Below are 40,611 nucleotides of genomic sequence, written 5' to 3'. Positions count from 1 at the left end.
AAAGTTTAGTTTGCGAGTTGCAAAAGCTAGTTTATGAGTCGCAAAAGTTTAGTTTATGAGTCGCAAAAGTTTAGTTTGCGAGTTGCAAAAGCTAGTTTATGAGTCGCAAAAGTTTAGTTTGCGAGTTGCAAAATAGTCCGCCTCAGAATTAATTCTGAGGCTAATAGCTTAACTCAGCTAAAGCTGACTATGTTCTAAGTTCCAAATATTAGAGAATATAACAATTAATCAAAACCTCTTAGTCGGCTAAAGCTGACTAAGAGGTTTTGAACTTTGGACTATCATCTTCATGAGTATGATTTTCCAAAGATGAAATTGTGGTTCCGTTCAGGTGATGAGCTTTCTGATTTTTCACGTAAGCAACAGCTTGCTCAAGTTGTTTTCCTCCTAGCGAGAAAACGCCATATCCACGTTGCCAAATAAACACATCTTTGGAAGAGGATAGATGATTGAGATGATGAGCGCTGCTACCTTTGATATTTTGGACAAAATTAGAAATGGAAATTCTGGGCGGAATTGAAGCTACTAAATGAATGTGGTTTTCTACGCCGTCAATTGCATGGATGATGCTACCTAATTGATCGGCTTTGCCAATAATGTAACTATAAAGTTCGGTTTCTATATTGGTGGTGATTAATGGCTGGCATTTTTTTGTAGCCCAAACAAGATGATAGTAAAGTCGCCACAAAGACATAAAAGTTGTATTTGATATGTTCTGCACTTAGTATTCCCGCGATCGCCACAAGCATTAAACTGAGTTTGGTATTTTCCTAGTTAGCCTGGAAATTTATTCCCAGGGGGATATTGCTTTTAGCCTGGAAATTTATTCCCAGGGGGATATTGCTTTTAGTCCGCCTCAGAATTAATTCTGAGGCTAATAGCTCAACTCAGCTAAAGCTGACTATGTTCTAAGTTCCAAATATTAGAGAATATAACAATTAATCAAAACCTCTTAGTTGGCTTTAGCCGAGTTTTGCTTTTAGCCTGGGAATTTATTCCCAGATGGGATATTGCTTGTCTTAATCAAATCAAACTGGGAAATTATGGCGCGTCTTGCACTGTTGAGTGTATCAAATAAAACTGGATTAATTGAACTTGCTCGTAGCTTAGTAGAAGAATTTGATTTTGAGTTGATTAGCAGTGGTGGTACTGCTCAAGCTCTCAAAAATGCGGGATTACCAGTTAAAAAAGTCGCAGATTACACAGGCTCTCCAGAAATATTAGGTGGTCGTGTTAAAACTCTACATCCGCGCATTCACGGAGGAATTCTCGCGCGTCGCGATATTCCGCAAGATATGATGGATTTGACAGATAACCAAATTCGCCCAATAGATTTAGTGGTGGTAAATCTCTATCCTTTTGAGGAAACCATCGCTAAACCTGATGTCACATTAGCAGAAGCAATTGAGCAAATTGATATTGGTGGCCCTACTCTGCTGAGAGCAGCATCAAAAAACTTTGCCCATTTGACCGTATTGTGCGATCCCTGTCAATATGACGAGTATTTACAGGAATTACGCCAACACACAGAACCATCGTTGGAATTTCGCCAAAAATGTGCTTTGAAAGGATTTTTGCATACTTCTAGTTATGATCAAGCGATCGCATCTTATCTGCTCAAAACACAACAAATAGAGATACCAGAAACATTCACTATTTCTGGAAAACAACTACAATCTTTGCGCTATGGCGAAAACCCCCATCAAAGTGCAGCTTGGTATCAAAGCGGTGCAAACTCCACAGGTTGGGCTGCTGCTACTAAACTGCAAGGCAAAGAACTCAGTTACAATAACTTAGTTGATTTAGAAGCAGCACGCCGCATCATCGCTGAATTCACAGATAGTCCTGCTGCTACGGTGATTAAACATACTAATCCCTGTGGTACAGCTCAAGGAGATACAATTGCCGCAGCTTACCAAAAAGCATTCAATGCTGATCCTGTGTCTGCTTTTGGTGGTATTGTTGCCCTCAACCGTCCAATTGATGCTGCAACAGCAACTGAGTTAACGAAAACATTTTTAGAATGTGTAGTCGCACCAGGATGTGAAGAGGACGCCAAAGCAATTCTGGCTGCGAAGTCAAAAGTACGGGTTTTGATTTTACCAGATTTAAGTAGTGGTTCCAAAGAAACAGTCAAAGCGATCGCAGGTGGTTTCCTAGTCCAAGCTTCAGATGATATTGTCGCCAATACCAGTCAATGGCAAATCGTCACCGAACGCCAACCCACACCCACAGAATTAGCAGAATTACTGTTTGCATGGAAAGTTTGTAAACACGTCAAATCGAATGCCATTGTTGTAAGTAGCGATCGCACAACTTTAGGTGTTGGTGCAGGACAAATGAACCGCGTTGGTTCAGTGAAAATAGCCCTTGAACAAGCTGGTGAGAAAGCTAAAGGTGCAGTCCTTGCTAGTGATGGATTTTTCCCCTTTGATGATTCTGTGAAAACTGCGGCGATGGCTGGAATTATGGCGATCGTGCAACCAGGTGGAAGTTTACGAGATCAAGATTCGATTCAAGCTGCAAATGAACTTGGTTTAGTCATGGTTTTCACAGGCATACGTCACTTTTTACATTAATCTATCTTAAGTAGGATGTTACACTTGCCAAAGTGTCTATATTATGCTTATAGATAGATAAACACAATGTTAATATCTAATTGTGTGTGAGGAGTAAGTTTGAAGTAAAAAGCGCTGGGAGTGGCAACATGGTAACACTTCAAGCGCTTTTTTAATGGCAAATTATTGAACAGAAAATTTTTTATCTTAAGTACTTGTCATCATCTAAAAGTAGTGATATCTTTTAATTGTGTGTGAGGAGCAAGTGTAAAACGAAAAGCGCCTGGGGTGGAAACACGGTAACACTCCCAAGCGCTTTTTGTTTTTTAAAGTTTTAATACTGCAAAGATTTTTCGCTTCGATTTTGGGAACGTAGAGACGCGAAATTACCCTGCGGAATATTGCTACGCGTCTGGTACAAAGGATTGTGGGCTTAACACCAAGCATATTGGATTTTAGGTTGGTCGCTTTTCTTAACCGAGTAGTATAGACCTCTTGCAAAAATATTTTTACCCCACCCTAACCCTAAGCGTTTACGGGGAGGGAACTAAATCTTCCCCCCGTGAACGGGGGGATTGAGGGGGGTTCATTCGACTTTTGCAAGAGGTCTTATTAAGTCCCAACCAACAACCAAATAATGCAAAACAGCAGCCCAATATTGATAATTTCTAGGCTGCTGTTTGAGAATCAATTTTAACAAATCCAAGATTTTTGAATCCTAACTAAAAAATTCCTAGTAGAAATATGACAGTTAGCCCACATAAGGCAAGCAGAGAGATGATCATGATGTTGCCTACACTATGATCTTGTGTTGCTTGGTGTGTTTGTTCACTCATAATGCAATCCACCCAAATTTCAATTCCCATGCTGCAATTATAAATAAGTGAACTGGGTAAATCTGTCGTATCATAAAAAACTTGATTTATGTTTACTGATGTTCAAATTGAGAGTAATTTCAATATCAAATAATTGAACTTTTATTGCAATAAAGATTCATAGATAAATAATCAATGGTCAAGAGTCAAGGGTCGTTAGTAAAAAACATTTGACAACGGACTACCTTGTTAACTCTCGCCAGGTGTTTTGACCAACTATTCCATCTGAAACTAAATTTCGGCGATTTTGAAAAGCTTTGACAGCAGATTCTGTTAAAGCACCAAAAATTCCATCCACTTGCACAGTATAACCGTTAAATCGTAACACCCGTTGCAACACTCTGACCGCATCACCCCTATTACCAAAACCGAGAATTGGTAAAGTCGGACTAGCTTGGGCAAATTTAGTTACTCGTGTGTTGTTTGTTGGCTGTTTATTTCTGATACGAGGTGATTGTCTAAGTCCTCCTGCAATATATTGAGGCTGAGGCTGATGGTGAACAGGGTTTGGTGAAACGGCAGTATATTTATTTATATCTTGAGCTTGAGTTGTGGAAGTAAAAGTATGTGAAAAATTATCGTCAGTTGTTGTCCCTTCAGAAATGGAAGTAAACTCTGGCTGTACATTTGAGCCATCAACACTGTCTTTAACAGTATCTTCTGTTACAACTGGGGAATTCCTGGATTCATCAAAGTCTTGCAACTTTTGTTTGATAGTTTGAACTTGATGATTGTCATCAAGAACATCTGGTGCGATCGCTGACGATATCACCAAAACCTGTTCATCCTCCGCAATGAATTCAGGTGGTGTGATTTGATTTGTAGGAACAACCTCAGATAACTGATTTTCTTCTGACTTATTTATGTCATTGTCTAGCTGAATCGGTGAATTCACCTGGGTATTAGGCAAAGAAGGTTGTCCTGTTGTTAACACGCCTGTTATCAGTAGACCCATATCACTCATGGTATTTCATTTTACTAACGCCCACATTTTCTTTCACACACCAAACAGTTAATCCTCCGGAATGGTGCGTATTTATAACTAAAAAATTTAGTTATTTTCTTCAAAAAATCGGTGCGATATTCAGAGTAGCCTCCTTTGATAGATGGCAAATTAAAATCTGAGTAAAATTTCAGATAGAGTGAATATATGTGTAATATCAAGCCATTTCAAACAAAAAAAACAAAAAGACGTAAACCATAGTATAGTTTATTATTCCTACACTTAAATTTTAAATTTAACACTATTAAGGTAGCGTTCAAGTTTGTGCAATTGTAATTTCCTACTAAGTAGCTCAATCTCCTTGTTGAGCCAAGTAATGAGGGGGTTGGGGGGTGTCACCCTTCATTTGTTTACTTACACTATTTTGGTAATTAGTGATAGATGATTCACATTTTTATTACTGATCACCGATTACTCACGATTCTCTTATAATTTATGCAAAACTATACACAGTAGGGGCAATTGATCAATTGCCCCTACTGTAAAAATCATAGTTTCGGTTATTACCAAACTTAGTCCTGTCTCTAACTCATAGCATCAACTACTGGGTAGAAGTAAAAAGCAAATCCTAAAAGTATGTAAGCCGCTAAAAGTAACGTACCTTCTAACCAATTTGATTTACCATCAGAACTAATGGAATTTGCAATTAAGACTGATACAGTCACGGCCACCAATTCAAAGGGGCTAAAATCTAGATCCATAGGTTGACCGAAAACCTTCCCAACAATCACTAACACCGGAGCAACAAACAGAGCAATCTGCATACTTGATCCCACTGCTACGGAAAGAGAAAGATCCATTTTGTCTTTCATTGCCACACTGACAGCTGTAGCATGTTCAGCAGCATTGCCAATAATAGGAACAAGGATCACGCCTGTAAATAACGCTGTTAAGCCTAACTGTGATGTAGCTGCTTCTAGAGAATCCACTAGTAGTTCTGATTCTATTGCTACTAAAAGGGTACATACGAGCAACACCCCACTCCACAACCAAATATTAGGCTTGTGATCCTCCACTTCCAAAGCTTCTGTTTCTGCTACACCGACATCGTAAAGATAGGAGTGAGTTTTCATCGAAAATAACAGTGTCAAAGCATAAACCAGAATTAAGACAACAGCTACTGCTAAAGAAAGATTTTGCAGGGTTTTTTCACCAATTGCTGGTGAGGAAAAATTCATTGCTGTGGGTAATAAAATAGCAATCACCGCTAAATTCATCGCAGATGAGTTCATCCGCGCTACTATCGGTTGAAATGTCTGTTCTTTATGACGCAATCCGCCTAATAACATAGCCAAACCCATCACCAATAGCAAATTGCCAATAATTGAGCCAGTGATACTGGCCTTGACTACATCTACTAATCCTGCTTTGAGGGCAATGATCGCAATAATTAATTCTGTGGCATTGCCAAAGGTAGCATTTAATAATCCTCCTAAGCTAGGGCCTACCACCACAGCAATTTCTTCTGTGGCTGTTCCCATCCAAGCAGCTAGAGGTAAAATAGCTAATCCAGCAGCAATGAAAACGATTAAATCTCCCCACTCTAAAAAGTGAGCCGCCACAGAAACTGGAATAAACAGCAATAGAACTAAAAAGAGAATGTTTTTACCTGACATTTGTTAATAGTTAATGGTCAATTGTCAATGGTCAATGGTCAATGGTTAATCGTCAAGGGTCAATCGTCAAACAATTTTGGATTTTAGATTTTGGATTTTAGAAAACGAATTGATTCCACGGATAAATCCGGGGTTATCGGTCAATAATTAAGGTTCAATCGTCAAGCGTTAGTAGTTTGTTTTCTGCTTTCTCCCTTCTGCTCCCTTGTTTCCCTTGTCTTTTTCTCTACTTTTAAATTGTTCAGAAATTGTGCTATTTACACACAGATAGCAAAATTTGTAAAATAACTTGGAGTTTTACGGAGTATTAATAACTTTTCTTTGCAAAAGTTTTTATTAAACAGTAAATTCTACACCAGAAATCATGTTTAATATATTAAAAGACAATTAATTTTTTGGTACTGCTAATGGGAAAACCTATCAAAAGGCTTTTTCAATTAGCTGTTTTATTCCTGAATTTCGGGAAACGACTGCTTGATGATGCAGATTGCCCGTAATTTTATGAGCTATACTCTGAAGTGCATTCATCTGGTCGTTGTTGTCTACATGAGCTAATATTTACCAGAAATGCCGCTATACAAGGTAAACGCATATATTTGTCGGCACAATTGCAAGTATTTTTGATTTTGGATACACTACATGACTTCTGCTGCTGAAATGCCAGGTCAAACTGGCATAGATTTGACATCACAAGAAAATTCTCCAAACACCAAATCGCCTAATCCCTTGACGACGGCGACGGGTGTTTACGTGAGTGTACACGGTCATTTTTACCAACCACCACGGGAAAATCCATATTTGGATGCGATCGAACGCCAACCAAGTGCAGCACCATTTCATGATTGGAATGAACGCATTCATCATGAATGTTATCGCCCGAATGCCTTTGCTAGAGTGCTAAATGATCGGGGCGAACTAGTGGGGATCGTTAATAATTACGAGTATTTGAGCTTTAATATTGGGCCAACGCTGATGTCCTGGCTAGAACGCCACGACGTAGAAGTTTATCAGCGAATTTTAGAAGGCGATCGCAAATCTTGTGAACGTTTGCATGGACATGGCAACGCGATCGCGCAAGTATACAACCATATCATCATGCCCCTGGCCAATGATCGCGACAAATATACGCAGATTCGTTGGGGGAAAGCAGATTTCCGATCCCGCTTTAAACGTGATCCCGAAGGTATGTGGTTGGCAGAAACTGCTGTAGACTACGCCACCCTCGAAGCCTTGATTAAAGAAGGAATTCGCTTTATTGTCTTAGCACCCTCGCAAGCACAGCGTTGTCGTCCTCTAGCAACCAAAGACAATCCCCATCCTGAATGGCACGAAGTCGGCGGTAGTCAGATTGATCCCACCCGTCCCTATCGTTGCTATCTCAAACCCACACTCAGCACAGCTTCTTCTCCCTTGAGTACGGTTGGGGGATTGGGGATTCTCCAGAGGAGACGCTACGCGAACGGGGATCAGGAATCGGAGATCGGGGATCAGGAATTGGGAAATGGAGATTATTCTATTTCCCAATCACCGATCCCTAATCACCAGTCCCTTCCTTACATCGATATCTTTTTCTACGATGGCCCGATTTCGCGGGATATGGGCTTTAGTGATGTTCTCTACAACTCCGGACATTTAGCAGGGCGCATTGGTTCGGCGGTACGCGGGGATCATCGTCCTGCACAATTAATTTCTGTCGCGACAGATGGGGAAACTTTTGGACATCACAAGGGAGGAACAGAGAAAACTCTCGCATACGCCTTTACTAAAGAATTTTCTCACCGGGGTTGGACTGTCACCAACTTTGCCCATTATCTGAGTTTGAATCCTCCTTGTTGGGAGGTAGAGTTAAAACCTGTTACCGCTTGGAGTTGCGCCCATGGTGTTGATAGATGGCAAGATAACTGCGGTTGTGGTGGCGGTGAATGGCATCAACAATGGCGTCGCCCATTACGAAATGCCCTAAATTGGTTACGCGATCGCCTGACGCAAGTGTATGAAGAACACGGTAGACAGTTTTTCATTGATCCCTGGCAAGCAAGAGATGAATATATCAAAGTAATTCTGGATCGTTCACCAAACAATATTCACCGTTTCCTCGCCCGTCATCAAAAAAGCAAACTCAAGGATACAGAACAAATAGACGCTTTACGCTTGCTGGAAATGCAGCGTCATGCTTTGTTGATGTTTACTAGTTGTGGTTGGTTTTTTGAGGAAATATCTCGTCCGGAAGGAACACAGATTTTGCGCTACGCCGCCCGTGCTTTAGAATTGGCAGCAGATGTGGCAGGTGTGCAACTAGAAAAAGAATTCCTCAAACGCCTTGCCATTGCTCCCAGTAATGTTGATATTTTCGGACATGGTGGGGAAGTTTATCGCCAATTGGTGGTGACTTCACAAATCACCTTTAAGCAAGTTGCAGCCCATCACGCGATCGCTTCTTTGTTTAACAATCACAAAGGTGAAACCCGCAATGGCAATGGCAATGGTACTTCACCCAACAACTGTACTATCAAACATTCTCATCCTTACCAAAAACGAGTTTATTGCTATAACGTTCATGAGTTAGATTACCATTTGCAACGTCTGGGAAGCTTAACACTTGCAGTCGGACAGTTAAAGTTAATATCAGAAATCACCTGGGAAACTGAACATTTAGTCTTTGCAGTGCTGCATTTAGGAGGTTGGGATTTCCACTGTTGCATTCAACCATTTGAAGGAAGGCGTAATTACAGTCAAATCAAAGAAAAATTGTTGGCATCACTGCAAAAAGCTAGTGCAGCGAACACTATCTTAGTAATGATGCAGTTATTTGGGGATCAAGCCTTTAGCTTAGAAAATCTTTTTGCTGAAGAACGTCACCGTCTAATGCAATTGTTGAGTCAGGAAACGCTGACAAGATTAGACCAACTTTATACACAAACTTACAGGGATAATTACGGTGTGCTGATGGCATTCCATCGAGATGAATTAGCCGCACCACAAGAATTGCAAGTCGCAGCAGAAATAGCTTTGAGCTATAGATGTCTGACCACAATACGTGCCTTAGAACAAGATATTAACGAATCGCAATTGAGTATAAATTACATCTTGGAATTACAAGCGATCGCTAATGAAGCTAAACAACTGCGCTGTCGGTTAAATATTCCCGAAGGTAAGCAGATGTTAGAACAGTTGATTTTGCGCTTGCTTTGGCAATTCTTGCACGATCCCAATGGTACATTTGATGCAGATATCCAGCGCTTGGAAAGGTTGATAGATATCGGCTATCAGCTAAATGTCGGGATCACCTTGGAGCGCCCTCAAGAAATATACTTTAGTTGTTTGTACAACAAGATTATTCCCCAATGTCAAATCGCGATCGCTAGTGGTGAAGACATCATGAAGCATCGACAATTACTAAAGTTAGGGCAAAAATTAGCCGTTGACGTTAGTTACTGGTTGAGTCAGATGGGGGGATAACACAGACACGGGGACAACTAATCAGTGATCAGTTATCAAATTAAACTGATCACTGTTAACTGATTCATACTCAATCCCCGATTCCCGATTCCCAATCCCCGATCCTAATTTCTAATTGGGCGATCGCTCTGTTATTAACTTGAAGCACTGGTATAAAACCGTAATGCAAACTGCCAAAACTGACTAGCAACAAAAAATAGCAGCACAGCCAGCACTCCCGCACCCAGCATCCAACTTATTTCGCTGCGACCTAACATTGCTTCTGCTGGTACTGTAGTTAAAAATGCGACAGGTACTATAAAAGTGAAGAAAAAACGATAAGCAACAGGATAGGCTACCATCGGATACCTGCCAGCTTCCAACAAACCACGCAGAACCTCAGTAACATTATAAATTTTGACAAACCAAATACTGGTAGCTCCCAGCATAAACCACAGGCTATAAAGTATGATTAAGCCAAAACACAAGGGTATAACACTTAACAGGTAATCGCCTATCTCTAAATTGAGTCGTGTACCTGCATGGATAATCAATATGGTGCCAAAAACTAAATCTGGTAATCCCCAAGGTGAAAGAGTATGGGTAGAAAGCCAAAACTGACTAGGGATTGGTTTTAGTAAAACAAAGTCGAGTGTTCCTTCTTGGACATGGCGGACAATGCGATTTAGGTTAGGAGCGAGAAAAGTTGCTGAAAACCCCTGCAATAGAGTAAAAATTCCCAGCACTAGCAAAGCTGCTTCCCATGACCAACCAGCGAACGTATAGCCTTTTCCGTAAAATAAGAATAATCCAAATAAACTGCCTACTAAATTGCCTACGCTACTTAGGGCTGCTAACAGGAAGTTAACACGATACTCCATTTCAGCCGCCATAGCTGTACTCCAAAATATTCCTATTAATTTCAGGTGTTTTAGCATGATTTATACCTGTATTGGGGGTCGGGGATTGGGGATTCTCCAGAGGAGACGCTACGCGTAGACGCGCAAGCGACTTCTCACAGAGTACGGTGATTAGGGATTGGGGAAGGGGGACACGGGGGACACGGGGGACATTTTTCCCATAAACCATTGACCATTAAAATCACCTAAACTTTCATACTATTTTTGATTTACAGCAGATAAATACCCTTTAATCTCTTTAATTTTGTGAGTTTATATGCATTTTGATTTGCTACAACTTATTAAATCATTAGAGGATGTTTGAAAAGTCATGATTGATGTATCAAATATTTTTTACCCCACCCTAACCCTCCCCTTGTAAAGGGGAGGGAACCGGATTTCTCTTGTTTCCCCCCTTTATAAGGGGGGATTAAGGGGGGTAATAATGTAATTAAAATTACAGCCAATCACTTTTCAAACAACCTCTTAGGATACTTTGGAGTTTGGGGAATTATTTTTGCTGAATCTGGTTTATTAATTGGTTTTTTTCTACCTGGAGATAGCTTACTGTTTACTGCTGGATTTGTCGCTTCACAAAACCAGAACTTTCAAGGTTGAAACAAGAACTTTCAAGGTTGAAACAAGAACTTTCAAGGTTGAAACCAGAACTTTCAAGGTTGAAACCAGAACTTCCGAGGTTGAAACCAGAACTTCCGAGGTTGAAACAAGAACTTCCAAGGTTGAAACCAGAACTTCCGAGGTTGAAACCAGAACTTTTAAGGTTGAAACCAGAACTTCCAAGGTTGAAACAAGAACTTCCGAGTCGTGATGCTTATATTCCCCGGCTAAAAGCACGCCGGATTGTCTTGGAAGCCTACACTGTACTCGAAGAGTCAGTGTAGGAGTATGTCACAATTCCTCGCCCACACGTTAAGCTTGATTAAGGTAGCAATTTATTGCGCTTTTTAGATTAATTCCTCTGTTACTGGTAACTTTTAACAGTTAACAGTCATCAGTTTTATTCTTTTGGTAACAGTTCCCTTACTATATGCGCGATAACTGTTTACTGTTTACTGTTCACTGTTAACTGATTTCATTTTCACTGCTTGAGAAACTCGGAATGCTAGACAAAATTTTTGACTATCTTAATTTTCATCTCAGCATTGAAGCGGCTATAGTTTTGCTGATTTTGATGTTTTTGGAGGCGGTGCTATCTGCTGATAACGCTATTGCTCTTGCTGCGATCGCTCAAGGACTAGAAGACAAAAAGCTGGAAAACCAAGCACTCAACATAGGTCTAGTTTTTGCTTATGTCCTGCGAATTTCTCTACTGCTCACCGCTACTTGGGTACAAAAGTTCTGGCAATTTGAATTACTAGGTGCAGCTTACCTTCTGTGGCTGGTATTCCAACACTTTACTTCAGAAGAAGATAACGAACATCACCATCACGGCCCGCGTTTTAGTTCATTGTGGCAAGTGATCCCCGTAATCGCTTTGACAGATTTGGCTTTTTCTTTGGATAGTGTCACCACTGCGATCGCTGTTTCCCAAGAAACTTGGCTAGTACTGGCTGGGACAACGATTGGTGTGATTACTCTGCGATTTATGGCAGGCTTGTTTATTAGGTGGTTAGATGAATTTGAGAATCTAGAGGACGCAGGTTATATCACTGTTGCACTTGTGGGGTTACGCCTATTGCTGCGCGTGGTAAATGAAGATTTAGTACCACCACAATGGTTAATGATTACTGCGATCGCCCTAATTTTAACCTGGGGATTTTCCCAACGCACCCTACCCGCATCAGTACCGACAGAATCTCAAAAGACATTAGTACAGTCTAAAGAAGTTGAGGAAGTGTGAGGAGTGTGAGGAGTGTGGGGAGTGTGGGGAGACAAGAGGACAAGGAGGACAAGGGAGCAGGGAGAATAACCAATGACCAATGACCAATGACCAATGACCAATGACCAATGACTAACTAATAACTGTGAAAGCGCAGCTTTTGTTAATCTTTACCTTATTGCTTCTCAATTCTGGGACAGCACATTCACAAACGCCTGTACCAAACCCACAGATCACAGCCACTCCAACAGTTACTCCCGCAACAACTGTTACACCACAATCTTTGAGTCAGCCTAAGAACACAAAGGCTTCTGGTAAAGATTTGGTGGAAACTTTTGAGGAGCTAGATAAAGGATTTACTGCTGTTGTCTTTTTATTGGTAAAAATATTAGTAGGATTACTGAGTTTATTTGTGATTCGACGATTCTTTTTACTAATGATTAATCGCTCTTCCCAATTGATAATCGATAATTTCAGTAATGCAACTGGTGCAGATGAAATCGAGGGTGTTTTACCAGGATTGTCACAATTGGCACGGGAAAGATTAGCCAGAGAGATGAAAAGCGTCTATCAAAGGTCAAAGGAGCATATCAATAGTGTGGGGCCAGAAATCAATCTCTCCTCTACTAGATTTCCCCTACCACAAGCTACTGCAAATCAACAACTCACCAATTTTATATCTTCTGTCAAAGAGTTAACTCCTGACCAAATTGATCCATTGGTACAACTACTTGCAGTAGTATTCCCACCCTATGGCACTAAAGTTACTGGAATCTTACAAAGCCAGAGTGAAGAACATAAAAGAATTGGTATTACATTTGAAATTCAGGACATAGATAATCGCATTGCTGCTCAGATTTACACTGTCTGGGAACTACCTGACTCCGAAGCAGATAAACAGTCAAAAATAGCACTTAAAGATCGTTATAGACAGTTATTGCGGACAGCTAGTCGTTGGCTAGCATTAGAACTCTCTAAGCGTGAGATGATCAGAGGTATACCCAAACTGTATTTAGGTAGCAAGCGTCAACGCTATCTAGGCCAAATTCATAATTTCTTCGGTGTCCTGAACCAATCTAGCGCCCAAACTCACGGTAAATTTTTCTACCCATTGGCGATTGATGAGTTGCAAGACGCCATAGAATTTTACCCAGATTGGTATCAACCACACGATAACTTGGCTGATACTTACAGCCTCTTAGCACGCACAGAACAAGGTGACAGAAAAATTAATCATCTCCAGAGTGCGATCGCTCACTACGAAGAAGCACTCAAAAGAGTTACAGAAGCAACTGTGGAATTACGGTTAAAAGTTGCTCGTGCGATCGCCCAATTACTCACAAGAAAAGAAGATTTGATCTTGGCAGCAAAACAGGAAATCCAAAACCTGGAAACAGCAAAAAACTGGGATGCTACCACAGTATTAAACTACCAATTACTGTATTATCTTGCCTGCTGGTATGCTCTAGCTTATCGCTTGGATGTGGATGTCACCGATGAAACCCAAAAGCAAGCCTATCTCTACCTAACTTACAGCCTAGCCAGAGAACAAAATAGAGATTTTTGGGAATGGACTAGTAAAGATCCGGATTTAGAAAGTATCCGTGGATGTTTTCCGGAACTCAAATCTACGCTTTTGAAGACATTGAATGAAAAGCCGGAACTACCAAAGCAAACAGGTAAAGATTTTGCCGAATCTATAGAAGAAGTGTTAGAGGGAGTTAATTGGAGATCGGGAATCGGGGATAAGGGAAATAATTAACTACTAACTACTAACTACTAACTACTAACTACTCAAGCAGAATTAATTACACACATAGTCTTCCTGTTCCCTGTTCCCTGTTCCCTGTTCCTCGATCCCTGTTCCCTGTTCCCTATCTCCACGAATGAATTTAATTTTGCGTAACTACTAACCACCAACAAATTTAAAATGAGTCAAACCGATTTTGAAAAAGCCAAGCATCGTTTAGCACAAGCAAAACAAGATATTATCTGGGCGATCAATGTTTTAGACGATGCTGCTAAGAACTTGAGCGATTACAAACTTACTCCTGAAGAGGTAGTTCAACTTGGGTACCAATTTCAGCGAGACTTGCAGGATATCCGCAAAACTTTAGAGCAAAAAACTCACTTAGAAAAAGATTTAGAATCATCAAAAACTAAATATTCTTTTCCTCCTCCAAATATTGGCGAATCTCGGGAAATATCTCCAAGAATTACAGGACAAATACCCCCCTTCGATGATCCTGATGAAGATAATGATATGGGCGTAAGTCGTTCTCTGTTTTAAGATTCTAGGGTGAGAGACGCTGTATTTTCCAATCGCCATCATCTAAACGAGTATATAGTATGCGATCGTGCAGGCGACTAGAACGTCCTTGCCAAAACTCTATTTGTGTGGGGATCACCCGTAAACCTCCCCAATGAGGTGGTCGGGGTACATCCTGGTTTTCATACTTTGCTTGTAGTTCTTGAAACCGTTGCTCTAAAAGTGTTCGACTTTCTATGATATTGCTTTGATTGGATGCCCATGCACCAAGGCGACTTTTAAAAGGACGACTTTGAAAGTACCTATCGGAATCATTTTCCGATACTTTTTCTACATGTCCACAGATCCGGACTTGCCTTTCTAATTCTGCCCACCAAAAAACGAGGGCTGCTTGGGGATTTTCAGCTAATTCTTGTCCTTTATGACTGTTATAGTTAGTGAAAAAAACGAAACCCCTTTCGTCGAAATCTTTGAGTAACACTATTCTTGCTGATGGTTTACCATCGGGAGTGGTAGTGGCAAGTGTCATGGCATTTGGTTCTAGCAACTGTGCTGTTAGTGCCTCGTCAAACCATTTTTGAAACTGTATAAAAGGATTAGGAGCAACATCAGTTTCATTTAACCCCTGTAAGGTGTAGTCTTTGCGAAGATCAGCTACAGTTTTGTCCATAGGGTTTGTATCCTGGTAGTTTTGTAAAAAATAATTATGATGATCATCAGCGTGAAGTAAGTTTGCTCAGTAAGTTTTACCAATCCAGGCGAGGAGTTTTGTAAAGAACATTGCATCAAATGCGACGTTGGTCTTCTGTTCAAAATCTATTAATCTATGGTCTGGGCGGTCCAATCATCGCGCTGAATGTTTGGCTATTGTCTGTACTGTTTAGCTATTTTCAGCATCCTATTACAATTTTCAGTATTGCCACAATACTTGCTTTTTTACTGAATTATCCAGTGAAGTTTTTTGAGCGCGCTCGTATTTCTCGCGCCCAAGCAGTAATTATTGTATTACTACTGACTTTAACTGTGTTTGTAATTTTGGGTGTAACGCTCGTACCGATGGTTATTGACCAAACCAACCAATTATTAAATAAAATCCCTGATTGGTTAAATAGTAGTCAAGACAATTTAGATCGATTGCAAATCTTGGCAAAGAGACGACGTTTGCCTCTAAATTTCAGTGTTATTAATCAACAAATTAATGCCAACATTCAAATATTAGTGCAGCAAATACCTTCTGGTGCTGTAGGATTTGCGGGAACGCTGCTATCAGGATTGCTGAATGCTGTGTTGGTAATTGTGTTAGCTTTTTACATGCTTTTGTATGGCGATCGCCTTTGGTATGGTTTAGTCAATCTTTTACCTTCTCATATCCGTGTGCCTTTCACCACATCCCTCCGAATAAATTTTCAAAACTTTTTTCTGATTCAATTTTTGTTGGGTTTGTTTATGGTGGTGAGTCTAACTCCCATTTTTTTGATTCTCAAAGTCCCCTTTGCGCTTGTATTTGCCATCTTCATTGGGATAGCCGAACTTATTCCCTTTGTGGGAGCAACTTTAGGTATTGGTAGTGTCACAGTTTTGCTATTGCTACAAAATTGGTGGCTAGCAGTACAAGTGGCGATCGCAGCCATTTTCATGCAGCAAGTAAAAGATAATTTGTTAGGGCCAAAATTACTTGGAGATTTTATCGGGATCAATCCCATCTGGATTTTTGTAGCGATTTTAATGGGATTTGAGATTGGTGGGTTTTTAGGATCACTGTTGGCAGTGCCGATTGCTGGGACTATAAAAGGTACTTTTGATACGATGAATTACACTAAAGCTAAACAGACTGTATCAAATACAACTTTTTAAGTAGATGAACTAACTATTTAACTAAGTACTCAATTTACCTACAAATTAGGTCATGAAAATCTCTTTCCCCTGCTAAAAATATCTGCAAGCTAGTAGTTGCACAATCAGGAATTCCAATTCACAATAGTATTGATTGCGAGTTTCAGGGAAGCACTAGACAAAAATTTTGACGTAAATATATAGGTTTCCAATGAGACAAGTAAATTTTGTGATTATTTTTATCTCTTGTTTAGCTTTTGCTTTATTTACAATACAAAACACTGAACCAACCACAATTCATATTGTGCCTGGAGTGCAATTACAAGCACCAATCGCAGTAGAGCTACTATTGGCGATCGGACTGGGTGCAGTTTTTGCTTGGGTATTTAGCATTTGGACACATTGGCAGCGACTTATGCTATCTAATCAAAAACTGCGTCAAACTAATGTCCACATCCAGGAATTAGAAAGCAAAATAGAAGAGTACCAAACAGAAGTTCAATCTTTAAAACTGGCACTACCACCAGCAAATGATGCCTCTAATCAACAAGCACAAGCAGAAATGATTAGTAACTAGTGGTTAGTGATTAGTGGTTAGTGTTTAGTGACCAAAGATAAAATACTATCTACTATGTACTATCTACTATGTACTAACTACTATCTACTAACTACTATCTAAACAAGTTGTGAATGAATGCTTCTGAGCTACTGACAACAATTGAAAATCTCATACATCAGGCCGAAGAAGGAGAAATAGATCCTTGGGATGTGCAGGTGATTGAGGTTATTGACCGCTATATAGAATTAATGGCACCCCAGACAACAAAAAAAGGCTATGAAGCTGATTTGTCTCAATCTGGGCAGGCTTTTTTATCTGCATCAATGCTGGTGTTATTCAAAGCCAATACTTTGATGCAATTACAATCTGCTGCCGATGAACAAGAAACTTTAGCAGATGACATGCTGCTGGAGGAAATCGAAAATGGTGCATTGTACCAGGCTCATCGCCTGCAATTTGAGCGACATATACGTCGTCGTCCAGCAGCAATGCCTCCACCAAAGCGTCGCGTCACTCTGCAAGAGCTAATAGAGCAATTGCAGGTGATGGCAGAACAACTCAAACTGGTGGAAAAAGTAAATAAGCCACCGCGTCCTCGACGTCAGCCTAGCTTGCAGACAATGCGAGCCGCATTAGAATTAGCTCACCAGGAAAATCTGACTGAAGTTGCTGGAGAGTTAGAACAGCTTTTGTACTGTTGGTCAACAGAGCTTTGTCTAGAGCAAAATTGGTTGAATTTGGAACAATTAGTGCAGCTGTGGACACAAACAAAACAATCACAGCATGAAACTGGTCATGATTCACCAAACAGCCATAAAGTCAGTGTTTTTTGGGCGTTACTTTTGCTTTCGGCTCAATCTAAAGTGGAGTTATGCCAAGAGGAGTTTTACCAAGATATTAAAATTAGATTAATTACAGAAAAAGAAAATAATATCAGACAATTGGAACAGTTGATGCAATAAGCAATATTTAATCTAGAAATATCAATTATTTCTAGATTAAATGCTTCAGATCACACCAAAATCTGGGTAAATTGAAAGGATAAGCGATCGCTTGTTGACTATGGAGAAAGTTCTTACTCAAGAAACGCCTCCCCCGTTCCACAAGAACGGGGTGGGCATTTTGGATGTCCTACGCGAACACATGTCATCTTGCTATGCATATGGTTATACCATGTCCGACAATTCCCGTATTCCGTGGTTTTAAGGATGACTGAGAGCAAAAACAAACTGATGATTAAGTATCACTCACTGAAAGTAAACTGGCTTGTGGTTGAGGAATAAGTATATTATGAAGGCGATGATTCTGGCGGCGGGCAAGGGAACTCGGGTACAGCCGATTACGTACACTATGCCCAAACCGATGATGCCCATCCTGCAAAAGCCAGTGATGGAATTTTTACTAGAACTGTTACGCCAACATGGATTTGACCAAATTATGGTCAATGTGAGCCATTTGGCTGAAGAAATAGAAAGTTATTTTCGTGATGGTCAGCGCTTTGGCGTACAGATTGCTTATTCTTTTGAAGGGCGAATTGTTGAAGGTACACTAGTGGGTGAAGCCATTGGCTCTGCTGGCGGCATGAAAAAAATCCAGGATTTCTACCCATTTTTTGATGATACTTTTGTAGTGTTGTGCGGAGATGCCTTGATTGACTTGGATTTGACAGAAGCGGTCAAGTGGCACAAAGCAAAAGGGTCAATCGCTACCATTATTATGAAATCCGTACCACGGGAAGAAGTTCCCAGCTACGGTGTGGTTGTTACCGATGAAGAAAATCGCGTTAAAGCCTTCCAAGAAAAACCGAAGGTAGAAGAAGCCCTCAGTACCAATATCAACACGGGTATCTATATTTTTGAACCAGAAGTACTAAATTACATACCTTCTGGTGTTGAGTATGACATCGGTGGTCAATTATTTCCCAAATTAGTAGAAATGGGTGCGCCTTTCTACGCTATTCCTATGGATTTTGAATGGGTAGATATTGGTAAAGTCCCAGATTATTGGCGGGCGATTCGTGGTGTGCTACTAGGCGAAATTAAAAACGTCCAAATTCCTGGTCATCAAGTTGCCCCTGGCATTTACACTGGCTTAAATACAGCTGTGAATTGGGACAAAGTTGATATCACAGGTCCAGTGTACATCGGTGGTATGACAAAGATAGAAGATGGGGCGAAAATTGTTGGTCCAACAATGATCGGTCCCAATTGCTGGATATGCAGTGGTGCAACGGTGGAAAACAGCGTCATCTTTGAATGGTCGCGCCTGGGGGCAGGAGTGCGACTAGTGGATAAGCTAGTCTTTGGACGCTATTGTGTGGATAAGACTGGCGCAACTATCGACGTCCAAGCAGCTTCTTTAGACTGGCTGATTACCGATGCTCGTCAACTACCACCTTCTCACACCCCTGTTGAGCATCAAGCGATCGCAGAACTTTTGGGAACGAATGCGAGTTAGGGATCGGGGATCAGGGATTGGGGATAGGGGATAGGGATAGGGGAACAGGGGATCGGGGGGAAATATTTCTCTGTTGTCTTCCCACGCTCTCCACACTCCCCACTCTCTTCCCTTGTCCCTTGCTTAGTATCTACGAAGACAAATACGTATACCTTCTCAAACTCTGCTCATAGGTTTGCAGCAATCGCTGAGATTCCGCTAGTGTGATGCGATTTTCTTCTAAAGCTAATTCGCAACGCTGGCGGATATTTTCTACCATATCTTCGGAATCGTATTGGACGTAACTTACGACTTCGGTCATGGTATCACCTTTGACCACGTGTTGAATTTGGAAGCCTTTGGGTGTCAACTGAATGTGAACGGCGTTGGTATCACCAAACAAATTGTGTAAGTTCCCCATAATTTCCTGGTAGGCTCCATTGAGGAACATTCCCAAATAGTAAGGTTCTCCGGCTTTAAAGGGATGAAGTTCTAAAACTGACTTCACATCTCGCAAATCAATAAAACTGTCGATTTTGCCGTCACTATCACACGTTAGGTCTGCTAGAATACCTCGTCGTGTTGGTTCTTGATCTAAACGGTGGATCGGCATAATTGGAAATAACTGATCTATAGCCCAACAATCAGGTGCTGATTGAAACACAGAAAGATTTACGTAATAGATGGAAGCCATGATTTTTTCTAGGTCTTCCAATTCATCAGGTACGTACTCTTCTTTTCTCGTAATACTCAGTATTTTTTGACAGCAAGCCCAGTATAGACGTTCAGCTTTGGCGCGTTCAGTCAGGCTCAATATTCCTAAATTGAAGCGGCTGATAGCTTCTTCTTTGAATTGGGTCGCGTCGTGGTAAAACTCCTGATAATTTTCTTGGTTGATTGATTGGTAAGTTTCCCAAAGGTAACTAATGATATGGGATTCTCCATCTTTGGGCGGTTCAGGTAATTCTGTGAGAATTTCGCTGGTACTAAGAACGTCAAAAATTAATACCGACTGATGAGAGGCGATCGCTCTGCCACTTTCGCTAATCAGTGTTGGTACGGCTATATTCCGCTCAGAACATGTATCTTTTAACTCTGCCACAATATCATTTGCATAGTTCTGCATGTTGTAATTTTTGGAAGCGTAGAAGTTGGTTTGGGAGCCGTCATAATCCACACCCAAGCCACCACCAACATCGAGATACTTCATGTTTGCCCCCAAAGCTGCTAATTCTACGTATATACAGCTAGCTTCTTGGATGGCATCTTTGATGACATTAATAGCAGAGATCTGTGAACCAACATGAAAATGCAGGAGTTGTAAAGAATTTAACAGATCAGCAACACGTAACTTTTCAACTGCATCAATAATTTCGGGAATTGTCAGACCAAATTTAGCGCGATCGCCACTGGAGGTTCCCCAACGTCCCATCCCTTGGGTACTGAGTTTTGCTCTCACTCCCACAATTGGCTGAATACCTAATTGGCGACTAGCTTCAATCACCAAATCGACTTCTTCAATTTGTTCTAAGACAATTATTGGTGTTTGCCCTAATCTTTGGGCTAGCATCGCTGTTTCAATATATTCTTGGTCTTTGTAACCGTTACAGATTAACAATGCTCCTGGTGTGTCTAGCATCGCTAGAGCAATCATTAATTCTGGCTTAGAACCGGCTTCTAAGCCAAATTGATGCGGTTTACCAAAACGTACCAAATCTGCGACTAAATGACGCTGCTGGTTACATTTGACCGGAAATACGCCACGATAAACACCAGGATAGTTGTAGCGAGCGATCGCTTTCGCAAAACAGGCGTTTAACCGCTCAATTCGGTCTTCTAAAATATCAGAAAACCGAATCAACATCGGCAATCCCAGGTTACGCTGCTTGAGAGCATTCACCAACTCATATAAATCCAGAGAACCGCCGCGATCGCCTTTCGGAGAAACAGTAATATGACCTGCTGCGTTGATAGAAAAATAAGGGTGTCCCCAACCTTCAATGCGATACAGCGCCTCGCTATCTTCTATTTTCCAGACGCTTGTTCCTTCTTGTATGCTGGCAGGTGGCAGCAATTTTTTGTGCTTGTGATTTTTCAATTCAGATTTTTTACCATTATGGGACGGCGGCTTCACCACCTCATCAGATGCAGCAGTAGAATCAAGACGCATTTTCCCGACCTTTATGTTTCAACCACGAATTTACATTTAATCGATTCGTATTTCAACGCACATAAGTTAAGTCGGCACAAATGTAGAGACGCGTTCGCTTTTAGTGTTCCCGCAGGGTAATTTCGCGTCTCTAATGGTTGGGGTCGTCATTTGTCAAAAGTCATTGGTTATTGGTAAGGGTTTGGTGCATGTATACTTTTCGTAAGATATTCTGTGATTGGTCATTGCTCATTGGTCAATTGACAAATGACTAATGACAATTGATAAATTTATTTCAGTTTGAGGAGATCGCTTTGGAACGCACATTTATTGCCATTAAGCCTGACGGCGTACAGCGTAAACTAGCTGGTGAAATTATCCGTCGTTTTGAAACTAAAGGCTTTACCCTAGTTGGCTTAAAATTCTTGAAAGTTAGCCGAGAACTAGCTGAAGCTCACTACGATGTTCATAAGGAAAGACCGTTTTTTTCAGGGTTAGTTGATTTTATTACTTCCGGTCCAGTGGTAGCAATGGTGTGGGAAGGTGATGGCATCGTAGCTGCGGCAAGAAAAATGATTGGTGCGACAAATCCCTTAACAGCAGAACCTGGGACAATCCGGGGTGACTTTGGTGTCAATATTGGCCGCAATCTGATTCATGGTTCCGATGCGGCCGAAACCGCACAACGCGAAATTTCTCTGTGGTTCAAAGATGAAGAATTAGTGAATTGGCAACCACACATCATGCCTTGGTTACACGAGTAATCTTAGAGTAGGGGAGCGTCTCAAAATCCGTCTGCGATTTCAATCGCAGTCTCATAGCATTGTCCCCAAAAAAACACCCTAGTACCGCTACCTTGGAAGCGGTACTAGTCTCTTAGCTAAACTTCAGTCGCTGCTGTTTTGGAGGCAAACTGAATTCTAGGATCTGGCATAAATTTATATCGTAGATAATATCCTGCCCCAACAAATAACACAATCAACAATGTACCAATACCTAAAGGACTAGGAAGCCAGAAAACTGCTTCTATGTGATTGAGTTCGCCAGGGTTAAGATGCCATACTAGTTGATTGCTATTTTTTTCTAGTAGAGGAGTATTTTCTGTTCTTTGAATACTTCTTGCTCCCCAAGGACTCTTTAATCTAAAGTCTAAATTAAGAATAGAACCAGCATTTGCCAAGACATTACCATCGCTGGAAATTAAAGCGAGCGATCGCAAATCTAAATCATAAATCAGGTGATTCCGCACCAATAGCAAAAAATTATTCTGATTTAGAAGTAAATTTGATTCTACTTTTGGCAACTGTGAGTCAGATTCGCTGGTGACAGTTTTTTGATCAACAGTAGGGTGAAAAAATTGATTGAATTTTGTTTGCAATTCTTCACCATTACTGAAAGGAATTGTTACAATTACTTCTTCCTTAGAAGGTCGTCGTACTTTACCTTCTTCTTGACGAGCGCGACGTTCTATACTATTCAACCATTCATACACAGGTTCACCACTAAAGCTAGTAAGGCGTTCTCCCAACTTAATATGCTGCACCAACTCACCACTATTAGAATTATCAAAACGTACCCCCACGTCATAATCCACACAACCAGAAAGCAATAAAGTTGCCATCAACACCAAGCAAATATATTTCAGCCGCGCTAAATTTTTTCCCAAAGTAGACAAATTTATCACTATAAAATCTCCTCAAAAGTCAATAGTTATTGGGGATTGGGATCGGAGCATGAATCAGTGATCAGTGATTAGTTGTCCCCCTTGTCCCTGATCCCTGTTCCCTGATCCCCGATCCCCAGTCCCTAAAAATTCAACCAGATTAAACTCAATAATGTTAGAGCGATCGCAATCAATGCTACCCAGATAAAGCGATTATCTTTAGTATTGACCTGACTGAGGTCAACTAATTCTCGCTCAGGTGGCTTTTTAGGTGCAGAAGATTTGTTAGGCTTGGCAGAGAAACTAATTTTACTTTCATTATCAGCAATATTACTAAAATCAGGGATTTGAGTCATCCATTCTTGCGGACGTTGCAATCTAGGTGCTTTGAGAATGTATTGGAGTCGTCGTGCTTCTTTGCTAGTTTCTGAATGGGGATGACGTTTGAGTTGTTCACACAAGGCGATCGCATCATCTGTACGCCCTGCTGCTTCGTAAGCTGTTGCCAACCAAATTTGTACTTCACCACTAAGGCGAGTATTACGAGCCAACAAGGCGCTTGCTTTTTCTAGTTGTTCAATAGCTTCTCGGTATAGCCCACTCTCAAAGGCTATTCTTCCTTGCTGATAGCGATTTTTGGCAATTTCTATACTATCTGAACTCACGTTTTGTATAGGAGTGTAAGGGTATAAGGGTATAGGGGTGTAGGAATATTTTAGAGTGTAGGTAAAAATTTCTTGTTTTTTGTTACACCCTCATACCCTTACACCCAATGGTAGTTCACGACATAAATTGAGAACCAAAAATCATCGTACCTATACCGCCGTCAGTGAAGATTTCTAGTAGGAGGGCGTGAGGGATGCGGCCATCAATAATGTGTGCGGCGCGAACTCCTTGGGCAAGCGATCGCACACAACAATTAACTTTAGGAATCATGCCACCATTCACCACACCACTAGCAATCAAATCACGGGCTTCTCTAATATCTACTTTAGGAATCAAGCTAGTAGGTTCTTTGTAATCTTTTAAAATTCCACGTGTATCGGTGAGCAAAATCAACTTTTCTGCCCCTAACGCTGCTGCGATTTCGCCCGCTACGGTGTCAGCATTGATATTATAAGCTTGTCCATTATCATCTGCGGCAACACTAGATACTACGGGAATATACCCATTACTTACCAGTGTTTCCAAAATATTAATATTGACATAGCTGACTTCTCCAACAAAGCCTATACCTTCATCTCCTTGGGGACGCGCTTTTATCAGGTTGCCATCTTTACCACATAGCCCCACAGCAGAACCACCAGCTTGATTAATCAAAGAGACGATTTCTTTATTAACACGACCAACTAACACCATTTCCACCACATCCATTGTGGGGGCATCTGTGACACGCAGACCATTCTTAAATTGTGGTTCAATTCCTAATTTATCTAGCCAACTATTAATTTCTGGACCACCACCGTGTACCACAATTGGTCGTAAGCCAACACATGACAAAAAGACAATATCGCGAATGACTTTATCTTTGAGTTTGCTATCTTTCATAGCAGCACCTCCGTATTTAACAACTACAGTTCGACCTGTAAATTGTTGAATGTAAGGTAGTGCTTCACTCAGTACTTGTACACGAGTTGCCGCATCTTGTCGAATGTACTCAGAATCTTTGATCATAATAAGTCTATGAGGAGCTTTTATTCGTTAAATTAGTACTCACAACAATTTCTCATAGAAAAGAATATTTGTTGCTAAGATGTTCGTGCTGATTTAGTTAGAGTGTAAAAGTATAAGGGTATAAGGCTGTCAGGGTTTAAGAGTATAAGGGTGTAAGAGAAAACAAGAGTTTTTTGAAATTCATATCTTTAAAAATAGCCTAAAATTTTTACTCGCACTCCAAAAATACTCCTATACCCGTTCGGCTGACGGCGTGAGCGTCAGCCCTACAACTCCGTAACCCTAAACTCTTTTCCTAGACGTCTATATTTTCACCAGACGATGTTGCAAATCCAACAGGTATTACGCGATCGCTATCAGCTTATAGAAAAACTTGGTGACAATGCTGGTCGTCAAACCTGGTTAGCATGGGATTTGTCCACGCATGAACAAGTCATCGTTAAACTGCTTACTTTTAGCGACCAAGCTAAGTGGGAAGATATTAAACTTTTTGAGCGAGAAGCCCAGATACTCAAACAACTGAATCATCCGCGTGTTCCAAAGTATCGTAATTATTTTGGCTTTGAAGATCAAGTACTTCATTTTGCTCTAGTGCAAGAATATATTCCCGGTTCGTCATTTAAGGAATTACTGGCAAAAGGGAGAGTGTTCAGCGAAGCAGAAGTACGAAAAATTGCTGCCGAAATTTTGAAGATTCTGATTTATCTGCACAGTTTGAGTCCACCAGTTTTGCATCGCGACATCAAGCCCAGCAATTTACTTTTAGGAAAAAATTCTCAGATTTATTTAGTAGATTTTGGCGCAGTACAAGATCGCGCTGCTAGAAAAGGGGCAACTTTTACAATAGTAGGAACTTATGGTTATGCTCCACTAGAACAGTTTGGTGGTAGAGCAACTCCAGCATCTGATCTTTATGCTTTGGGCGCAACCTTGATTCATTTGCTAACCCGTATTCCACCAGCAGATTTGCCACAGCAAGATTCTCGCTTGCAATTTGCTCACTTACTAAAACTTAATCCTGGGTTTGTTCGCTGGTTAGAACAGCTGACACAACCCAATTTAGACAGACGCTTCACTAGTGCCAAAGAAGCACTGAAGCTTCTCAAAGCAAATCAAATTGCTATCTCTAAAATAGTTCGTGCCAAACCTGCTGATAGTCAAATTCAATTGCAAAAATCTCCCGAACACTTGCACATTAGAATTCCAGTGCTTTGGCAAAAGACATTAACTGACCCGAAAAATATTGCTGCAACAGTAGCACTAGCAATTTGGTTATACTTTTTCAGTGGTGGTTTTAGCTTAGGTAGCGTGGAAGGTTGGATATGGCTGATGGCTAGTTTACTGCTAACAGGTTGGTTTCTCTTGCCTAACTTTGTGGAAACAAATATTTACTTTGGGCATCACGAATTTGAAATTGAATTGAAATTATTAGGTCTTTGCTTGCGTAGACAGCGAGGAAAGGTTTGTGAAATTGACAAAGTATTTAGTGGTGAGACTGGTGGTTATGGTAGTCATAAAGTACCAGAGGTAACATTAGCTTTAGGTGTATCTGAGTATTCATTTGGAAAATTAAAACCACCTTTAAGTAAAGAAGAGTGTCGCTGGATGGCAGCACAAATCAGACATTGGTTAGGGATTGGTTAGTAGTTAGTAGAGGCGCTCTGCGCCTCTACTAACTACTAACTACTAACAATTTTTCATGGGGAATTTGGGGATGTTAGAAGCAGGAGAAATACTTTGTAATCGCTATCAAATTCAGGAAAAATTAGGTGAAGATGCTAGTCGTCAAACCTGGTTGGCAAAAGATTTGACTAAACAGCCTCCAGAAAAAGTTGTCGTCAAGTTGCTAATTCTCACCCCACAAATGCAGTGGGATGAACATAAACTGTTTGAACGAGAGGCTCAAGTCTTAAAAAATCTTAATCATCCCCGTATCCCCAAATATCGAGATTACTTTGTTTTAGAGCATCAATCTGGTTCTAAATTCCCCTGGTTTGGGCTAGTACAGAGTTATATTCCTGGAACATCTCTACAGAACTTAATAGACAAAGGTCAACATTTTTCAGAATTACAGGTAGAAAAAATTGCTGTTGAAGTTCTCAGTATTCTGGTTTATCTACACGAACTCAACCCACCTGTTTTACATCGCGACATCAAACCCAGTAATTTGATTTGGGGTGAAGATGAGCGAGTTTATTTGGTTGACTTCGGCGCAGTTCAGGATCAAGCAGTGCAAGAAGGTGCTACTTTCACTGTTGTCGGTACTTATGGCTACGTACCAATAGAACAGTTTGCTGGTCGGGCTATTCCTGCTTCTGATTTGTATTCTTTGGGTGCAACTTTAATACATTTGCTTACGGGGATATCTCCCGCCGACTTGCCTCATCTGGATGCACGGATTATTTTTACTGATGAGGTTAGCATTGAGCGGGGTTTTGTAAATTGGATTGGTAAGCTCACAGAACCAAATGTAACAGAAAGGATCAGTACTGCCAAACAAGCACTTGCAGCACTTAAGAATAAAAATACCCTAACTCCACCTATTACTAGTCGTAAGCCCACAGGTAGTCAAATTCAAATTAAGAAGTCTGCTGGTGAATTGGAAATTAAAATACCGAGACGCGGTGGCAAAGCTTTTAGATTATTTTACTTGGTTGGAATTACAATTCCTTTTCTCTGGCAACTACCACAATTGATAAATTTTTTTATAAGAGGAGGCAGTTCTCAGGCATGGTTTTTGTTGCTGTTCTTTGTGGCAATGCTGATCGCAGTGGTGCAAGGAACTGTGTTACCTTCTTTTGGACATACTGATTTTTACTTTGATCGCCAAAATTTTGAAATACGTTGGAAATTATTTGGTTTTTGCTACAAGCGACAACGGCGTCCAACACCAGCTATTGAAAAAATATATCAAGAGCTAGTAAATCAGGGTTCAGCACCCAGAGGAGTCACCATTGAAGCAGAAGGACAGAAATTCACTTCTAGCCCTTTATCAACTATAGAACGTCATTGGCTAATTCAAGAGATAGGACAATGGTTGGGGTTGGATCGGACTTAACCAGTTATCAGTTATCAGTAGACGCAAGTTAAGAAAACTAAACACGCAATAAACCCTTACCAGCAACAAATGACAAATGACAAATGACAAATCAAACTATTGAATAATCTTCTTGACTAATTCTGGAATTATAGAAGGACGTTCTGCTACTTGGACTTTGACTTCTGAAAATGCAGCTAATTTGCTTTTTGCTGTACCAAAGTCTGGATGACGTCCGATCACTGCTGCTAATGTCCCAGTTTGACGCCAATGTTTTGCTGGTGGTGCATGTGTACCTGCAATATAGGCAATAACTGGCTTATCAATGGCTTCAGCAATGTAGCGCGCTGCTGCTTCTTCTCGTCCTCCACCAGGTTGACCAACTAATACGATCGCCTCTGTGGAGTCATCCTCATCAAAAATTTGCAGCCATTGAATAAACGATGAACCAACGATCGCATCACTCCCAATACTGACACTGATTGATTGTCCCAGATTCGCTGTCGTTAGTTCTCTGGCTACTTCATAGGTAAGAGTAGTGCTACGACTAAGGATTCCTACCCGACCAGGGGTATAAAATTCACTTGGTTGAATACCTAAAAGAATTCGACCTGGGACAATAATTCCTGGGCTATTCGGTCCAACTACTAATGTTTCTGTGGCTTCGGCTTTACGTAGTAACTGCACCATATCTAATGGTGGTACGCCAGGAGAAATGATGATAATTTGGCGAATACCAGATGCGATCGCTTCCAAAGCTGCATCTAAAACATCGTAAGCGTTTACACTGATAATTGTAGTATCAATTAATCCAACTTTTTCTACTACTTCTTCCACAAGATCAAACACTGGTAGACCATGTATTTTTTGACCACCACATCCAGGTTTTACCCCTGCTACCAAATTAGTGCCATAATCTATCATCTGGCCAATATGAGTAGCCGATATAAATTCACTGAAGCCTTGAATGATAACTTTGCTGTCTGGCGTTAAGTTCATAAAAACACACATATGAAGGCACAAGGCACAAAGCAGTCCTGATGAAACAAGTTTCATCACTAAAGATGAAAGAGGTTTTTTCTCCTATACCCTCACACCCCTACACTCCTACATCCATTTTCAAGCTAGACAGTCATGTGATAAATGACACAAAAAGGGAATGAAATCTTTTCCCCGCTTCTCGCTCCCTATTTTCAAGCTAAAAGGAAACATTATCAAAACCTTTTATGAGCAGTAGCTTTGGCAAGATTTACTGCTTGTGCTACTGCTTCATCTAAATTTTCCACTACTACTATAGATGCATCGCTAGGAACTTTTAATGTTGTTAAATATTTTCTAGCTGCGTTAAATTCAGAACCAGCAAGACGAACAACTAAGTGTGGTAAGTGGGTTTCACGTCGGCTTTTGTTACCGTTAGAACGTAAAGTCTGGGTTTTGATTTCGTTTTTATGATGCTGTACAAAATCAGCAATTACTTCTGCGACTTCTCCACTTTGAGGGACACTACCTAGAAAATTTACAAGTATAACTTGAATACTTTTATCAGCAGCCAAAATATTTATGGCTCTATCTAGGCGATCGCGAAAGGTAGTTGGTGAAGTATCGGTGGGGAAAGCGTGGCGCAAATTCAAACAAACACCAGGTTTACCACCAGCATTAACTACTAAATCTAAAGTTGCTAAGACTGAACCCGTACCATTGCCTAAAATGCCGATTTTACCGTGTAATTCTACTGCATCCCATTCACTCAATCTCTTGTTAAACTCTACACTGCTATGACGATGGGTCATTTTTCTCGCCATCTCAGCAATATCTGGGTGACGAGCGATCGCTCTTTCGTTAACATTGACACTACCATTGAGAGCCATCACTTGACCAGAAGCATCTACCCCCAGAGGATTAATTTCTACTAAATCTAAATCTTTTTCTATAAACAACTCGTACATTTTCTCAACAATTATGCTGACAGACTGCATTAATGCACCTTGTAATCCCATTTTTAAAGCCAGACGTCGCGCATAAAATGGTGAAAAATCTTGTTCTACCACCACATGCTGCATTTTTTTGCCAGCAGATTCCCAATCAATATCTGCTTCTTTACAACCTAAAAGTATCGGTCGGCAAACAGCTGTATCTAAAACTACCGCTAAAAAAAATTCCTGCTTGGCATTATACTTAGCTTCTGCTAATAATACTTCTGGTAATTCGCCTAAAATTGGTAAATTAAAAATATTTTGGGCGGCGGCGATCGCATCTATAGTCGTTTCAGCAAATCTGACTCCACCTGCTTTTGCCCTCTCTCCTGCATGTACCTGAGATTTCAGTACAATTGGGTATTTTATTTTTAATCTTTTTAAATCCGTGGGATGGTCAATTTTTTGAGAAGGCAATACAGGAATGCCTATTGTCCGAAACCACTCTTTGACTTGATACTCTAGCAATTCCATGGACACACCTTATCTCTAGCCATTTTTATTTGGTTGCATTGGTGCTGTCTAACATCTGAAAGCTGCACCTAGTTTGCACAATCAAACTTTGGTCATTTATCTAAGATAAATTTTTCTCTCATTAATTTTATCCAATTCAGTAAATCTGGTAAATTCATCACTTTTGTTACTAGCTTTTACCATTTCTACAACAAGTAATTAACTCTATCAGTAAAATTTCTTGTATTTCAGCGAACAAGAGTTTTTGTCATCAAATTTTGATACATTGCTACAAATATTTTTTTTCATGCGAAATAAAATTTGAATCTCAGCAACCGCAAGTTTTTGCTTTTGAATTTATATCAGAGAAAACACAAATGAGCAATAGACTCTAGACAAATATACATTTGCTAACAGGGTTCTATATAGATTGGTTATACAAATAATTTTGGGGGCTTATACCATCAAAAAACTATCATCTATTATTATTTTTAATACAAATTACTGCCGAATTAACTATTTTTGTAAAAAAATAAGTTATCAACAAAAATATTTTGTTAAAATCAGCATTAATTTTTAACCGTGAATTTTGAGTAAAACTCGTCGAGGCGTAGAGAAGCGATAGGAAGAAAAACAGATAGTTCTACGCATAATTTAAGATTGCTATATGTCAAATATTTTTAGAGCTTAGATTGTAAAAGTAAAACATCTTATTGTTCCCAAATCTGACTTGAAATTAATAATGGTGTTGAGTTTATTAAATAGTTCTTGTGTATTGTTTACATCAATTACAAAAGATAGATATTGGGAATATTAACTTTTGGTTAAAGCCGAAAAATTGTGCTAAAAAAATGTTCTCTCACATTACAAGGCTGGGGGTCATTAAACTGTGTATCTACGTTCCAAACTAAAAATAAGTTCTTTTAACACACTTGAAGATGATCAAAACTATATAAATCAGCAAGTAGCAGTCATAGAAGAAGATTTACAGTTCATAGCACAAATTTTGCAAGAACAGCTGCGTGCCGAAATTCCATCTGGTGAATATTTCCAGGTAAAGTGTGCTGTCAAAAAGGATCAGTTGATGATTTTAACTCAACACCCTCAAGGTGTCACATCTGATACCGAAAACATTTTTGTATTGCTTGAAGAAGCACTCCAATCGCTACTGAATCGCCACGGACAACACGTAGAAATTTTTCTGAGAATCGCAGGGGTAAAGTTACCTTACGCTAAACATTCCCTGATTTTGAAAGCCTCTCAAGCAAAAGTTGAGGAAATAAGGGAGTTCGAGGTTTCTTCTGAGAATGAAAAAGCAATGGGAGGAGTACAGCAAGAGGACAAGATAGATAATTCTTCCCCATTTACCGCTTCCGATGCGTTGATGGATGAACAGTTTTCTACAGATATTCCCGATGAATCTCAAGAGCAGCCTTTTGATCCGATGGCAGATGCACCAGATTTGTCTTATTACACAACATTAAAGTCAAAACGCCCAATTAAACCTATGATGTTAGGTATAGTTGTAGCTGCAATTGCAGTCTTAGGCGGAGCTGCTTATTTGTTAACTCGTCCTTGTGTGATGTCTGAATGTAAAGAAATTCAAACAGCCGAGGGTCTAGGCAAATCATGGCAACGATTAATATACAATGCCAAATCTGAATCAGAATTAACAACACTACAACAGCAACTTGTGGAAGCAAGCACAAAGCTAAAAACTATTCCCAGTTGGTCATCACGTTACCAAAAAGCTGAGACACTAGCGACTGATCTATCTAAGGATTCAGAAACTATAAATAAAATCATCAAAGCCTTTAGTGCAGCATCATTAGCGACACAAAAAAGCCAAACCCCGGCAAATAATTTAGAAGAACTAAAAGCTAGACAAGATCTCTGGCGACAAGCGATCGCACCAATCGAAATGATTAGTACAAATAATGAACTTTATGGATGGGTGCAGCCAAGATTAGCGACATATCGTGCCAAATTGCGAACTGTAAATCAGCAATTGCAAGTAGAAGACAAATGGTTACAAAAAATAACAGCAGCCAAAGATGTTGCAAATGTAGCCATCAAACAAGAAACCACAGCTAGAACCTTACCAGAATTACAAAAAGTCCAATCGACTTGGCAAGTAGCAATTAATGCCTTGACTATTATTCCTAAGACTAGCTCTGTATACTCAGAAGTACAAAAACTGCTGATAGAGTATAAACCCAAACTCGTAGCTGCACGCGATCGCACCACTAAACTACAACTAGCAGCCAAAACCTACAAACAAGCCATTGAAAACGCAGAACAAGCCAAACGCTACGAAAAACAAAACCAATGGCAAGCTGCGGTAACATACTGGAACCAAGCTTTAAATACTGTTAAGCAAGTCCAACAAGATAGCTTGTACTACACTCAAGCTCAAACTTTGATTCAACCTTATTCAACATCCCTTAAACAAGCACAAGCAAAACTCCAAGTTGCTAACTCTTTACAACAAACTCGAACTGATTTAGAAAAAACCTGTTCTGGCGAAGTTCGAGTTTGCAATTATACCATTAATGACCGAGAAATAATTGTTCGGATTACTCCAGAGTATGAACAAGCCCTAAACAGCAGCTTAAGTCAAGCCGATAAGAATACTGTAGCTAATATTACTAATCACCTACAAAGCTTACAGCAAGCCCTAGACATCATTAGTGATAATGCTAATTTAGCAGTGGTTGTCTTTGATGCTCAAGGTAGCCAAATTCATGGACACATACCAACAAGCTAAAAATGGTTAGTTGTTGGTGGTTAGTAAAAAGACGATAAAAACAAGGATATACCTGAAATTTTCCCAGAACTTGGGGAAAAGCAAAATGACGGATATTTGCCCCGTTTACTTCAGCCAAAGAAGTTTACATAGTGTTACAAATTCTTAAGCGATTTGGTCAGGTAGCTACAGTTACATAATCAATCTTAGTGTTTAATTTTCTATATCTCCCTTGTCTTTATCCAGATCCCCGAATGCGAGTGCGTCTCCTCTGGAGAATCCCCAATCCCCTCATCTAACCAACTGCGCTGCGGAGTTAAAAAACAAACGACTCAACCCCTTAGTTAACAAAATGATTGTTAGCAAATTGGTAAAGGCAGTCATTAACATAATTACAATTTGGTAAGAAGCAGCATCAAGGGGACTTACACCACTTAATATCTGTCCAGCAACAAATCCTGGTATTGTCACTAAACCAATAATCATCATTTGGTTAATGGTGGGAATTAAACCAGCACGAATGGCGTCTTTGCGATACTGGGCGATCGCCTGCTGGGGAGTTGCACCTAAACTGAGATGAGTTTCGATTTCTAGATGGCTGTTTTTGATTGTATTGACAAGACGTTCACCAGCGATCGCGGCTGCATTCATCGCATTACCTAGTATGATCCCCGCCAGAGGAATTATATATTGTGGTTCATACCATCGATTTGGCTGAATTATCACAAGATTAGTATAAACTATAGCCACAATCGTGCTAAGTAAAAGGGAAACCCACACTAAAGGCAAAACTTGCGGTATTTTTTGACTAATGCGATTTCGTGCGACAATCGCCGTAATTGTCAGCAATAATACTAAAAACGCTAAAACTGCCCAAGCATTGTTAAAAGCAAAGATGAAATCTAAAACGTATCCCAATACCACTAGTTGTAAAATGGTTCTCCCTGTCCCAAGGACTAGGTTGAGTTCTAATCCGAGATTTTCCCAAACAGATAAACCAATGATTACAGCCATCAATGCTGTGGCGCTAGCCAAATCAACTAAATCTAATTTGATCAGTTCCTGCATAGGTTTTGACGTTAGTTGTTAGTTGTTGATTGGTTGACTACTAACCACTATCCACTATTCACTAAACCACTAACCACTAACAACCACTGGGAACTTTCATTATATGTATTGGATCTTGTGTTGATGTATATTACTTTTTACCCAAACAAATGGATGCCTTCAAGGATTTGAAATTCCAAATGCAAAACTCGACTTAGGGTTTAGGCAAGCAATGACAAACATTTCAAGAGTTACACATTTTAAATTAGCAAATTATGCAACATCGCCATAATTTATGTAAAAACCCTTGAGTGTATTGTCTTGTAGAAAACGTATGGATTGTAACAGTAAATTCCAAAGTTCTCTGGGTAAAAATTTCATGTAGGCATCTATCTTGAGATAAATAATAAACTTATGGTTCAAAGTCAAAATTCCATTCCTGCATTTGATATCAAACAGCAATACGCCTCAATTGAAGCAGAAGTGAGTACTGCGGTTTTAGAGGTTTTAACTTCTGGTCGTTATATCGGTGGCCCAGTAGTTGGAAGCTTCGAGCGGCAGTTTGCTGCTTATCATAATGTCAGTAATTGTGTGGCTTGTAATTCCGGGACGGATGCACTTTATCTAGCACTGAGAGTTTTTAATATAGGTGCAGATGATGAGGTAATTACAACACCTTTCACTTTTATTGCTACATCTGAGGTGATTGATGCTGTAGGGGCCAAACCAGTCTTCGTTGACATTGATGCAACTACTTTTAATTTAGATTTACAACAAGTAGCAGCAGCGATCACACCCAAGACTAAAGCGATTATCCCCGTCCACTTGTTTGGACAACCTGTGGATATGACTGCACTAATGAGTATCGCTAACGCTCATCATCTCACAGTGATTGAAGATTGCGCTCAATCTACAGGTGCAACTTGGGGTGAACAAAGAGTAGGAAGTATAGGACACATCGGCTGTTTTAGCTTCTACCCTACCAAAAATCTCGGTGGTTGTGGTGATGGCGGGGCGATAACGACTAATGATCCAGAAATTGCTGCTAAGTTAAGGGTAATAAAAGAGCATGGCCAAAAAAATCGCTACATCCACGAAGAAATAGGTGTTAATAGCCGTTTGGATGCTATCCAAGCGGCTATTTTACAAATTAAGCTGCGTTATTTAGATATTTGGAATCAAAAAAGACGAGCGATCGCATCTCGTTACCAACAATTTCTCAATCAAGTTCCCGGTATCATTCCCCCCCAAGAATTAAATGGTGGCGAAGGAGTTTGGAACCAATACACAATTCGTGTACTCAACAATAAAAGAGACTGGGTAGGCAAGCAATTACAAGAACAGGGGGTAAATACAATGATTTACTATCCCCGTCCTCTACATTTACAACCAGTTTACCAAAGCTTGAACTATCAACCAGGACAACTACCAATATCCGAACAAGCATCCCAAGAGGTTTTATCCTTACCGATGTTCCCAGAACTTTCCGAGGAACAACAAGATCAGGTAATTTATAGCCTCAAGGATTGTTTGGCGTAGGGGATTGGGGAAAGGGGATCAGGTATTGGGGACATGGGGGACATGGAGTATAAGAGAGAGAATAAACAATTATTCTCAATTCTTGATCCCAATTCCCAATTTCCTTTCCCTTTTCCCCGATCCCCGATCCCTAGTTTCTAACCTCTACACTCATTTCTAAAGCTTCTAGCAAACTACGGACAGCAGCAATCATGGCTACTTCACTGTTGAGTTGGTTGATGGCGGAACCGACACCAACTCCAGCAGCACCAGCAGCGATCGCTAATGGTGCGGTGACATTAGAAATTCCGGAAGCACACAGTACTGGAACAGATACCGCACGAGCAATTTCGTAAGCTGCTGCCAATGTAGGAGCGGCTTTTTCAATTAAGCCTAATGTACCAGCATGAGTGGGGTTGCTGCTAGTACCACCTTCGGTTTGGATGATGTCAGCACCAGCTTTTACCAATTCCTCAGCCAGTTGTACTTGCGCGTCAAGCATGAGAATGTGGGGAACTGTCACACAGAGCATAATTTCTGGCAGTAAAGCGCGAGTTTGGTGAGTTAGCGCTAAAACTTCCTCAGCCTCAAATCTACGTCCTTGAGCGTAGAAAGCATCAAAATTCCCAATTTCAATTAAATCCGCACCAGCAGTTACTGCTGACAAAAATTTTTCTGGTTCTACCGCAGATACACAAATAGGTAGATTCGTCAAGCCCTTAGCTAATTCTACTAAGGCAGAATCAGCAGCAATATCAACAAAAGTCGCACCACCGTGGTGTGCTGCTTTCACAGTAGCTGCCACACGGGCAGTATCAAAATTATTCAAACCACTGATAACTTTGAGGGCGCAGTGGTTAGCAAATGCACGTTGGAGAGTCGGATGCATCGTCATGGTTTCTCTCACAAATCATCAAAAGTAAAAATATTTTCACACAAATTGAAGGCTTACTCCTACAGCTTTTAGCTAAAACAGCAAGAAGCCTCTCACTTACCGCGAAGCGGAAACTGTTGGGCAGGAAGCCGGAGTTTGTACACGAAGTGTCACGCTCTGTCAATGTTATTTGGAAAACTAGCAAGCAGCCATCAACAAAAACTTTATTGCTATAGAGTATTTGTTATGTTACGATAAAAAGCTGATGCGGATGTGGCGGAATTGGCAGACGCGCTAGATTTAGGTTCTAGTACCGAGAGGTGTGAAGGTTCAAGTCCTTTCATCCGCATTTTTGATTTAATCAAAGCCTGACTTTTACGACTGATGTCCAGAGCAGCTTTGCCTATAAATTATCAGTTATCTGTCATTTTGTATCAAGTTTTGCATTTATTTTTGTTGCATATTCTATAGTTACGAATATGACCAAAAGCCAAGGCTGTTGCTCCTAACACCGTAGTAATACGCTCACCATCTTCTGTTAGCAGAGTATGTCCAAAAACTGCGGTTGTGGTCAGAAGTACCAACCCTAATATTCCAGCCGTTAGCACTATTCGATCTTTGTGACGACGACACCCCTGTGTTAACGCCAACACACTGACGGGAAAAGCAAACCACAGCATAAGACGATGAAAGTTTTCGCTACCAAGAGAAGTTGTTGCTAGTGCAGGAAGCATGATGAGCAAAACTGGTAAAAACAGACAATGGATTGCACACGTAGTTGACAGCGCGATCGCAGTCCTATCCATGACCATCTGCATTCTTCTGCTATGCACGAGATTACCCCTTGATATATTAATTAATCGGTGATTCTTTATTGTTGAATCAGCCACAAAATTAGCCAAAATTTTGCAATTTTGACTATAAGCATAGTCTCATAAAACAGAATCAAATTAAGATATTTTTTACAAAAAAATAATATTGGGTGCGTTAGCCTACGTCATAACACACCCTACTTCAAAACACGCTTCCTGGGTACAGGTGCAGTGTGAGATGAATTGCTGTTTTAGGTAAAACCGAAATCTTGGGGATGCGATCGCTGTTATTTCAGAGAGTATACATGCTAGGTAGGCTAGCATGTATACTCTAGATAATTCTTTTGTGTTTGCTAGCTAGTTTTTGTTGGCGTTGTCGTAAACATACACCAATTGCACCAGCAGCCAGTAAACCTAATATACTCACTGGTTCGGGTACGGGTTTAGAATTACTTAAACCATACTGCAAGTGATCTACTTCCCAGTCATTGCTATTAGGCATACTAATTTTAATCGCAGCAATGCCATCGGTATTAAACACCCCGAAAAAGCGATCTTCTGCTGTTCCTCCGTCAAGTGAACCATCGCCAAGATAAGAGGCGACAATTGTCCCTAAAGAAACATTGTCAGCATTGAAGGCTTCAAACACGACATCACCAATGGGAAAGCTATCTGTCCAAGTGATACCTGCATCAGTTGGAAGCGAACCGAGAAGATTCTGATCAAAGGTGAAAGTTACACTATTGTCAGCTAAGTAATAGCTGTAGCCATTTACGCCATTACCATCAATTAAGCCATCATCAGCGTCAACAGAATCTCTCAATGATTCAGGCCCTTTTACTTGTCCATTGGAAGATGTGACCCCTGGTGTATTCAAAACGCCATCCTCAAAATCCTCAAGATAAAAGTAAGAATAGTCGCCTCCTTTCAAAGGACTGTCATTGAAGCTTTGGTAAGGACCAGGGCCAAAGAAAGTTGTAGCAGCATGAACAGATGATGATGTAGCAATTGTTCCCAAAGCAGTTAATATGGCTCCAGCAGTCATCATTGATAACTTGTTGAAAATTGTCATGAAACTATGTTCCTATTCAATAAATTATTGATGTGAGATTTTTGTTTGTGCTTGGAGTGATAAATAATACAGGGAACAGATGAAAAACTGTTTTCTGAAAAAGTCATGAATACTTTTTCAGAAAATTTTTGTTCAATACACCCAATGCTAATTACATACCTTCAGATCATGAGGAGCATTGTTAAATAAAATGCCAACAGAAGGCTTGTTCTGAAAAATTTTATTGTCGTATTTTGCTGAAACTTAGGTAGATGCGACTAACTTCATCGAGAAAGTCAGATGTTTTGGAGAGTAATTGTTAAGAGGCATCTTACACCCTAACATTCAGGTAATAGTATCACATTGGTGCGTAACAAGTTAAGGGAGGCGAAAAAGGGAGCATCCTAATTTTTTCAAAATTCCGCAAAGCAAAGGGTTTAAACCCTTTGCTCATAGCACAAGTCGTCTGAAGACGACTCCAATAGATCAAGCAGTCTGCTTAAGCAGACTTTAGCGAGGGCGGGACATTTTATTTTCTGGATCTCCCTATGAGACGACGGACGCAGAGATTATACCTTTTGCTTCTAAAATCGAGGCGACGCGTAAAATTAATGCTTCCTGATCAGGTGCAGCTATTAATTGCACTCCTAAAGGTAAAGCATTTGCACGTTGAATTGGTACTGATAAAACAGGTAAACCAATAAATGATAATGGCTGAGTAAATAATCCTAAATGGGGACGAACAAGAATTTCTTCTCCATCTAAAATCATCGTTTGTTGACCAATTAACGGTGCAGAAATAGGCGTAGTTGGGGCAATAATAATATCAACTTTTTCAAATATTTCTCGTACTCGATCGCGAAACCATTTTCTAAAGCGCTGTGCTTGGATATACCAGTGACTAGGAATTAATGCACCTGCAAGAAAGCGATCGCGTGTGGCTGGATCAAAATCTTGGGGACGCTGACGCAACTTTTCCAAATGTAAATTTGCTCCCTCGCAAGCGGTAATTACAAATGCGGCGGCGCGCGCGCGATGGGCTTCTGGTATAGTGATATACTCACTCACACACAAAGCATCGGCAACTTTTTGTACTGCTGCTAAAGCTTCAGGATTAGCCCCTTTACGGAAATAATCAGCTGCGATCGCAATTTTAATCCCATCGATATTTTTTAATAATAAATTTCGCGTCTCTACGGGAGGACGTTTAGTACAAACCGGATCGCGTTCATCTTCCCCTTGCAACACATCAAAAGCTGTGGCGATATCCTGTACTGAACGTGCAAAAGGGCCGATATGATCAAAACTGCTCGAAAATAAAGCTACACCAGCACGTGACAATCTGCCATAAGTTGGTTTGAAACCAAAAACGCCACATAAAGCAGCAGGTACACGAATTGAACCATTTGTATCAGAACCTAACGTTAGTGGAACTAACCCAGCTGCAACTGCTGCTGCTGAACCACCCGATGAACCACCCGCAACTCGCCGTAAATCATGAGGATTATGAGTCGCGCCGTAATGAAAGTTTTCCGTCACAAACCCGTAAGCGTACTCATCCATATTCAACGCGCCTACAAGTATTCCACCCGCTTGTTTCAATCGCGATACCGCCGTTGCATCTTGTGTCGCTGGCGGGTTTTCAGTATTAATTTTTGCACCGGCAACAGTTGTAATCTCAGCAATATCAAAGAGATTTTTGACAGCGAAAGGTACACCAGCCAGTAAACCAGGATCTTTACCCTGGGCAATTTCATGATCTATTCTTTCTGCATCAGCCAAAGCAGCATCAGCAGTCACAGTGGTAAAACAATTGAGTTCCCGATCTCGTGCTGCAATTCTTTGTAAAGTTGCTTGCATCACTTCCACCGCGCTAACTTTACCTTCACGCACTGCTATAGCAATAGATACAGCATCCGCAGAGTCTAAATTCATGGTTCAAATATTGGCGCTGGTTCAATATCTTGTGGTATGGGAAAAGAATTTACCAATTGAGCGATCACTTTAATTCTCTCAAAATTAGCTACAACTCCATCCCTATACTCATCTCTCAACCGTAAATCCAACAACAAAGCCATCTGATCTACATACTCACCCACATTCAACTCTTGATTATTCATATCAAATCCTTAACCTCTTGTGGCAATCTAAATTTACCATCCTCCACAGACTCAAAATCCACCACTTGCCAAACAGCATCAAGATTCAAAGCACCATAAATATGTGGAATATTATAATAGACCTCTTGCAAAATTATTTTATGGTATAGTTAAGGGTTTTGTATCATG

33 protein-coding genes and 1 tRNA gene are annotated in these 40,611 nt (G+C 40.4%); 16 read left to right on the top strand and 18 right to left on the bottom strand.

Features of this window, described 5'->3' with window-relative positions; genetic code table 11:
* Positions 1-256: 256 nt before the first annotated feature.
* Positions 257-694, bottom strand: coding sequence for an IS200/IS605 family transposase (gene tnpA, locus AC5JMK_RS15975; RefSeq protein ID WP_495910547.1), 438 nt, complete (start codon positions 692-694; stop codon positions 257-259).
* Positions 695-1,043: 349 nt separating this feature from the next.
* Between tnpA and purH the strand changes: the two genes are divergently transcribed.
* Positions 1,044-2,579 carry a bifunctional phosphoribosylaminoimidazolecarboxamide formyltransferase/IMP cyclohydrolase gene (gene purH / locus AC5JMK_RS15970; RefSeq protein ID WP_495910535.1) on the top strand — a complete coding sequence of 512 codons (1,536 nt, stop codon included), beginning with the start codon at positions 1,044-1,046 and terminating at the stop codon, positions 2,577-2,579.
* A 1,035-nt stretch (positions 2,580-3,614) separates the two neighbouring features.
* Here purH and AC5JMK_RS15965 read toward each other — a convergent pair.
* Both AC5JMK_RS15965 and cax read right to left on the bottom strand, forming a co-directional pair.
* Positions 3,615-4,397 (bottom strand): peptidoglycan-binding domain-containing protein, encoded by a 783-nt coding sequence (locus AC5JMK_RS15965; RefSeq protein WP_495910534.1) that lies wholly within the window; start codon positions 4,395-4,397, stop codon positions 3,615-3,617.
* 563 nt (positions 4,398-4,960) lie between these two features.
* Complete coding sequence (gene cax / locus AC5JMK_RS15960; RefSeq protein WP_096677691.1) at positions 4,961-6,052, bottom strand: calcium/proton exchanger; 1,092 nt, start codon at positions 6,050-6,052, stop codon at positions 4,961-4,963.
* Positions 6,053-6,691: 639 nt separating this feature from the next.
* On the opposite strand from cax, the gene AC5JMK_RS15955 reads away from it, so the two are divergent.
* Complete coding sequence (locus AC5JMK_RS15955) at positions 6,692-9,511, top strand: DUF3536 domain-containing protein (protein ID WP_495910533.1); 2,820 nt, start codon at positions 6,692-6,694, stop codon at positions 9,509-9,511.
* A 134-nt stretch (positions 9,512-9,645) separates the two neighbouring features.
* On the opposite strand, the gene AC5JMK_RS15950 is transcribed toward AC5JMK_RS15955, so the two are convergent.
* A complete protein-coding gene (locus AC5JMK_RS15950; protein WP_096677693.1) occupies positions 9,646-10,428 on the bottom strand; it encodes an ABC transporter permease in 783 nt (260 codons plus the stop codon).
* 575 nt (positions 10,429-11,003) lie between these two features.
* Between AC5JMK_RS15950 and AC5JMK_RS15945 the strand changes: the two genes are divergently transcribed.
* From AC5JMK_RS15945 to AC5JMK_RS15930, 4 genes are all read left to right on the top strand, one after another.
* Positions 11,004-11,291, top strand: a complete 288-nt coding sequence (locus AC5JMK_RS15945; protein ID WP_495910532.1) for a hypothetical protein — start codon at positions 11,004-11,006, stop codon at positions 11,289-11,291.
* A 218-nt stretch (positions 11,292-11,509) separates the two neighbouring features.
* Positions 11,510-12,250 carry a TerC family protein gene (locus tag AC5JMK_RS15940; protein WP_096677695.1) on the top strand — a complete coding sequence of 247 codons (741 nt, stop codon included), beginning with the start codon at positions 11,510-11,512 and terminating at the stop codon, positions 12,248-12,250.
* 124 nt (positions 12,251-12,374) lie between these two features.
* Positions 12,375-13,991 (top strand): tetratricopeptide repeat protein, encoded by a 1,617-nt coding sequence (locus tag AC5JMK_RS15935; RefSeq protein WP_495910531.1) that lies wholly within the window; start codon positions 12,375-12,377, stop codon positions 13,989-13,991.
* 168 nt (positions 13,992-14,159) lie between these two features.
* Positions 14,160-14,519, top strand: a complete 360-nt coding sequence (locus AC5JMK_RS15930; protein ID WP_096677697.1) for a hypothetical protein — start codon at positions 14,160-14,162, stop codon at positions 14,517-14,519.
* 4 nt (positions 14,520-14,523) lie between these two features.
* On the opposite strand, the gene pdxH is transcribed toward AC5JMK_RS15930, so the two are convergent.
* The gene (gene pdxH / locus AC5JMK_RS15925; protein ID WP_096677698.1) at positions 14,524-15,168 is read right to left on the bottom strand and encodes a pyridoxamine 5'-phosphate oxidase; all 645 of its coding nucleotides are present in this window, start codon (positions 15,166-15,168) and stop codon (positions 14,524-14,526) included.
* 119 nt (positions 15,169-15,287) lie between these two features.
* On the opposite strand from pdxH, the gene AC5JMK_RS15920 reads away from it, so the two are divergent.
* From AC5JMK_RS15920 to AC5JMK_RS15905, 4 genes are all read left to right on the top strand, one after another.
* Entirely contained in the window at positions 15,288-16,352 is a 1,065-nt protein-coding gene (locus tag AC5JMK_RS15920; RefSeq protein ID WP_096677699.1) for an AI-2E family transporter, read from the top strand.
* 190 nt (positions 16,353-16,542) lie between these two features.
* Positions 16,543-16,908, top strand: coding sequence for a lipopolysaccharide assembly protein LapA domain-containing protein (locus AC5JMK_RS15915; protein WP_096677700.1), 366 nt, complete (start codon positions 16,543-16,545; stop codon positions 16,906-16,908).
* A gap of 113 nt (positions 16,909-17,021) precedes the next feature.
* Positions 17,022-17,852 carry a segregation/condensation protein A gene (locus AC5JMK_RS15910; protein ID WP_096677701.1) on the top strand — a complete coding sequence of 277 codons (831 nt, stop codon included), beginning with the start codon at positions 17,022-17,024 and terminating at the stop codon, positions 17,850-17,852.
* A 328-nt stretch (positions 17,853-18,180) separates the two neighbouring features.
* On the top strand, positions 18,181-19,347 hold the full coding sequence (locus tag AC5JMK_RS15905; RefSeq protein ID WP_096677702.1) for a nucleotidyltransferase family protein: 1,167 nt from the start codon (positions 18,181-18,183) through the stop codon (positions 19,345-19,347).
* 130 nt (positions 19,348-19,477) lie between these two features.
* Here the strand turns inward: AC5JMK_RS15905 and speA are convergent, their stop codons facing one another.
* Complete coding sequence (gene speA, locus AC5JMK_RS15900) at positions 19,478-21,496, bottom strand: biosynthetic arginine decarboxylase (protein WP_096677703.1); 2,019 nt, start codon at positions 21,494-21,496, stop codon at positions 19,478-19,480.
* A 293-nt stretch (positions 21,497-21,789) separates the two neighbouring features.
* Here speA and ndk point away from each other — a divergent pair, with 293 nt between their 5' ends.
* On the top strand, positions 21,790-22,239 hold the full coding sequence (ndk, locus tag AC5JMK_RS15895; protein WP_096679214.1) for a nucleoside-diphosphate kinase: 450 nt from the start codon (positions 21,790-21,792) through the stop codon (positions 22,237-22,239).
* A 116-nt stretch (positions 22,240-22,355) separates the two neighbouring features.
* Here ndk and AC5JMK_RS15890 read toward each other — a convergent pair whose 3' ends face one another.
* The 3 genes from AC5JMK_RS15890 to argB form a co-directional block, all read right to left on the bottom strand.
* Positions 22,356-23,096 (bottom strand): DUF3153 domain-containing protein, encoded by a 741-nt coding sequence (locus tag AC5JMK_RS15890; RefSeq protein ID WP_495910546.1) that lies wholly within the window; start codon positions 23,094-23,096, stop codon positions 22,356-22,358.
* Between the two features lie 185 nt (positions 23,097-23,281).
* Complete coding sequence (locus tag AC5JMK_RS15885; RefSeq protein WP_096677705.1) at positions 23,282-23,803, bottom strand: tetratricopeptide repeat protein; 522 nt, start codon at positions 23,801-23,803, stop codon at positions 23,282-23,284.
* A 115-nt stretch (positions 23,804-23,918) separates the two neighbouring features.
* Positions 23,919-24,815 (bottom strand): acetylglutamate kinase, encoded by an 897-nt coding sequence (gene argB / locus AC5JMK_RS15880; RefSeq protein WP_495910545.1) that lies wholly within the window; start codon positions 24,813-24,815, stop codon positions 23,919-23,921.
* A gap of 318 nt (positions 24,816-25,133) precedes the next feature.
* Between argB and AC5JMK_RS15875 the strand changes: the two genes are divergently transcribed.
* Together AC5JMK_RS15875 and AC5JMK_RS15870 are read left to right on the top strand one after the other, a co-directional pair.
* On the top strand, positions 25,134-26,456 hold the full coding sequence (locus tag AC5JMK_RS15875) for a serine/threonine protein kinase (RefSeq protein WP_096677707.1): 1,323 nt from the start codon (positions 25,134-25,136) through the stop codon (positions 26,454-26,456).
* Positions 26,457-26,526: 70 nt separating this feature from the next.
* Positions 26,527-27,870 carry a serine/threonine protein kinase gene (locus AC5JMK_RS15870; protein ID WP_495910544.1) on the top strand — a complete coding sequence of 448 codons (1,344 nt, stop codon included), beginning with the start codon at positions 26,527-26,529 and terminating at the stop codon, positions 27,868-27,870.
* 96 nt (positions 27,871-27,966) lie between these two features.
* Here AC5JMK_RS15870 and AC5JMK_RS15865 read toward each other — a convergent pair whose 3' ends face one another.
* Together AC5JMK_RS15865 and AC5JMK_RS15860 are read right to left on the bottom strand one after the other, a co-directional pair.
* Positions 27,967-28,848 (bottom strand): succinate--CoA ligase subunit alpha, encoded by an 882-nt coding sequence (locus AC5JMK_RS15865; protein ID WP_096679218.1) that lies wholly within the window; start codon positions 28,846-28,848, stop codon positions 27,967-27,969.
* 215 nt (positions 28,849-29,063) lie between these two features.
* On the bottom strand, positions 29,064-30,296 hold the full coding sequence (locus tag AC5JMK_RS15860) for a succinate--CoA ligase subunit beta (RefSeq protein ID WP_096677708.1): 1,233 nt from the start codon (positions 30,294-30,296) through the stop codon (positions 29,064-29,066).
* A gap of 892 nt (positions 30,297-31,188) precedes the next feature.
* Between AC5JMK_RS15860 and AC5JMK_RS15855 the strand changes: the two genes are divergently transcribed.
* Entirely contained in the window at positions 31,189-33,042 is a 1,854-nt protein-coding gene (locus AC5JMK_RS15855) for a hypothetical protein (RefSeq protein ID WP_495910543.1), read from the top strand.
* 270 nt (positions 33,043-33,312) lie between these two features.
* On the opposite strand, the gene AC5JMK_RS15850 is transcribed toward AC5JMK_RS15855, so the two are convergent.
* The gene (locus tag AC5JMK_RS15850; protein WP_495910530.1) at positions 33,313-34,089 is read right to left on the bottom strand and encodes an ABC transporter permease; all 777 of its coding nucleotides are present in this window, start codon (positions 34,087-34,089) and stop codon (positions 33,313-33,315) included.
* A gap of 393 nt (positions 34,090-34,482) precedes the next feature.
* Between AC5JMK_RS15850 and AC5JMK_RS15845 the strand changes: the two genes are divergently transcribed.
* The gene (locus AC5JMK_RS15845; RefSeq protein WP_096677710.1) at positions 34,483-35,607 is read left to right on the top strand and encodes a DegT/DnrJ/EryC1/StrS family aminotransferase; all 1,125 of its coding nucleotides are present in this window, start codon (positions 34,483-34,485) and stop codon (positions 35,605-35,607) included.
* A gap of 130 nt (positions 35,608-35,737) precedes the next feature.
* Here AC5JMK_RS15845 and AC5JMK_RS15840 read toward each other — a convergent pair whose 3' ends face one another.
* Entirely contained in the window at positions 35,738-36,481 is a 744-nt protein-coding gene (locus AC5JMK_RS15840) for a DUF561 domain-containing protein (protein ID WP_495910529.1), read from the bottom strand.
* A 246-nt stretch (positions 36,482-36,727) separates the two neighbouring features.
* Between AC5JMK_RS15840 and AC5JMK_RS15835 the strand changes: the two genes are divergently transcribed.
* Positions 36,728-36,809 (top strand) — tRNA-Leu (locus AC5JMK_RS15835).
* 85 nt (positions 36,810-36,894) lie between these two features.
* Here the strand turns inward: AC5JMK_RS15835 and AC5JMK_RS15830 are convergent.
* The 5 genes from AC5JMK_RS15830 to AC5JMK_RS15810 form a co-directional block, all read right to left on the bottom strand.
* Positions 36,895-37,293: a MerC domain-containing protein gene (locus tag AC5JMK_RS15830; protein ID WP_495910528.1), complete on the bottom strand. Its 399-nt coding sequence runs from the start codon at positions 37,291-37,293 to the stop codon at positions 36,895-36,897.
* A 310-nt stretch (positions 37,294-37,603) separates the two neighbouring features.
* Positions 37,604-38,344 (bottom strand): PEP-CTERM sorting domain-containing protein, encoded by a 741-nt coding sequence (locus AC5JMK_RS15825; RefSeq protein ID WP_495910527.1) that lies wholly within the window; start codon positions 38,342-38,344, stop codon positions 37,604-37,606.
* 525 nt (positions 38,345-38,869) lie between these two features.
* Positions 38,870-40,258: an AtzE family amidohydrolase gene (locus AC5JMK_RS15820; RefSeq protein ID WP_495910526.1), complete on the bottom strand. Its 1,389-nt coding sequence runs from the start codon at positions 40,256-40,258 to the stop codon at positions 38,870-38,872.
* The gene (locus AC5JMK_RS15815; RefSeq protein ID WP_495910525.1) at positions 40,255-40,443 is read right to left on the bottom strand and encodes a DUF4089 domain-containing protein; all 189 of its coding nucleotides are present in this window, start codon (positions 40,441-40,443) and stop codon (positions 40,255-40,257) included. Before AC5JMK_RS15815 ends, AC5JMK_RS15820 begins: the two co-directional genes overlap by 4 nt.
* On the bottom strand, positions 40,440-40,574 hold the full coding sequence (locus tag AC5JMK_RS15810; protein ID WP_495910524.1) for a hypothetical protein: 135 nt from the start codon (positions 40,572-40,574) through the stop codon (positions 40,440-40,442). Before AC5JMK_RS15810 ends, AC5JMK_RS15815 begins: the two co-directional genes overlap by 4 nt.
* Between the last annotated feature and the right edge of the window lie 37 nt (positions 40,575-40,611).

This window comes from Pelatocladus sp. (assembly GCF_059505505.1).
This window is presented reverse-complemented; position numbering and strand designations above follow the sequence as displayed.

Excerpts from the sequence above, each read along its gene's own strand:
- tnpA (WP_495910547.1), bottom strand. The coding sequence starts at position 694 with ATGTCTTTGTGGCGACTTTACTATCATCTTGTTTGGGCTACAAAAAAA.
- purH (WP_495910535.1), top strand. The coding sequence starts at position 1,044 with ATGGCGCGTCTTGCACTGTTGAGTGTATCAAATAAAACTGGATTAATT.
- AC5JMK_RS15965 (WP_495910534.1), bottom strand. The coding sequence starts at position 4,397 with ATGAGTGATATGGGTCTACTGATAACAGGCGTGTTAACAACAGGACAA.
- cax (WP_096677691.1), bottom strand. The coding sequence starts at position 6,052 with ATGTCAGGTAAAAACATTCTCTTTTTAGTTCTATTGCTGTTTATTCCA.
- AC5JMK_RS15955 (WP_495910533.1), top strand. The coding sequence starts at position 6,692 with ATGACTTCTGCTGCTGAAATGCCAGGTCAAACTGGCATAGATTTGACA.
- AC5JMK_RS15950 (WP_096677693.1), bottom strand. The coding sequence starts at position 10,428 with ATGCTAAAACACCTGAAATTAATAGGAATATTTTGGAGTACAGCTATG.
- AC5JMK_RS15940 (WP_096677695.1), top strand. The coding sequence starts at position 11,510 with ATGCTAGACAAAATTTTTGACTATCTTAATTTTCATCTCAGCATTGAA.
- AC5JMK_RS15930 (WP_096677697.1), top strand. The coding sequence starts at position 14,160 with ATGAGTCAAACCGATTTTGAAAAAGCCAAGCATCGTTTAGCACAAGCA.
- pdxH (WP_096677698.1), bottom strand. The coding sequence starts at position 15,168 with ATGGACAAAACTGTAGCTGATCTTCGCAAAGACTACACCTTACAGGGG.
- AC5JMK_RS15920 (WP_096677699.1), top strand. The coding sequence starts at position 15,288 with ATGCGACGTTGGTCTTCTGTTCAAAATCTATTAATCTATGGTCTGGGC.
- AC5JMK_RS15915 (WP_096677700.1), top strand. The coding sequence starts at position 16,543 with ATGAGACAAGTAAATTTTGTGATTATTTTTATCTCTTGTTTAGCTTTT.
- AC5JMK_RS15910 (WP_096677701.1), top strand. The coding sequence starts at position 17,022 with ATGAATGCTTCTGAGCTACTGACAACAATTGAAAATCTCATACATCAG.
- AC5JMK_RS15905 (WP_096677702.1), top strand. The coding sequence starts at position 18,181 with ATGAAGGCGATGATTCTGGCGGCGGGCAAGGGAACTCGGGTACAGCCG.
- speA (WP_096677703.1), bottom strand. The coding sequence starts at position 21,496 with ATGCGTCTTGATTCTACTGCTGCATCTGATGAGGTGGTGAAGCCGCCG.
- AC5JMK_RS15890 (WP_495910546.1), bottom strand. The coding sequence starts at position 23,096 with ATGGCAACTTTATTGCTTTCTGGTTGTGTGGATTATGACGTGGGGGTA.
- AC5JMK_RS15875 (WP_096677707.1), top strand. The coding sequence starts at position 25,134 with ATGTTGCAAATCCAACAGGTATTACGCGATCGCTATCAGCTTATAGAA.
- AC5JMK_RS15870 (WP_495910544.1), top strand. The coding sequence starts at position 26,527 with ATGTTAGAAGCAGGAGAAATACTTTGTAATCGCTATCAAATTCAGGAA.
- AC5JMK_RS15865 (WP_096679218.1), bottom strand. The coding sequence starts at position 28,848 with ATGAACTTAACGCCAGACAGCAAAGTTATCATTCAAGGCTTCAGTGAA.
- AC5JMK_RS15860 (WP_096677708.1), bottom strand. The coding sequence starts at position 30,296 with ATGGAATTGCTAGAGTATCAAGTCAAAGAGTGGTTTCGGACAATAGGC.
- AC5JMK_RS15850 (WP_495910530.1), bottom strand. The coding sequence starts at position 34,089 with ATGCAGGAACTGATCAAATTAGATTTAGTTGATTTGGCTAGCGCCACA.
- AC5JMK_RS15845 (WP_096677710.1), top strand. The coding sequence starts at position 34,483 with ATGGTTCAAAGTCAAAATTCCATTCCTGCATTTGATATCAAACAGCAA.
- AC5JMK_RS15840 (WP_495910529.1), bottom strand. The coding sequence starts at position 36,481 with ATGACGATGCATCCGACTCTCCAACGTGCATTTGCTAACCACTGCGCC.
- AC5JMK_RS15825 (WP_495910527.1), bottom strand. The coding sequence starts at position 38,344 with ATGACAATTTTCAACAAGTTATCAATGATGACTGCTGGAGCCATATTA.
- AC5JMK_RS15820 (WP_495910526.1), bottom strand. The coding sequence starts at position 40,258 with ATGAATTTAGACTCTGCGGATGCTGTATCTATTGCTATAGCAGTGCGT.
- AC5JMK_RS15815 (WP_495910525.1), bottom strand. The coding sequence starts at position 40,443 with ATGAATAATCAAGAGTTGAATGTGGGTGAGTATGTAGATCAGATGGCT.